Source organism: Flavobacterium geliluteum (assembly GCF_017948595.1).
Lineage (GTDB): Bacteria > Bacteroidota > Bacteroidia > Flavobacteriales > Flavobacteriaceae > Flavobacterium > Flavobacterium flavipigmentatum.
On sequence record NZ_JAGFBV010000016.1, the window covers coordinates 1 to 57,671 of the forward strand.

The following is a 57,671-nucleotide window of genomic DNA, read 5'->3' on the forward strand; positions in this document are numbered from 1 at the left end:
CAGCGATATTAAAAAATTATTCCCCAGAACAATACATGCTGTTACATTGGAAGGATTTCTAATAAAGCTTACATTGTTTGTATTCGGATTACAATTAAATAAAACAATTAACTAGCAACTTGAATTATTTATATACAGCATCAGCAACAAATCAATTAAAAAAATGGAAAATAGAGTTATTACATTTTTTGCCCGTCATAATTTCTTTTTTTTCATTATTTAATTTCCTTCAATTACCAAATGAAACTAAAATTTTAGTATTTAAAAACGAAGGGAGAGGTTATGAAACTTTACTTATTTTTACTTTAATAGCTATTATTTGCTCTGGAATTATTTATGTCATTTGTTCATTACTATTACTCAAAAAACACAAAAAAAACATTCTAAATCAATTTTCATATTCCGAAAAGATTAATCTAGCGTGGTTACGTTATTTAATCTATGGAATTGGTTTAATTTGGATTTTTATTATTTTAGGAAATGATAAATTAATATATTCAGTAGTTGTTTTATTTGTTATTTTTATTGGTTATTTCGGTATTAATCAAGTGGGGATATTTACAAAAAAAAATCAATTAATTGATAATAAAAGTATAATTCAAAATGAAATCAATCAACCCTTTGATGATGAAATTATAAAAGAAAACAAACCTTCAAAATATTTAAAGTCTGGTTTAAATCAAGAGGCTGCTTTTGAGATATATGAAGTACTAAAAACTAGAATGACTAAAGAGCAACTTTACGTTAATTCCGAATTAACTCTTGTAGAATTAGCGCAAATTTTAGATGTTTACCCAAACAATTTATCACAGGTCATTAATACTTTTGAACAAAAAAACTTTTACGATTATATCAATACCAAAAGAGTAGAATTATTCTTAAAACTCGTTGCAATCCCCGAAAACAAAAAATATACTATTCTATCACTTGCATTTGAATGTGGTTTTAATTCAAAATCCTCGTTTAATAAATACTTCAAAAAAGTTACAAATATGACCCCTTCTGAATATTTAAATTTGCTAAAAGAAAGAACCAATTTTTAATCATCTAAATTTAATTTTCTTACATTGCTGATTATCAATATTCAATAATTATAATTAGTCCCCACTTTCACGCAAGGTCGATTGGTTGGTTTAATTTGACAAATATTTGCCAAATAAAAATAAAAATTAAATCAATTATGAAATTAAAACCTTTCTTGTTAAAAGTAACTTTTTTACTTTTAGTTACTTCTCAATTTTCTTGTACAGAAATTGATTCAAACGAACCAGGCGCTTTAGTTCCAAAAACTGTTGACCAAGACGCAACTTTGCCTTCAATTTCTGTTAACGGAACGATGCTTCACTCAGAGACTTTTGGTAATCCAAGCAATTCAATGGTGGTTTTTTTACACGGTGGTCCTGGCGCCGACTACAGAAGCGGATTAAACGTAAAACAATTAGCTGATAATGGCTACTTTGTTGTCTTTTATGACCAAAGAGGTGCAGGTTTGTCAAAAAGACATGATAAAAACAGTTATTCTCTTCAATTAATTTTAGATGATTTAAATGCTGTAATTGAACACTACAAAACAGCACCGAATCAAAAAGTTTTCTTGTTTGGACATTCTTGGGGTGGAATGTTAGCCACAGCCTTTATTAATAAAAATCCAAATAAAATAACAGGTGCAATTTTGGCTGAAGCTGGTGGATTAAAGTGGGGAGAAACAAAGGAATATCTTGAAAAAACAAAAAAAATAGAACTATTTTCAGAGGCTACTAATGATGTTTTATATTTAGATCAATTTTTGACGGGTACAAAAAAACAACATGAAGTTTTGGATTACAAATCAGCAATTCAATCATCCTTTTCTTATGCTGGTGGAAATGTAGAAGGTATTGAAGCTTCGTCTCCATTTTGGAGGTATGGTGCTGTTTCACTTATTAGTTTAACTGAAGTTGCAGAAAAAGATAACTTTGACTTTACCACTAATTTAAATCAATTTCAAAAAAAGGTTTTAATTCTTTTTAGTGAAAATAATAAAGCTTTTGGTTCGTCTTATGCTCAAAAACAAGCTAATTATTTTCCAGTTCATCAAATTATAAGAATTGATGATACTGGGCACGAAATGATCTATTTTAAGTGGAATAGTGTATATCCAAAAGTTCTTACTTATTTGAACTCCTTATAATATCATACTATTAACAGTACAAGATTTTTCTAAAAAAAATTAAAACAGAACTTTTTTTCTCTAACAAAACTATCAAAATACAAATGAAGTCTAATTTTTATATATCACTAATTTTTTTAATTGCAACAAATTCATTTTCTCAAAATATAAATTGGAGAAGTCTAAAGAATGAGCAAAAACATATCATCAGTTTAAACATCGGACTCCTTTACGGTACAACTATTGACCTAGGGTACGGTCATAAACTAAACACTAAACTCCCTATGATTTTAAATGCTGAATTCTCTACATCATTTGGAGATACTGCTTTGGACGATTTTAAAACAAAAATTGGCGCACAAGCAGAAGTACTCAAAATAGGTGGATTTTCAACCACTCTTAAAGCATATGGCGTTTTTAGAAGATTTGAGAATGACAATGCACAACTATTAAATTTCGGAAGTGAATTATCGGCGGTATCAGGATATTATAAGTCCAAGTGGTATGTGGCTGGAGAATTTGGTTTTGATAAAGCAATAGTTACTCATATTAAGCACAGCGATGTTTTGAAAAATTATTACCCAGGAATTAAAAGTGGTTGGTACATACCAACTGCAGGTAACTTCTTTTACGGTGTTCAATCGGGTTTTTCTCTCGGTCGCAATGATCTAAACTTAAGAGCAGGAACTATGGCAACACAAGACTTTAAAAGTACTCCAACTTTGCCATTCTATTTTCAGATTGGAATTAATAGAAAGATATAAATCTGTATAGATTATTATGGTAAAAAAAATCAGTTTTTCCCTGTTGGCAATTTTAGCTATTCTATTCAGTTTAATGCCTTTTGCATTCTATTTCTATGATATTACTTTCGGAATAATTAATACAAAATCACTTGAAGTTTTATCTAATTTAACTTGGAAAATTACATTTCATATTCATATTATTTCTGCAGGAATTGCATTATCAATAGGCTGGATTCAATTTGTTCCAAAAATCAGAAATAAATACATGAGTTTTCATAAGATAATTGGGAATACCTATTTTATTTCAGCTATAATTAGTTCACTTGCTTCAATTTTTATTAGTTTTTATGCTACTGGAGGTAAAATACAAATTATAGGATTTACAATATTAGGAATAATTTGGTTTTATACCACTTTGATGGGCTTTTTTTACATTAAAAGTGAAGAGTTTGAGCTTCATCAAAAAATGATGGTCTTTAGTTATTCAGCATGTTTTTCAGGAGTAACATTAAGAATATGGTTGCCGTTGTTAGAATTGATTTTTGATGATTTCAACACAACTTATGCAACTGTTGCTTGGCTATGCTGGATTCCTAATTTGATAGTTGCATTTATAATTAATAACAGTTTACATAATAAGTATGTAGAATAATTTAAAGACACAATTCGTCAAATTTCATTTGTCAAATGATAATCTTTATTTTCTTTTTAGTTTCATTTCTTATCATTTGGTAAGAGCCAACTATCTCCATAAAATTAAATTTGCTTTTGATAGATCATTATAGCATCTATAATGCCCTATCATAAATTATAGGGTTTAATTAATTGCACTCGAATTTATTTTAAGATACTATAAATTTTTTTAATTCTAATAAATAAAAAACACAAAAATGAAAACATTTTTTTTAGTCATGATTCTATTGTTTAATAGTTTCATGATACTAGCACAAAATTTACCAGAGTTCAATGACAAACCAGCATACTACGATTCTAAATCAAAGAAAACTACAGAACTGGAAAAATCACAATATAATTCAATGGCAAAAGCCAGAGGGCTTTTCAGTGCCGAAGGCGGTTTCTTTTTGAATGGTGTTTCATCAAGTAGTAAAATTGCAAAACAACCCGAATTAATGTTTGTTGTAAAAGTGATTTCAGGAACAGATCCTACATCAGTATTTGATTTGGTTCGCTTTGAAATTAGAAAAGACAAAAGAGTTTTTATTACCACAAAAGCCAAAGCAACAAGTACTACAACTTCTTTTGAAAAAATAAGTTATGGGGTAAAAAAAATCAAAGATGAATACTATTACTTGATTGTGAAAAATATGGAAAAAGGAGAATACTTCTTTGGTTCTAATGAATTTATGTTTGCATTTAGCATTATTTAGCAACATAAAAAAGCAATTGATAATTTTAAATCTATTTTATGCAAAAGCAAAAATTTTGCTTCCAAAAGTTATAGTGATTATTTTATTGCAACTGATGTTGGTTTTAATCTAAGAAATGACATCATCCACTTGTTCTCAACAAACAACTTCAATAACAAATTTGCAATAAATTTTGAAGGCGTCAGCAATGCAAATAGTGGAGGTGAAATTAGAATTACCTAAAAAGTTTTAAAAACAATTTTAATATAAAAAGGGAAATAATGAAAAAAATTATTTTGATTTTATGTTTTATACCATTTCTATTGGCATCAACTTGTGAAAGTGATCCAATTGATGATGTTGTGTGTACTACACAAGCTTTTGCTGGACTACAAGTAAAAGTAAGTTTGCAAAATGGAAATTTACCAAATCCTTCGGGTGTAACCGTAATTGCACGAGATGATAATTACTCTGAAACTCTAAAAGAAATTGGCATAGTTCACACCGATTTTGTTGGAGCATATGAACGAAAAGGAACATATATTATAACTGTTTCAAAAAATGGATACAAAACTTATACCTCAAATTCAATAGTTGTAAAAGCAGATAGATGCCACGTGAGTACAGAACAAATTAATGTGGTTTTGCAACCTGAATAGAAGGAGTATCATTTGATATTTACGAAGAACTAAAAAATATGTAAAAGGACTAAAAGTAAAAAAACAAGTCCAATATAAATTAAGATATAAATCATGGCAAACAAGCTTTCTATAGTTGAAATTAATAATGCTAAAATAATTGGACTTTTGTTTTTATTGGCTTTTCCTGCTTATGGTTTTGGACAATACTACTTCGAAAACGAAAACACCAAAACTATTGGTGCACTGTTACTACTTATAAATTCAGTTATTGTAATTTCTATTGGTTTTTTGCTACGAGAAGCAATAAATCAATTTAGACCAAGTATAGCCTTTGTCTACCTTTTTACGAGAATATATGAAGGAATATTACTAGCCAGTGTGGTTTTAAATCTTCTAACTGAAATTCGCATCTTTTCTGGTCTTGTTTATTTTATAGCTATGTTGGTTTTAGGCTTAGGAAGCATACCAATGTGTTTAACGTTATTCAAGTACAGAATAACTCCTAGTTGGCTAGCAATTTGGGGAATAGTAGGATATGCTTTATTAGCTTTCGGTTTTTTAATGGAGTTAATGAATTTAGAGTGGAGCATGTATTTCGTTCCATTAGGAGGATTATGGGAAATAACTTTTGGAGTTTGGCTGATTACTAGAAAAAAAAGTCAATCAACCCAGTGGGCCAAATTATGTTAAGAAATTAAACGGTAATGTTACTATTCATATCTATTAGTTTTATTTCAAACACAAACGATAGTTTTAAAAACAACAATATCAATAAATTAAAAAAGGATGTGATTCATCCGATGGGTTAAATTAATAAATAAAGGGTATATAATTTTATGAGATTAGAAAATAAAATAGCACTAATAACGGGTGCATCACGAGGTATAGGAAAGGCAATTGCTGAAGTTTTTCATGAGCAAGGAGCAACAAGCAACAAGTAATAATAACGGATATTAATAATTATGAAGGTACCATCGTGGTTCATTCACTTGGTGAAAAAAGCGAATATTATCAACTTGATGTCCAAAAAGAAGGTGATTGGATTGAAATTTCGAACCTAATAAAAGCAAAATACGGAAAGTTAGATATTCTAGTAAACAATGCTGGAATAACAGGGTTTTTAGAGACCAATGGGCCTTTTGATGCTGAAAAATGTTGATATAGATTCTTGTGAAGAAGTTCACAAGGTCAATGCAACTGGTACAATGTTAGGGTGTAAATATGCAATTGCACTAATGAAAGAAAACGGAGGAAGTATTATTAATATTTCGTCAAGAAGCGGAATTGTGGGCATTCCAGCAGCCGTGGCCTATGCGTCGAGTAAAGCAGCTGTACGAAATCACACTAAAAGTGTAGCACTTTATTGTGCTGAAAAGGGCTACAAGATCAGATGCAACAGTGTGCACCCAGCAGCAATTATGACTTCAATGTGGGACACAATGTTTGGTGAAGGTCTAGAAAGAGAAAAAATGATTAAACAAGTTGAAGCTGGAATTCCCTTAGGGAAATTTGGAGAAGCAATTGATGTTGCTTATGGTGTTTTGTATTTGGCAAGTGACGAAAGCAAGTACGTAAAAGGAATAGAATTAACAATCGACGGTGGAATTTTAGCAGGAAGTCAAGCAAATCCTAAATAATTTTAAAATTATAAACATGCACTTTAAATATATATTTATCTTCTTTTTCCTTTCAAGTATTTCTTACTCTCAATACGAAAGTGGTTTGAAGAAAACTATTAAAAATTTATTAAAACAAGAAAAAATTGTTGGTGCAGTATGGTGTACTATTTCACAAAATGGAAATAGTACAATAGACTCTTATGGCTATAAAAACAATCAAACACGCGAGATTATTTCTTCAAATGCTAAAATGAATGTTGGTTCAGTGTCAAAAACAGTCTTAGCAGCTGGTGTGTTAAGAATGGTAACATTAGGATTGCTAAAATTAGATGATCCAGTTAAAAAATACTTGCCGAGTTTGCCCATTGAAAACCAATGGGATAAAACAAATACAGTAACAATTAGACATTTATTAGATAACACTTCGGGATTAACGGATGCTAGACTTTGGCATATTTTTAGTTCAACCGCAAAGGCAGATACACCATTAAATAAAGTATATCAAGGTGATGTTTCAGTTTTAAAAGTGCAATACAAGCCAGGCTCGATTGATTCGTATTCAAATTTGGGTTATTCAATTTTGGGAATGGTAATTGAAAAAATTACCAAGCAACCTTATGAAAGCTATTTAGACAATACTATTTTAAAACCATTAGGTATGACTGAAAGCACTTTTCATTTTATCTCACAATCTGGAAAATTTGCCGATGAAAAATTAGCTTTTGGTCATTTTGACAATGGAAATCCTGTTGCATCAATACCAATGTATTTGAGAGCTGCTGGACAATTCACTACTACAGCAAACGATATGGCAAAGTTTATGTGGTTTATGATGTCTGACGGATTGGTGAATGGCAAAACTTTGATTGATAAAAACCTTTTGTCAAAAGTAGGTATTCAAAAGTCTACTGATGCTTACAAAAAAGGTGTTCCTTACGGTTATGCATTAGGTGCTTATCAGCGTGATCGTTATGGTGCCGTTGGTGTGGCAAAAAACGGAAACACCCTAGGATTTTCAGCTATGCTGTATATGTTTCCTGAAAGTAAAAAGGCATTCTTTATAGCTTATAATATGGATAGTGAAACTGCCGATTACGACTTGTTTAATAATGAGTTTACAAACTATCTAGGCGTAAATAAAATTAACAAAAATTTAAAGAAACAAAAAATTGAAAATTCTTTAACTGAATGGAATGGATACTACATACCAATAATCACAGTGGTCAAACCATTTAAATTGATTGATTGGGTGTTCTCAAATACAAAAGTTGCTTTTTTAGGAAATGATTTGGTAATCAGACCATTTCAGGGTAAAAATAAAACTTTATTTTATTTAGGGAATAATACATTTTCTATGAAAGGCAGAACGAATGTTACTCACACTTTGTATAAGGATCAAAATGGTGATTTACTGATTTCTGATGGAATTAGAACAATTAAGAAAGTAAGTGGAATTAAAATTTTGAGTATAGCATTTAGTTTTCTTATTGGTATATTATCTATATTTTACTTTTTTGTTAATGGTTTAATCCGATTTTTTAAAAACAAAGCGTCTTATTTTAAGGAAACCTATTCCTTAATGTTTGCTGCATCATTATTCTTACTAGTTTCAATATTTCTATTCTCTTTCCAGCCATTTATGGAAATGGGAAATTTGACATTCATTAATATACTTTTATTTGCATCCTCTATTTTATTGTCAATAGCTTCAATTTATGTCTTAATTCATAAATTAATTGGTAAAGAAAATTTTATGTCTTTTGATTTTTTGGCAACATTTTCAATTGCGCAATTTTCTATTTTGCTGATAATTAATGGTGTATTTCCGGTAATTATGTGGCAATAAAAAAAAGACTTACTTAAAATTCGTTTAAAACTTTCATAATTAAATACAATGAAAAAACTAAATATAATTTGTATGATGTTAATTAGCTTGTTAACATACTCTCAAAAAGAGCAAAAATTGAACCTTTTCAAGCTTATTAAAACCAATCAATTAAGAATTATAAACCGAGAAGCAAAAGTAATCGATAGCCTTTCAAATAGTTATATCAAACTTTCAGAAAACAAAAGCGAAGGAATAGTTTGGTTACCAATTAAAGACTTTAAAAACGGCACAATTAAAATTGAAATGCGTGGTAAAAATGTACAAAAAAGTTTTATTGGCATAGCTTTTCACGGTCAAGATGACAATACATACGATGCAGTCTATTGCCGACCTTTCAATTTTATTGCAAAAGATTCAATAAGGCGGGTTCATGCTATTCAATATATATCGCATCCAATTGATACTTGGAAAAAATTACGAGAAGAGAAAAACAGTCTTTACGAAAAAGAAATTGTCAATCCGCCAAATCCTGATGGTTGGTTTGCAATGACAATAGTTGTCGATAATAAATCGGTTAAAGCTTATATAAATGATGCTAAAAAACCAGCATTAGAAGTCGATAAATTAAATAACTATCGAAATGGTAAGATAGGTCTTTTTATGGGTGACGATAGTGGTGGAGATTTTAAAAATGTTATTGTAAAACAGTACAAAGATGAAGTTAAATGAAAAACAATAGGGGAATTGTATTTATTCATGGACTTCACGAAAATGCAAATAGTTGGTCACTTTGGATTGTATATTTTCAAAATCTTGGCTATAAGTGTTATGCACCCAATTATCCGTTTCATGATGGAAATCCAGCTGATCTAAGAAAAAATCCAAATCAGCAATTGAAAAAAATTAGTTTAAGTGACGTCATAAAGCATTACACAGAGTTTATTGAATGTCATAAGTTAAATCCAATTTTAATCGGACATTCTATGGGTGGATTAGTTGTTCAAAAACTAATTCAAAACAAAATTGGCATTATGGGTATTTGTATTACTTCGGCAGCACCAAAAGGTATTTGGAGTTTTAAATGGAGTCATATTAAATCTAATTTAAGTACGGTAAATCCATTTATGGGGAATAGTCTTTTTTGTGGTACCAAAAAATGGTTTCGTTATGCTATATGCAATACATTGACTAGTGAGATTTCAGATGAGATTTATGAAAAAGCAGTTGTCCCTGAAAGCCGTAAAATAGCTAGAAGTAGTAGGTTGGATGATGGTTATATCGACTTCAACAAGCCACATAAGCCGTTGCTCTTTGTTAGTGCAGAAAAGGATCACATTATACCAAGTAGCTTAAACAGAAGGAATTTTTGTGCTTACCAAAGCACAACTAGCAAAAAAAACTTCATAGAGTTCCATTCAAAATCACATTCAATTTGTGTTCAAGAACATTGGGAGGAAGTTGCAAAATATATTCATGATTGGATAACAACAAACCAAAATAATTTTAACATTTAATGAGTTAATTATGAATTCAACTTTACATAAAAAAGCACTTAATATAGTATTGATTTTGTTTTCCTTAGTTTCAATGGCTCAGACAACCTATTACGTTGATGCTAATAGAGTCGATAATTCAGGTGCAGGTACAAGCTGGGCATCAGCAAAACGTGATTTACAAATTGCTATAAACAGTGCAACAAGCGGTGATGCCATTTGGGTAAAAGCAGGAACCTACTTACCAACACACGACCCCTTTGGAAGTACAACACCAGCAGACAACCGAGACAAAACCTTTACCCTCAAAAGCGGTGTAAAAATTTACGGCGGCTTTTTAGGAAATGAAACGCTGTTAAATCAAAGAAATTGGGAAACTAACGTTACTACACTGAGTGGTGATTTAGGAACTCTCAATACTTTAACCGACAACGCCTATCATGTCGTTGTAAGTGTTAACTTGTCTAATATAACTGCTTTAGATGGTTTTTTAATTACAAAAGGTTATGCAACGGCACCCGGTGCTTCACGAATCATTCTTAATACACGAGAGGTAGATCGTTACAAAGCTGGTGGTGTTTATAACATCAGTTCAGCTACAACTTTTGCAAATTGCACCATAAAAGGGAATAGTGCCGATTGCACTAATCAGGATGACGATTCTTGGGGTGCTGGAGCAGTTAATTTAAATTGCACATCAACATTTACTAACTGTATTATCGATAGCAATTCGTTTTTGGTTGGAGGAAATAGTTTTGGTGTTTTTGGAGCAGGTATGCTAATTGCTGGAGGTAATTGTACCCTTGATAAATGCATCTTTTCAAACAATACAAGCGGCTCAGGATTTATCGCTGGCTCTGTGGGAGGTGCTATAGAATTAAATGGTACGCATACCATAACTAATACTGTTTTTTATAATAACTCAGCTCAAAATGCGGCAGCACTTAAATTTGGTGGGGCTGATTCAAATACATCAACGATAACTAATTGCAGTTTTATTAATAATACGTCATCATTTGTAGGAACTGCTTATCAAGGATTTTCTAAAGCAACTTTTAAAAACTGCTTGTTTTGGAACAATGCACCAACCGCAAATGCAGGTGTTCCAGGGAGAAATGAAATTTACAGTGAAGACAATAGAGTGGGTTTTCAACCGACTTTTCAAAACTGTATTATCAGAGATGCCACTGGAAGTCCTTTAGCCATAGCCAATTCTGTTTTACTTAATTGTTTAAATAGTAACCCGCTCCTTGTTAATGCTTCAGATGGTGATGGCGCAGACAATAAATGGGCAACTGCAGATGATGGATTGGCAATACAAAACTTAAGTCCAGCAAAAAACTTTGGACTAACTGGTGCAGGAATTCCAACTACTGACATTATTGGAACTTCTAGGGACACACAACCTGATTTAGGCGCTTATGAATATGCAGTACCTTGTGTAAATCCAACAGCATATACTTTAAGTGGAGGTGGTGCTTATTGTGCTGGTGGTACTGGGCAAGTTGTGGTAGTTTTAGATTCTGAAATTGGGATTACCTATCAACTTAAAAATAATGGAACTGATGTTGGAACTCCAATTGCAGGAACAGGAAATTCAATTGGATTCGGGAATCAAACAGCGGCTGGTGTTTATACTGTTGTTGCTACAAGAACAACTGGCGGTTGCTCCACTACAATGACCGGAAGTTTAACAATTACTGTAAATCCGAATAGTACACCAACATTTACAGCTGTGAATGCGGTTTGTTCAGGTGCAACCTTGTCGGCTTTGCCAACCACTTCTAACAATGGAATTACTGGAACTTGGTCACCAGCGTTGAATAATACGCAAACCACAACGTATACTTTTACACCAACAGCAGGTCAATGTGCCACCACGGCCACATTGACAATTACAGTAAATCCCAATAGTTCACCAATATTTACAGCTGTGAATGCGATTTGTTCAGGTACAACATTGTCGGCATTGCCAACAACATCCACCAATGGAATTACTGGAACTTGGTCACCAGCGTTGAATAATACGCAAACCACAACTTATACTTTTACACCAACAGCAGGACAATGTGCCACCACCGCCACATTGACAATTACGGTAAATCCGAATAGTACTCCAACATTTACAGCTGTGAATGCGATTTGTTCAGGTGCAACATTGTCGGCATTGCCAACCACTTCTAACAATGGGATTACTGGAACTTGGTCACCAGCGTTGAATAATACACAAACCACAACCTATACTTTTACACCAACAGCAGGTCAATGTGCCACCACTACCACATTGACAATTACAGTAAATCCGAATAGTACACCAACATTTACAGCTGTAAATGCGATTTGTTCAGGTGCAACATTGTCGGCTTTGCCAACCACTTCTAACAATGGAATTACTGGAACTTGGTCGCCAGCGTTGAATAATACGCAAACCACAACGTATACTTTTACACCAACAGCAGGTCAATGTGCCACCACGGCCACATTGACAATTACTGTAAATCCGAATAGTACACCAACATTTACAGCTGTGAATGCGGTTTGTTCAGGTGCAACCTTGTCGGCTTTGCCAACCACTTCTAACAATGGAATTACTGGAACTTGGTCACCAGCGTTGAATAATACGCAAACCACAACGTATACTTTTACACCATCAGCAAGACAGTGTGCTACTACCGCGACATTGACAATTACTGTGAATAATACGCCACCACCAATTGCTCAAAGTATTCAGGATGGTTGTTCAACTGCAACATTAGCAGATTTTGTAGTAGATGGACAAAATCTCTTATGGTACGAATCATCTACAAGTACAACAGTGCTGCCGATAACAACAGTTCTGGTTGCAAATACTGTGTATTATGTTTCTCAAACTATTTCTGGTTGTGAAAGTGCAATGAGGACTCCAGTTACTGCGAAGGGTCCTTGCCTAAAAGTTGAGCGTTTCGATGATTTAAATTTCACCTACAGTCCAAATCCAGTTTCAGACTATCTAGATGTATCCTATTCAGAAAAAATCTCGAACTATGAAATAATTAATAGTATTGGTCAATTTGTTTCAAGTAAATATGAAGACAACAAGAATTTTGAAATTAATATGAAAAATTTACCGGCAGGAGTTTATTTCATAAGATTATTTTCTGAAGGCAAAATGAAAACAATAAAGATTATTAAAAAATAAGAATAGTAAAAAGTAAAAATATTTGCTATCTGACTTAAAAAATTTAAAGTAATGAAATTCGATAAAAAAGAGATAATTGAAATAATAGAAAATGCTTTTACTTATATCGTTGTAATGGCGATGTTTGCTTACGGAATAGGTAAAGTAATTCAGTTTGATGGAGCAATAGCAATTAATAAAAAAGTCTCAGAATTGACCGGAATGCAATTAATGTGGGCATTTTACGGCTATTCAAAACCATTTGTTTTAATATTAGGCGCACTCGAAATTACAGGTGGTATTTTGATGCTGATTAAAAAGACTAGAATCTTAGGTTGCTTATTTGTTTCAACTATATTAGTAAATGTAATCCTCCAAGATATTTTTTATAGTGTCAATTTAGGTGCGTTAAAAGCCGCAATAATTTATCAACTATTTATTGTAGCTATTTTATGGTTTAGCAAACAAAAAGTAATACAAATTTTCAGAATAATAACAAGTATTGAAAAGATTGCGGCTTCAAAAAAGAAGTTTTTTTTAAAAGTTATCTTTTCATTATTACTTTTTGTAGCAATTAGAATTCTTGAATTTTATGTAACAACAAAATGGTAAAAAAAAGAAATGAACTAGATAAAGGAATTGTTCTGTTTGATGGCGAATGTAATTTTTGCAATTCGACGGTACTCTTCTTAATTAAATATGATAAAAGAGATAAACTACGTTTTGCCTCTCAACAAAGTGAAATAGGAATGAACTTATTACATGCAAATTCATACTATGAGAGTTCATTAAACACAATTATTTTCATCAATAACAAACAAGTTTTTGTAAAAACAGAAGCTTTACTTGAGATATGTAAATTGTTAGTTGGTCTTCCAAGAATTTTCATTGTTGCTAAAATAATCCCTATAAAAATCAGAGATTACTGTTATGCTGTTTTCTCAAAATACAGGTATAAGTTATTTGGAAAGAAAAGCGAATGCGTGGTGCCAACCAATGAAATTAGAATGAAATTTTTAACCTAATTGTAATTTGAAAATAAATTACTAGATCCACTAAGGTATCTCTATAAAGTTATTCTATACTACAAAGAAAAAAATAAATTAAAATGGGAGGAGATTGGAAAGATATGTTTCAGGGTGTTAAAAACAACGACCTCGATTTAGTAAAATACTATATAAAGATTGGTGTTGATTTAAATTATCAACATCCCGAGTACTTTACAAGTGTATTGGTTGAAAGCATTAGAATGAATAATCTAGAAATGATGATCTTACTTTTACAAAATGGTGCTTTACCAGATGTAAAGGAAGTTTATTCAAATAAGGTGCCCATTACAATAGCTCTAGAAAATAAAAATTATCAAGCTGTAGCTATTTTGAATCAATATATGGAGATCTAATTATTAAAACATACAGTAATTTTTTTTGAAAACTTACTGTATTTATTGGCAGTAGTACAAATTTTTCTATGATGAATTATACTTTAAACTATTTATAATCATGTAGAAATCAAATAATTTAAATTATAAAATGCATAAAGACATAATAAAAACTCTAATCATTAGAGATTTAGAGAAACTGAAAACGGAAATTTCTCTTTATAAAAGTGAAGATAATCTATGGATTACAGATGGTTTAATTAATAATTCTGCAGGGAATTTGTGCTTACATTGCAAATTCCGGTGATATTGATCACCCCATTCCAATTTAAAGTGAGCACCTGATTCCAGTTCAAAATGACCACCTAATTCCGGAGCAAAATGACCACCTCCGTTTTGATTAAAAACTATATTTTTTCATCTGTTAATTAGTATTCAAATATAATAAAATATCACTCTTTGTTTATTCCTCTTTTCTTTCTCATCGATTCTCCATGTAATTCAAGCCTGTGAGATTGGTGTATCAGTCTGTCTAATATTGCATCTGCTATCGTTTTTTCTCCAATTATATCATACCATCCTTGAACTGGGATTTGTGATGTCACTATTATAGAGCCGTTATTATGCCTGTCCTCTATGATCTCCAAAAGAGTAATTCGGTTATGGCTGTCAAGTGCTTGGAGTCCAAAATCATCAAGTATTATAACATCCTGTCTTTGTATTTTGGTAAGTTCCCGCAGATAAGTACCATCTGCTTTAGCCATTTTTAGTCTAGCAAACAATTTTGAGGTATTAAAATAACTTACCTTAAAACCCTGTATACAGGCTTGATAACCTAATGCAGTACCTAAATAACTTTTACCGACACCGGTGCTTCCAGTGATTAAAATGTTTTCGTTTTTCTCTATAAATTCGCATTCTGCCAGACGCAGTACCATCTTTCGGTCCAGGTTACGTGATACATCGAAATTGATACTTTCAATATTTGATTTGTAATGGAATTTGGCATTAGTGATACTTCGTTCAATACGATGATTGTACCTTTCATCCCATTCTGCATCAATAATCATCGATACAAACTGGTCAAGGGTATAATGATCTGTTTTTCCGCTTTCAATGGCTGTTTTAAAAGCATTAAACATGCCATAAAGCTTCATTTGTTTCATTTTGGTTACTGTGGATTCATTCATTTTTTCAAGACTTAATTTAGTTATAATAGTGTTTTCCTCTTATGTTACTGTGATTGGGAAGTTCCTGCTAAGGTTCTTGATCAAAATCAATATGATCCAAGTTGTTTTCTAAAATATTTTGTATGGTCTTAAAATTGTAAATTTTAAAATCAAGTGCCCGCCTGCAGGCATTTATTAATCGCTGTCTGCCTACCTTTTTTTCAAAATTCAGTATTCCTAAACAATTTTTATAAGCCTGTTCCGGATGATTTCTGCTTTCGATTATCTGCATTATATATTCCCCTACTGACTCATCAATATTATTAGCCCATTCAATGAAGCGGGCAGCACTCCATTGAGCTACAAATTGATGTGTACTTGCTAAATGCTCAGGGGTTGTTGTGTAGACATAAGGTTTGTAGTTTCGTGGATGTACGGCTATTCGATTGTATTTATAATAAATCTCTACCGTTGATTTGGTATATAACAGCTTTGCTTTCTTTTTTACATATTGATACGGAACGCTGTAATAGTTTTTGTCCTGGCTTAATTGAACATGACCGTTTTGCATTACTGTTGCAAAAGATTGATATTTAATTTCAAAACGATCTTGTGGCAGTGGACGTAGTTTTTCTTTTTCGTCTTCTAAAAATAATTCAAAGCGGGAATAAGGCCGTCCTGTTAGTTTTCTGTTACTGTGAGAGTCAAGTAAATCCCAGATCTGCTGGTTTAATTCTTCCAGAGAAAAGAACTTAGTTTCTTTTATGGTTACATAAATCCTTCGATATAATATCTTAACAGCTCCTTCAACTAATGATTTGTCTCTGGGTCTGTAAGCTCTGGCAGGTAAAATTGTAGTTTCGTAGTGTTCTGCTAAATCAGCCAGGGTTTCATTGATTGTCGGTTCAAAACGACTGCTTTTTATTACTGCAGATTTTAAATTATCCGGAACAATGGCAGCAGGAGTACCTTCAAAAAAGCGCATGGCATTCTCTACTGAGTCAACAAAATTTTCCTTTTGCTGGCTCATGGAAGCTTCAGCATACGTGTATTGGCTGGCTCCTAATATTGCTACAAAAAATTGTACTTCTTTGACCTCTCCCGTATCTATATCAATAATTGAGAGTGTCTTTCCGGCATAATCAACATACATTTTATCACCAGCCTTATGGTTCATGTGCATGACCGGATTAACTCGCTTGCCCCATATATTGTAATGATAATGAAATTGTGAAGTTCGATAACCATCCGGATTTACAGCAATATATTGTTCCCACATATGCTGCACGGTAACGCCAACTTTTTTTAGTTCACGTTCCATTTTAGGAAAAAAAGCATAAAGTGTCTGTAATCTCGGGCTAATGGCCTCTACACTAGTCTGGGAGAATAAAAGTTCCAGCTCTGCATCGATTTTTTGGTCGATTAATTCAAAGTTTAATCCGAGAACTTCAAATAAGGAAATATATTTCTTTACCGTATTTCTTGAAAGGGATAAGTAGCTACTTATAAATAACTTACTCTTTCCGTTACAATAGAATTTAATTACTTTTCTAATTTTACTCATGTCTGTTATTTTGTTTGCCATAATCCGTATATTTTTAACGAATGTATGGTTCTAACAACATGAAAAAATGAATAGTTTTTAATCGTTAATTCACCCCAAAACTTGGTGGTCAATTTGCTCCGGAATCAGGTGGTCAGTTTGCTCCGGAACGGGTGGTCAATTTACTTCGGAATTAGGTGGTCAAATTGACCGGTTTTTCCAATTTTAAACCCCATCATTTTTTTTTAACTTTAACATTTACAAAGTCTTATGAAAAAAGAAGATTTATTATCAGATGAATTTTTAAAACAATTCAAAACAGGCGAAGACCTAAATGGTTTTCTTGCTCAATTACAAAAACGAGGGATAGAAGCTATTTTATAAGGAGAGCTGGATTCTCATCTAGGATATGAGAAACACGAAAAGACGCCTTCAACTAATTCTCGTAATGGTTTTTCCAATAAGAAGATAAAAACTTCATTTGGAGAATCAAACATCCAGGTTCCAAGAGACAGAGAAGCTTCTTTTAATCCCATGATTATTCCAAAACGTCAAAATATGGTTGATGGATTAGAGAATGTAATAATTTCTCTTTATGCCAAAGGAATGACCGTTAGTGATATTGAAGAACAAATAAGAGAAGTCTATAAATTTGATATCTCAACCTCCACTATTTCTAGAATTACTGAATCTGTTTCTAATGATGTAATAGCTTGGCAAAATCGCCCACTAGAAGCTGTTTATTTAATTGTTTGGATGGACGGGATTGTATTTAAAGTTCGAGAAAACTCTAAGGTCATTAACAAAACTATTTATTTAGCTGTAGGCCTGAATCGAGATGGAAAAAAAGAAGTTTTGGGTATGTGGTTGGGCAAGAATGAAAGTTCCAGTTTTTGGTTGGGAGTTTTAACAGATTTAAAAGCCAGAGGTGTTGAAGATATATTAATTACTGCTACAGATAACCTAAACGGCTTTACTCAAACTATTAAAAATGTATTTCCTGAATCACAGACTCAAATCTGTGTAGTGCACCAAATACGCAACTCAGCGCGTTATGTAGTGTGGAAAGATAAGAAGGAATTCTCTAAAGATATGAAGCAGATTTATGATGCTCCAACCAAACAGGCTGCCAGGGCTTCTCTTGAAGATTTTGCTAATAAATGGAATAGTAAATATCCATATGCTGTAAAATCATGGCAAGACAATTGGGAAGAACTTACCGTATTCTTTGACTTCCCCGTTGAGATTAGAAAAATAATTTATACCACTAATCTAATCGAAAATCTAAACGGTAAGATTAGAAAATACACCAAAAATAAATTATCATTCCCAACCGATGAAGCAGTTTTAAAATCTGTATATTTGGCTTTAAGAGAAGCTACCAAAAAATGGACAATGCCAATCCATAATTGGGGATTAATACTCAATCAGTTCTTAACTATATTTGAAAAAAGGGTTCAACTTTAATTAAAAAGTCAAACCCCGTTATTTTTAAGCTTACACACTTTTTAGGACAGTGTCCGATGTTCCTAGAAAGGAAATCAAAGAAATGTATTCCTTGCAAATTGCTCCAACAATTGCAAAACTCTTAGGAATAGAGCCACCAGCTAATGCTGAGATGAAAAGTGGGTTTTAGATTTTCAATATTCTTAAATTTGATTTTAAAAAAGCAGGAAGGTTTGTAAATACCTTCCTGCTTTTTTTTACTGACGCACTTTATGAGACTCCTCATAAAAATTATTAAGAATTATAAAATTGTAGATAGTCTTTATTATTAATGACAGAGTTAGTATACCCATTCAAGCTATGCTCAGAAAATGGTACTAGTGAGAAGTAAAACCATAGAACCAGTAATAGGAACGTTGGTCAATTTTATCATATCAAACGTGTCAATACTAGAGGAATCAAGCAAGCCAACAAACACGTTTTGATGGTAGCGTTAACCTATGATCTCAAGAAAAACTTGAATTTCATCTCCAAAAAAACAAAAAAAAGCCGGAGTTGTATGAGTAACAAAAGTAAAAGGGCCTACTTCTCTAAAAACAACTTTCAATGAATTGAAATGTTTGTTTTTAATCACCGTACAATTTAAAATATAATATAAAACCAAAAACAACCTCGCTTAAATGTGCTTAAACGAGGTTGTTTTTTATGCAGATTTTGAAATTTTACTTTTTTAAAAGAGTTGCGTAACAACGACCCCTGTTAACGTTTGGTTGTTTGTTTTGTTTTTAAGTCCTTTGCATATTTGTAAAGTTCCTCATAAATGTCAAAGTAAATTCCCTCGTCTTTTTCGTCCAATTTGGTATTGAAAAATACAATTACAGCAAATTCTTTGTTTAAATCTGAAAGCATAAATGTTCTCACTCCCGAGTCGGAACCATTGTGACCAATTCGGGTTGCTCCTAATTTTGTAGCCCAAAAAATACCTTGGTTAAGTTTTTTGATGTTAACGTTTTCAGGTTTATTTGTTTCTGTGTGTTGAAAACGAAGCATTTCTTTTACGGTTTCCGTTTTCAAAATTCTTGTTTTTTTATATTCACCTTCATTTATCAAAGCGATAAAAAACTTAGACAATTCATCTACCGAAGTTCTAATGCCACCGTCTGGATAAGTTGTCATTTCGTATAATTGGATTGGCACAATGCTTTCTCCTTTCTTTTCATAAAGTTTAGTATGTTTGGTAATATCAATTTCATTTAATGCCCACCCTGAATTTTGCATTTTCAAAGGTTTGAAAATATGTTTTTTAGCATACTCGTTTAGAGTTTTTCCTGTTCGTACCTCAATGATATATCCTGCCAATCCTGCACCAATGTTACAGTAATCTCTATATGTTCCAGGTTTGGCATTTAAGAAGTTGTCTTTTGAGTAGTGTTTACCACCCTGTACGAAATAATCTTTTAAGAATTTACCTAATTGTTCTGGTTTACGACCTTCATAATAATAAGTGCTGTCACCATAGAATGGGTTTCTGTCTGTAAGCCCTGAAGTATGAGTAGCCAAATGTCGCAATGTTATTTTGTCATTAGGATAATTTGGATTAATAACTTTAAAAGGTAAATAGTTATTTATGTCTTCGTCAAGCGAAACTTTTCCTTCTTCAACAGCTTTCATTATGCAAACACCTGTAAAAGTTTTGGCAATGGAAGCTACATTCATTATAGTTGAAGGCGTAAAAAGAGTTCTATTTTCTCTGTCTGCAAAACCATATCCATTTGACCAAACTACTTTTTTATCAACGATAATAGATGCTCCGATGCCTACTATTCCCGTTTCAAGCATTTTATTTTCAATAAAACGTTCTATTGAAGTTTCTGTTTTAATATTAGATTGTCCTATAATATTAGTACAAAATATTAGTGTCGTTAAAAATAGTGTTAATGTGAATTTTACTTTCATTTTTTTTTATTTATTAATTTTTGTTAAACGTTAAATTTCTAGGTCTCTGCGGTCAACTTACCGCTAACGAGTCTATTTGTCTGATTGTTTTTGGGTTACATCTTATGTTACTTGGATACATTATTATTATTATTATTATTATTATTATTATTATTATTAAATCTAGTGTAACAACCAACTACATCGGAATATTTAAAATAGTAGCAGTATTTTGTTACATTTTGTATGATAGAATGAACATTTATTGATTATTTTCTATTCAAAGAAAACGTAGATATGACTTTGAGTCTCCCAATGACTTTGGACGAATTAGTTACAGCATTTTGGCTTATTTTCAAAAAGAAAACTATTTAGAAACAAATCTTTTTATAATTTTGGGATTCACTTTGCAAGAGTTTTTGACATTTACTTTTGTAACATTTTGTTTTAAATTGGTGTACTTTTACTCTGGCAAACGATCTTTGTCGCTTTTTTTTCTGTTAAATCTACAAGTAAAAGTGACATAAATTCTATGTCGGGCATTTTTGAAATCATAGTCTAAAGTATAATCGTTACCCGTTACAACTCCTTGAGAAATTCTAGAATCGAAAACATTATCTATTTTAAAAGTAATGGTTGCTTTCTCTTTCCAGATGTCTTTTCCCATTCCCAAATCGACCCAATATTGCGCATCGGCATTTATTTGACCACTTTTTCTGGCCCCTTGATGGTTAAAGTTGGTTTGAAAATTCCAAGTTGAAAATTTAATTCTTGAATTCAATCTTGAAGTAAAAGCATTATCAGAAACACTAAAAACTCCTTTTTGGTTGAACTTGTAATAATTCATTTCGCCAGAAAGTGTTAACCATTTAATAGGCGAATAGGTAATGCTAATTTCTGCTCCAAGACGACTTTCGGTACCAGAATTTATAGCTTGTTCCACTAAGTTTCCACTGGCATTGGTTGTCCTTATATCTTCAAAAATATTTCTTGAAAATTGATGATACACACTTGGATTTATGGATAATTTCTTCCATTTTATTAAAGTTCCTAGTTCATACGAATCAGTGAACATTGGATTCAAATCGGGATTTCCAATTCGAATATTTCGTCTATCGGCGATACCTCCAAATGGATTCAGTTGCCAAAATTGTGGTCGACTTATTCTTCGACTATAACTTAATTGAAGGTTTAATTCATCATTTATTCCATAAGTAAGATGAGCAGTTGGAAAGAAATTGGTGTATTTTTTATTAATGTTAAACAGATTAATTCGGTCATTGCTCCCCGTATTAGAATGTTCTGTTCTTAAACCCAATTGATATTCTAATTTTTTAAAACTGCTTCCGTATTGAAAATAAATGCCAAAAATATTTTCTTTATAGTTCAACAAATTAGTTAAATTAGTTATTGGTGTGTTATCTTCAAACGCTTCATAATCACTGTTTATTCGTCGAATTTCTCCTTTTAAACCAAATTCTATTTTTGATTTTTCGGTAATTGGAATTGTGTAATCGGTTTGGAAAAGAAAATCTTTGCTGCTTTCTATATCTCTACTTTTTAATGTTTTTTTAGAAATTGTTGGCAATTTTTCTTCTTCCTGAATGGCTTCATTTTCGTCATCATTCCAAAAATTATATTGTAAGTTTATGGTAAACTTTTTTCCAACTTTATCAAAAGTTCTAATATAATTTAATTCTATTTGATTGGCAATTTGAGGTTCTCGATACGTTTCTGTTGCAGTAATTATTTGGGTAAAATTTCGATTATTGTCTAGAAAATTAAATTTATAGTCTGCTGAATCATTGCTAGTGTTGTTTCTATAATAATAACTTATAGTAATTGTATTTTTATCATTAAAATAGTAGTCGCCACCAAAATAAATATTAAATGTTTTGTTATTTCTAACCCTATTTGCAGTACTTTCTAAATAAGAATCAACTACATTATTATTATAATTTGTTCGCAAAGAAGATTCTTCTCTAAACCTTGTTAAATATTGGTATCGTAAATCAGAAAACAAGTTAATTTTTTTGTTTTTGTAACTCACATTATAGCCCAAAGCATGATTATTTGGTGTTCCCGTGGTTATTTGCGCCGAGCTTCCAAAACCACTCATTTTGTTTTTTTTCAGAACGATATTAATAATTCCTGCTGTTCCCTGCGAATCGTATTTGGAAGACGGATTGGTAATGACTTCAACTTTTTCAATATTTTCTGACGGAATTTGTTCCAACCCGTTGTTTGCTGATAGAACTGATGGTTTCCCGTTAATTAGAATTCGAACTCCTGAATTTCCTCGTAAACTTACAACGCCTTCAGTGGTAACATTTACCGACGGAACATTGTTTAAAATATCGGTTGCATTCCCACCTTTTGAAATCAAATCGTTACCAACGTTAAATATTTTTTTGTCTAATTTATGTTCAATAGTAGATTTTTCTGTCTTGATTTCAACTGTTTCGAGTTGTGTTGTATTCTCTTCTAAATAAATAGTTGGGATTGTTTGATTGGTTTGTAAATCTATATTTTCTAGTACAACACTTTTCAATCCAATAAATTCTACTTTTATAGAATACTTTCCTGAAGAAGTTTTTACAGTAAAATTTCCTTTATCATCAGTAATAGTTCCTGTTATTATTTTATTATCCGATGAATTAATAACCGAAATTGTTGCAAATTCTAGGAGTAGGTTAGATTTTTTTTCAATTACTTTTCCTTTAATTGTTAAGATTTTCGGAGTTTCTTGAGCGAATAAAATGTTGGACAAACAAAGTGCAATAAAAAGCAAAATTTTTTTCATCTTATTTTTTTAAAAATTATTGGGCAAAATTGGTTTGTTTTTTTAAACAAGATTCGGCGGAAGATAGAAATCTAATTTTTGCACCTTAATAATTAAAAAATGAGCAATGACGAATATTCATATATATAAATAGTGTGTTGAGGCATAAAAACAACTATTTCGTCTATAATAATTTAAATCTGTAGAGTTGTTGATTATATTTACCATAAAGATAAAGTTTATGGATTTTTTTAAAAGAATATGGGAGTATATAGAAAGTAACAGAATTTTAAAGCATGTTTTATTTTGGTTGGGCTATACCCTAATAAATATTTCGGTAGGTTTAAATACCGAGGACGAATCTTTAGCTGAAACTCTTGTTTTTCTTATTATTTTGCTAATTCCTCAAGCTTTAGCTACTTACATTTTAGCTTATTTTATAATTGCTAAAATATTTTTTAGAAAGAAATATGTTTTGGCATTTTTCTGTTTCTTTTTTACTGTCTATTTTTTTTCGGCTTTAGCAAGATTAACAGTAGTTTATGTTGGCGAACCTTTATTTAGAGTTCCGCCTTTTGAACAAGAATCATTTTTTGAGATTTTTACTGACTTGCGTAAGCTTTGGGTACACTACATACCAGCCGTTTTTATGGTTTCATTTATGTTTTTATTTGTTAAATTTTTTTTAGAATACAAACGAAAAAAAGAAGAAGAAACACAGTTATTAAAAGAAAATGCAGAAGTAGAATTAAAAGCTTTGAAAGCACAATTAAATCCGCATTTTTTGTTTAATACTTTAAATAATATTTATTCACTATCGTTAGATAATTCGCCAAGAACTCCTGTTGCCATTGGAAAATTAGCGGATATATTAGATCATATCTTATACAAATGCAACGATCAATTTGTTAACGTTAACACTGAAATTGAATTACTTAAGAATTATATCGAACTAGAAAAGTTACGCTATGATGATCGATTGCAAATTTCATTTGGAAGTAACATTGAAAAGGACATACAAATTCCACCATTGTTACTTTTGTCGTTGGTAGAAAATGCTTTCAAACATGGTGCTGGCGAAGATAGTGGGTCGCCAAAAATTGATATTGACATCTATCAAAAAGACAAGATATTTAAATTCGAAATTTCGAATTCAGTTTCAAACACATTTGTGATTTCAGATAAAGTTAAAATAGGATTATCAAACATTACCAAACAGCTTGATTTGATTTATGCAAATAATTATCAGTTAGACATACAACAAACGGCAAAAGCATTCACCGTAGTTTTACAAATTAATTTACAATACTAATGATGAAAATTAAATGTTTAGTTGTTGATGATGAACCACTTGCTATTCGACTAATTGAAAAGCACATTGATAAAATTGATGCGTTAGAAGTTGTGGCAACTTGCAATAATGCACTAAAAGCATTTGAAATTTTGAATTTGCAAACCATCGATTTACTTTTCATAGACATAAAAATGCCCAATATGACGGGAATTGAGTTTTTGAGAAACCTTAAAAATCCGCCAAAAACAATACTTACTACAGCCTATCGTGATTTTGCTATTGATGGGTTTGAGTTAGGTGTTGTAGATTATTTACTGAAACCAATTACTTTTGAACGTTTTTTTAAAGCAGTCGATAAGTTTTTAATAGAATATTCAAAATTTTCACCAAAAACTCTCGAAATTGATTCAAAAGATTTTATTTTAATAAAATCAGGAATTAAAAACCATAAAATCTACCTTCAGGACATTATTTATATTGAGAGTGTAAAAGATTACATAAAAATTGTTTTGGAAGATAACAGAAGTATTACATCTAAATATAAAATAAGCGATATGGAATTAGAATTAAACCCCAATATATTTATAAGAATTCATCGTTCATTTATAATTAATAGTACTAAAATTTATGCTTTTACAATAAATGAAATTGACGTTTGTGGTATAGAAATCCCTATTGGTGCAAGTTATAAGGATGATGTTGTTTTGTTTTTGGAAGCATTCAAGAAATCTTAATCGTTTAGGTGAAAATAAAATCTATCGTATTTAGAATTTAGTTTATTGATGATTTGTATGAAAATTACTTTTATGTATAGCTGAATTTAAAGTTGATATTTTTCAAGTAATTGATAAAAAAATAGTAGAATTAAATTTAGTAATTATTTTGACCATTTTTAAAGAAGTAAATAGAGATTTGGAACATACTAGATTTAAACAATTGGACTAAAAAGTTTCAATAGTATTTTCAATTGTTGCCGAAGAGAAAGCCACTTTAAACTGCTATAAAACATTATTTACGTTTACTATGCAATCTAGATGAACTTATCTTAAGTCAATTTTATGTTTAAAACAAAAATATATATTTGCATAAAAAGACATGAAAAAAATTTTTAAATGGTCAAAACGAATCGGCTTAGGCTTAATTATACTGTTGCTATTATTACTTTTTATTGGATTTTTTTTTGAAAAAGCATCCCGAAATAAGGCTGAAAAAATTAATCCTAATGGTAACTTTGTAAACCTTGAATATCATCGCCTCCATTATTACAAAAAAGGAAGTGGTGGACCAACAGTTGTATTTGAAGCAGCTTTTGATCCATCTGGACACTTACAATGGTATCATATTCAAGAGAAATTACCAATTAATTACACTAGTATTTCCTATGACAGAGCAGGAGTTTTATGGAGTGATAGAGGTAATAACCCCAAGTCAGGTGAGGAAATTGCCAAAGAATTACATCTATTACTAGAAAAATCTAACGCTCCAAAACCTTGCATTCTTGTGAGGCATTCATTTGGAGGAACACTCGTCCGATTTTTTGTCAACAAATATCCTGACGATATTGCAGGAGTTTTATTAGTCGATACTCAATGTCCCAATGATGAAAAATATTCATCTACCAAACTATTTAAAATGGTAAATCAAGGATTGCCAGGAGGTTTTTTGAAATTTGCCAATACATTTGGCCTCGCTAGACTAATGTTCAAAAGTATGTTTCCGAATGGTAAACAATACGAATATCAAAATTCTATAATGCCCGCTTTACTATATAAAAGTGCATACGCAGTGTTGGAAGAGCAAGATAAGATGAGTTCTATGAAAAAGGAAGCATCAAAAATAAACTCTTTTGGTAACATTCCTCTTTATGTATTGACTACTACAGATAATAAACGCTATAATTCTTTTATAAAAGATGATAAATTAAAACTGGAAATGATAAATTCTTGGGATAAAATGCAAAGTGATTTTTTATTACTTTCAACAAAAAGCAAACAAATCTTTGTTCCCAAGAGTGGTCATTGTATTAATCAAGAACAGCCAAAAGCTATCGAAAACGTGATTAATGATATGGTAAATAATTTAACTTATCCAAGTAAGTTCTATATATAACAATGTATTTGTGCATTAGCGAAATTTTTAGTGAAGAGAATATATATTTTATGATTATACTTTATATAGAAGATAGAATTAAATTCGTTTAGGTCGTAACTGCTAAAATGTTGGAAAAGTTAGCTGTAGGATACAATATAACTAAATTTAATTAAAAAATTTTGCTGTTTGAATGCTAAGGTCACTTTTGATAAATTGAATTAAAATTTCATCAACAAGTTCAATGACGTTATATATTAGCCATAAAAAATATAAATTAAAATAAAAAAAATATGAAAAATCATGAAGTGGGTAAAATTATAGGGTATTCTTTATTACTTATGGCGATTATTGCTGGTATAGCTTATGGATATTTGTTTAAAAATATATATGTACCAAGTAATTCCCAAGAAACATTAACTAACTTAAAAAATTTTGAGCAACAATTTAGAATATTTATTTTTCTATTTATTGTAATTTTAGTTTTGGATATTTTAGTATCAATAGCGCTTTATGATTTTTTTGAAACCACGAGCAAATTCATTACCAAAATTTGCTGTGTATTAAGATTGGTTTATTCAAGTTTGTTAGGAATTGCAATATCTTGTTTAATAGTAATGTTACAATTAATAAGATCTCAAAATCAAAATAACGATTATATAATGAATTTTTTGAGTGCTTTTTTAGAAATTTGGTCTATTAGCCTGATTGTTTTTGGATTACATCTTTTGTTACTTGGCTATATTATCATTAAATCTAAAACAATCCCAAACTATATTGGAATATTTACAATAGTAGCAGCATTTTGTTACATTTTGAATAATGTAATGAATATTTTATTTAAGGATTATTTACTATATAAAGAAAACGTAGAAATGATTTTGAGTTTGCCAATGGCTTTAGGCGAATTGGTTTTAGCATTTTGGCTTATTTTAAAAAAGCAAACTACTTTGAAACAATCTTTTTTCTAATCCTGCTCAAAGATTCGGGAGTAACACCAATGTAACTAGCAATTTGATGTAATGGAACCCGCTGTAATATATCAGGTCGAGTAGTAATTAAATCTTCATAGCGTTGAGTTGGCGTTGAAGTCATAAAACTTGACAAAAAATCTTGCATCTTACCAAAATCTTGTTCAGTTGCCATTCTCGTTATTTCTTGTAAGTTTGGAAATTTTTTATAAATTTCTGCTTCTTGAACGGGGTCATAATTTCCAACTATTACAATACTGTCTTCTAAGCATATCAAGCTACTATCAGCCAAATTCTTATATTGATGACAGGTAAACTTAACAGCTGATTCGTATTCAAAGAAAAAATGTATTGTTTTTTCAACACCATCAACCAGTACAAACTCACGCAGAGCTCCTTTCAAGATACAATAACAATTATCCCAATTTTCGCCTTCTTTATATAAAAAAGTACCTTTTTTAAACTGTTTTACCTGAATTAAGTCAGCAAGTGCCTCAATTTCTTCAGATGTTAACATTCCAAAATTACTAATAAAATCTATGACTATTTGTCTGAGTTCTTTTTCAGATAGTTCAGTGTTTTGAAGTGCTATGCTCATAAAATTAATCATTTTTATTAGATTTTCAAAACTAGCAAATTAAAAAATAACCACCTACTAAATAATCATTTTTCTTATCATTTGTTAAGTGGGTTAAGAAGATTCAATTTTAGTTTTGCATAAAAAATGAATGAAGAATAAAATTGTAAAAAAAGTAACAAAAGTAGTTCCAACACTTTGCTTGACTGTCTTTATACCTTCTCATACTATTTATGATGATACTTAAATAGTTAGGAAAGGATCTTATACCTAGATATAGTATGAGTTTAACTAAAAAAATTAAGTCAGCCATAGAAATTCTGTATTTCAATTAGCCTTCAGAATCTTTATATAAACATAAATACAACCTAAATTTTAAAATATTAATTCAAAAAAAATAAAAAAAATGAAAAAAATATTGTTGCTACTATTTGCTTTTTTTGTCGCTAATAGTATAAAAGCTCAAGAAAAATTCACTATTAATGGTACATTAAAGGATGCAAAAACGACCGAAACATTGTTTGGAGCCAACGTATATATTGTTGAATTGAAAGTCGGAACCAATACGAATGAATATGGTTTTTATTCATTAACAATTCCAAAAGGAGAGTATACCTTAAAAATTAGTTATTTAGGTTTTGAAACCCTCGAAGAGAAGATTTTAGTAACTCAAAATGTAAAAAAAGATTTTGCGCTAACCGAAAACAACCAAACACTAGAGGAAGTCAAAGTTGACAGCTATAAAAAACGCTCCGAAATCAAAAACTCCGAAATGAGTGTTAATAAACTATCAATTCAAACCATAAAAAAAATGCCCGCTGTATTAGGTGAAGTAGATATCATAAAATCAATACTTCAACTTCCAGGGGTTACCAATGCAGGCGAAGGCCAATCTGGATTTAATGTTCGTGGTGGTAGTGCTGATCAGAATTTGATACTACTTGACGAAGCGACTATTTACAATTCATCACACCTATTTGGATTTTTCTCTGTTTTTAATTCCGATGCGATTAAGGATCTAAAACTATATAAAGGCGGTATCCCAGCAAGATTTGGTGGACGATTATCTTCCGTTTTAGATATTTATCAAAAAGAAGGTAACAAAGAAGAGTATAAATATACTGGTGGCATTGGTTTAATTTCTAGTAGATTAATGGCAGAAGGTCCAATTTCTGGCGGAAAAGGCTCATTTTTAGTTGCCGGTCGTGGCACCTATGGTCATTTGTTTTTAAAATTAGCCGATAACAAGAATTCAGCTTATTTCTACGATTTGAACACTAAATTAAACTATAAGCTAAACGATAAAAATACCTTATTTCTTTCTGGCTATTTTGGTCGTGATCAATTTGATTTGAGTGGTGGCTTTATAAATACCTATGGAAATTCATTTGTAAATCTACGTTGGAATCATTTGTTTTCAGATAAATTGTTTTCTAATCTATCAGTAATCTATAGTAACTATTATTACGGCTTAAACCTTGATTTTTTTAAGTTTGACTGGCAAAGTGATATCAAAAATTTCAATCTAAAATATGACTTTAAACACTATTTAGGTAATGCCTTAAAGCTTACTTATGGTGTAAATGCACAATACTATGAATTCAATCCTGGCACAATTGTACCAACAAGTTCAAATTCGGGGATTATAGCAAGACAATTAGACAGAAAATTCGCTATTGAAAACGCTGCCTATTTTGATGTGGATCAAAAACTTTCAGATCGGTTTTCAATAAACTATGGATTGCGTTTTAGCAATTTTACTAGACTTGGTGAACAAGTAGTAAATATTTATACCAACAATCAAGCAGTTGTTTTCAACAACGATGCAAAAATATATGAAAAGGCCACACCAATTGGTACTAAGTTCTATGGTAAGAATAAAACTATTACAAACTTTAATAATCTTGAACCGCGATTAGCATTAGCTTTTGCATTTGATGATAATCAATCATTTAAAGCAAGTTACAATAGAATGTCACAATATTTACACCTAATTTCAAATACAAGTTCCCCTACACCTTTGGATATTTGGACACCTAGCGATAATTTTTTTAAACCTCAAATTTTAGATCAATTTGCAATTGGCTATTTTAAAAATTTTAGTGATGATAAATATTCGATTGAAATAGAATCATTTTATAAGAAAATGAAAAATCGAGTAGATTATATTGATGGTGCTGAACTAATTGCGAACAACGACCTTGAACAAATCATATTGAATGGAATCGGTCGTTCTTATGGATTAGAATTCTTTTTAAGAAAAAACACAGGAAAATTACAGGGTTGGGTTTCCTATACTATTTCAAGAGCAGAACAACAAACTCCGGGAAGAAATGCAAACGAGACTGGAATTAATGATGGAAAATGGTATAAATCAGGATTTGATAAACTACACAATTTATCCGTAACATCAACTTATAAAAAGAATGAGAGATGGAGTTATGGAGCTATTTTCACACTTCAATCTGGTCAGCCAAGCACCTTTCCAGATGGGAAATTTGACTACCAAGGCATTAGTGTTCCTAATTTCGGGTTACGAAACGAAAATAGCCTACCAGCTTTTCATCATCTAGATGTTTCGGCAACTTATGTTCCAAAACCAAACAAACAAAAAGGTTGGCAAGGCGAATGGGTTTTTAGTTTATACAACCTATATAATCGTCAAAATGCGGCATCCATAAACTTCAGACAAAATGCTGATACAGCCGCAAGCGAAGCTGTTCAATTCTCAATATTTGGCGTTATGCCAGGAATTACTTATAACTTTAAATTCTAAAAAAAATGAAAAAATTATTTTTATTACTTACCGTTCTTTTATTGATAAGTTGTGAAGAAACAATAACACCCGATTTAAAAACAGCTGCGCCAAAACTAGTAATTGATGCTGCAATAGACTGGGAAAAAGGCACAGCGGGAAACATTCAAACTATTAGACTTACAAAGACTACAGGCTATTATCAAACGGAGGTTCCAAAAGTTTCTGGAGCTACTGTTATTGTAACTAATAGTGCCAATACGGTATTTAATTTTGTTGAAGTGAATACTGGCACTCCAACTGGACAATATGTGTGTAATAATTTTGTTCCGGTTATTGGCGAAACCTACAAATTGACGGTTACCTACAATGGGCAAACGTACACGGCAGAGGAAAAATTGAAGCAAACACCGGAAATTAGTAATGACGTTGAACAAATAAAAATTGGATTAAACAACGATCAAATTGGAATAAGAATTAAATGTACAGATATTGCCAATCAAAAAGATTTTTACATAGTAAAGGTGCAAAGTCCTGCAAACGCTTTTCCAGAGTTTGATTATCAACCCGATACATTTTCAGAAGGAAACTTGCTTTATTTTATTTATTCGCACGAAAAATTAAAAAAAGATATGCAGATCAATTTTAAACTATATGGGGTATCTGAAAGGTATTATACTTATATGAAAATCTTGATTGGCAATGCAAGTGGTGGAGCAAATGGGCCTTTTCAGGTACCACCAACAAAAGTAAGAGGCAACATAAAAAATCAAAATGATGAACAAGACGCTCCAATTGGTTTTTTCAGTTTATCCGAAAGCAGTAAGCTATCGTACACTGTAAAATAAGTCATAGTGGGATTACTAAGATGTAAACAAAAAATCATCTTTAATGATCAGTATTTTCACCAAAATAGGATAGGTCGAAACCTGTCCTATTTTATACACTTTTCATTAACTATTCTTATCTTAAAACTATCGTAAATCAATTTTGCTACCAGTCCCTTGACCGATAATAGAAAATGAGCCAATAAAAACAATAGATAATTGCAATATTAAAATAAATAATAATTTTTATATCTAAAAGGCGTATGTGTTTGAGAATGTTTACAAAAGTATAAATGCTTTAAGGACAATATTTTGGGATAATATATGTAAAGGTTTTTAGTGACTATATATTAGTTATATATAACCCAAACGGGCTGGCCAAACTATATCAAGACAAAATAAAATATGGGCGAAAAATATTTAATGCCGACACAGGAAGCAGGGAGAAAATTTGTTATGCGACAAATACAAGCAATAGCCTGCTGAAGCCTAAGAGCCACTATGAGTGCAATATTTGTTGTAATTTAACAAACACTATGCTGAAATTTAAACCAAAAATAATAGAACTAAAAAATCTAAAACTTGTGACAATTAGACAAGCTGAAATTGACGATGCCGAACAATTGCTAAATTGTATAAAAAATTATATCCCACAAAGTGAGTATGTTCCAAAACTTGAACAGGAAATCAACCTATCAATTGAACAAAAAAAGGAATGGATAAACGCTTTTTTGATAAGCAATAATTCTTTGCTTTTAGTTGCTGAATATGACAGTGAAATAATTGGCAATATTGACTTAAATGGAAGTCGAAGAAAAATCATGGAACATACAGCAGTTATCGGAATGGGAATGCTTAAGGAGTGGAGAAACGCTGGACTTGGTGTTGGATTATTACATTCGACAATTGAATGGGCAAAACGAAATCCCGTATTAGAGTTAGTTTGGTTACAAGTCTATAAAGAAAATGAACTAGGACTAAACTTATACAGAAAAATGGGATTTGAAGAATGTGGTATAATTAAAGATTTTTTCAAGCGAGATAGTAAATATTTTGACAATTTGACAATGATAATTAGCGTAAAATAAAAGATGCAACAATTAATAGGTCAAGAGATATAAACTGCCGATGCATAAGGAATCTTATTACGAATAATGGATACATCTACTAAACTTTTTCATATATAAAACATCAAAAAAAATGAATCTAAATCAAGTAACGGTCAGTGTCAAGGATATTGAAAGATCAATTGTCTTCTATCAAATGTTAGGATTAATATTGATTGTAAAATCAGCTCATTATGCTCGTTTTGAATGCCCAGAAGGCGATGCTACATTTTCAATAAGTTTATCAGAAAATGAATTTACTAACTATGGAACAACCATATATTTTGAAAGCAACGATTTAACTCAAAAGGTAAATGAATTGATCGAAAAAGGTATTCAATTTGAACAGCTTCCTACAGATCAAAGATACTTGTGGAAAGAAGCAATTTTGAGAGATCCAGATAGTAATAAAATCAAATTATTTTATGCAGGAGATAACAGAAAAAATCCACCATGGAGGATTACTTAATGAAATGGAAAAAATAAAATTGACTTTCAAAAAGGCAACAGAGTTAGATATCAATTATCTACTTTGTCTAAGAGAAGAGACTATGACTGAGCATCTCATAAATGCTGGGATGGAAGTATCGAAAGAAAGTAATATTAATAGAATAATGCATCTTTTCAATCAAGCTAAAATTATTTTCTATAATGACGAAAAAGTCGGTTTTCTCAAAGTCATAGAAAACACCGAAAAAATAGAAATAATCCAAATTCAAATCGATCCAAAACATCAAAGAAAAGGAATTGGTCAGAAAATTTTAAGTTCAATTTTTGAAAAAGCATTCTGTAAAAACTTGAAAGTTACTCTTAGTGTTTTAAAAGGGAATAGAGCAATACAACTTTATTTAAAAAATGGATTTAAAATAACCGCTGAAAACACCAACTCATTCATTATGACTGCCCAAAAACCTCAATAATACGAAAGACTTGTCTCTACAAGCATAATGTGTCCTAAATTTGAATTTAACCAATCTCTAAATAGAAAATGAAAAGTATTTCATTCTAAATAGTTATAACTTTTATAAAATTAAAAGGAATAAAATCAATTTTTTCTAAAGCACCTATTAATTACTTAAAATTTAGAAAAAGCGACCTAAAGACTCATAATAAAAACATCTATTAAATCAAGAATTCAAGAAATTAAATATCGAAGAAACAATATTAACGGAACTAATTCCAGAAAATGTTATAAAGGAACAAAAAATCATTTTGTATTGTCCAGGCGGTGCTTTTGTATACGGACCAACTGATATTAAATCAAAAAAATCATTAGAATGATTTCTTACCAAAAGTCAAGAGCTGTAAAGTAATGTAAAATTAAATTTGCTTAAAGATACAGAAATCAATCATTTGTTTTTGTTTACGCATTTTACTGAGACTAGATAATGTTACTATCTAATAGTATAAATTTTACCAATTATAGGTTTAAATAAGACTAAACAAAGCGTAAAAAATAGTTTAACCGTGATTAGTTTTCATCTTCAAATCATTGTTATTAAATCATATAAAAAACAACACATAGAATTCATTCATGAAAAAAATCGTAGTAACATTATCAATTTTCTTAGTTTCATTTTCATATGCACAGTCGCCATTAGAAAAGGGAAAGACTCAACTTAACGCTGGGTTTGGTACTTCTTCTTGGGGAAGTCCTGTCTATTTTAGTGCCGACTATGGTCTATCCGAAGTAATAACCATTGGAGCAGAAGCGTCTTATCAATCCTATAAAATATATGGGATAAAAAGTACAATAATTGGTTTTCAAGGTAATGCAAATTATCATTTTAATGAAATTTTGAAAGTTTCAAAAGAATGGGACTTTTATGCAGGAGTCAATCTAAATTATTACTGTTGGATTGTAGATGACAAAAAGAATAACGATTTGCTAGTTGTTGATGAACCCTTTGGAGTTGGAGCTCAAATTGGGGCAAGATATTATTTCAATAAAAATTTCGCAATCAATATCGAATGTGTTACGGGAAGTGTTAATAGTGTAGGTAAAATTGGTATTACCTACAAATTATAAAATAAAAATTAGTTCCCGCTTAACTTTTTAGAAGTTCTTTTTATTAAGAAATCAGATAACAGAATAAGCAAATATTTAACAATTTACAATAATACTTAAAATCAAATAACAAAAAAAATGAAAAATTCAATCTTTAAATCGGCATTACTTTTATTCGCAATTGCAACAATCACATCATGTAGTAACAATGATGACAACAATGGTACAGATGCACCAAATCCAGGAACCAACCTAGGAACATTTGCAGGAAATATTCAAGTTGCAAATGATCCTTTTACTAGCTTAGGGTACATTTACAATGCAAAAGTAACTGTAAGTAGAAGTGGAACAAATGCAACAATCAAAGTTACTGGCAACGAAGGGTTCGATAGAGAATATAAAGGAGAAGTAACCAGTAGTAGTGGCACAATGACATTCATTCAAATACAGAAGCAAATTAAGCCAGTTGAGAAAATTGCTGGCACTGATATGTTGATTAATGGCAACGATTTGACTATTGATATTAGTTTAGCAAGTGATAATATTACTGTAAAACCTTCCCCAACAAGTTCCTCTACAATTAATATTATTGGTAAAATTCGTATGATTGGTACTGGGATGATAAAACAATAAATTAGTAATAAAAATATTCAATTAAACTAAAATTGAATAACTAGATTATCTGCTTGAGAGTAAAGATTAACTGGCTCATTTTGACTCAAAAAAAGAATATAACTGATTTCAAAAATCATAGTACAACATAATGGCAATAGCTAAGTATTGTGTGGAGCTGAAAGTGGCTATTTCTTAAATGATGTTTCATCAAACGTGAGTATTTATAAACAAGCAGAATCAGACTTTACAGTAAAAGTAACCCAAAGGAAAGATGCAGCTTTAGTTTTTGATTTGGTAAAAATTTGAAATTAAAAAAGACAAAATAAGATTTATCACCACAATGGCAAAAGCTACTGTTGCATCAACTTCTTTCTATGAAATTACTTATGATATAAAAAGATAAAAGAAGGATAAGACTATTTAATTGTAAAAGATTTGGAAATCGGACAATATTACTTTGGTGTAAAAGATTTTATGTATGCCTTTAGTATTGAGTAAATAGAAAAGACAATGTACTCAAAAGTGGTTTGGGTTTACTTTAATAAACAATAGCTACTTAATGAAATTTAAAAATAAATACTACTATTTAAAAACAAGAAAAGTTTTAAAGTTAAGCGCACAAAAAGAATGGAAATAAAAAAAAATATAAATATCAAACATGATTACAAAAATGAAATATTATGGATAGAAATAGGCTCTGATGATGAATTATTTTATTCTTATGAAACAATTTGTAATTTTTATGATTCTTTAGATAGCATAAAAAATATTATTGAAACTAAAAAACTAACACATGTCTTTTTTAAATCTTCAAGCAAAAAAGTTTGGAGTATGGGTGGAGATTTGGAAATGTTTTTAAACTGTATTAAGAATAATGATGTTCATCAATTAAGAGATTATGCTTATAAATGTGTTAAAATTGTATGCGATATCAATAATGGCTTTAGAACAAATGCAATAGTAGTATCTATATTACAAGGAAATGCTTTTGGAGGAGGTTTCGAGTGTGCCTTGTCTACACATTACATCCTTGCCGAAGAACATGTTAAATTTAGCTTTCCAGAATCTTTATTCGGCACGTTTCCGGGAATGGGTGCTTATAGTCTTCTTACTAGAAAAGTAGGTTTTTTTAAATCTCACGAAATGATCAATTCCTCACAAAAATGGGATGCTCATGAGTTGTTCAATTTAAAATTGGTAACCCATATAGCAAAAACTCAAAAAGGCATTGCTGATGCTATAGATCTAAAATCGAAGAACATTTTTACCAGTAAAAATCAATTCGAGACTGTTTGTAGTAAGCTTAAAGTCGATGAATTAATAGAAATTGTTGATATTTGGATAAATCAAGTAATGAGTTTAGATACTAATAAAATTGAGTTCATGAGGAAATTAATTGATGCTCAAAAAAAAAGAACAGTGTTTCAGATTTAGTGATATTAGATTTTACATTTCTAACATGTTGAAATAGAATAAATAATAGCAAAAAATAAATTAAAGATGAGCAGTAATTCTCATCTTTTTTGTTTTAATATTGTCTTAAAAGAACTAAAATGAGTAAAAATGCTACCTCGTGTTCCAGAGTCAGTGATGATATAAATCGCCAAGATATAGAAAGAAAAAAATTGTTAAAAATAGAAAAACTAAAAACAGTAAACAACTGTACTATTGTGAAATTTGCTTTTACCGTTTTATAGAAAATTATACATATCAAGCCTATAAATTAGATATAAATCAGAATATTATTCAATTAACAAAAGAAGGATTAGGAATAAGAAGCATAGCAAGAATACTGAAAATATCAGCCACAACATTATTGAAAAGAATCGTTTCAATTGCCAGGAATATTTCCAAATCCATTATCAGCAAAGGCAAAACTTATGAAGTCGATGAGCTGTGCACTTATATTAGACACAAGAAAAATTACATCTGGCTGGTTTATGCCTTGGAAAAGAATTCTAGAACAGTTTTGAGCTTTAATGTTGGGAAACGAACCAATAAAACGCTGAATCGTGTTCTGGAAACATTGAAATTATCAGAAGCAAAAAAGATATTTACAGACAGATTGAAAAACTATAGATATTTGATTGATGAGAAATTACATTCCGTAAAATAAGTATTAAGTAATTAGTACTAAGTATTAAGAAAACCGAGTCAGAAATGACTCGGTTTTTTTATGCCCGTAAGTCAATACAAAATGACAATTGTCATTTCCTTTTCGGAAACTTTTTTGTAATATTACTTTATAAATCATTTTGATGAGAAAAATAAAATACAAGAAAGGTAGAAAGCTTCAACACACTAGTTTAGAGTATACTGGAGTGCACAAAGATCATGCAACCGAAATGCAACTTTTTGTGTATAACGATACAGATATTATCGAATATGAAAAGTTTACCGTATTAGCTCTCAATACTTGTATTGATTACACTAAAAATAATTGGCTCAATATTCACGGATTAAATGATATTAACCTAATAAAAACGCTTGGTGACCACTTTAAGCTAGACGATTTTTTATTGGCTGATATTTTAAATACTACCAAAAGAACAAAATTAGAAGAGCAACAGGATGTTTTATTCTTCAATATAAAATCACTTTTGCCATCAGAATCTACAGACGGTCTCAAAGTCGAGCAGCTTAGTTTTATTTTAAAAGATGGAATCCTTCTTTCTTTTCAAGAAAAGCGAAGTGACTTTTTTACACATATTCGCGAACGAATTCGCACACATGCAGGTATTGTCAGAACAAAAAAAGTAGATTATTTGCTTTATTTACTCCTAGATGCTGTCATGGAAAATTTTTATATTACCATTGAGGATGAGGAGGAAAGCATTGAAGAATTGATCAATTTGGCCAAGCAAAGTGCGGATCCTTTTATTTTAGAAAAAATTGAAAATCATCGTGATAATTTTAATTTTTTAAAACGGTCTATTATTCCGCTTCGAGATTCTTTGTATTATTTGAAAACTATTAAAGATGATGATACTTACAACGGAATCGAAAAAGAAACTTTTAGCTTTTTTGTTCGGTTACATCAAAAAAGTTTAGAACTTTTAGAGCAGATCGATTCAGATATGAGTTCGCTCGAGAGTGCTTCAAATTTTTATTTTTCAGAACAAAGCCGAAAAATGAATGAGATTATGAAAACGCTCACAATCATTTCGGCAGTGTTTATTCCACTTACTTTTATTGTGGGCGTTTATGGAATGAATTTCGACAATATGCCGGAACTTCATACTACAAACGGATATTTTATAGTAATGGGAGCGATGTTATTCTTAGTAGTGGGCTTAATTGTTTATTTTAAGAAAAGACGCTGGTTTTAACTTTTTTCGATAATAAAAAATCCTTTTTAAACGATATTTGTTTAGTTTCAAAATATAAAATTATGAGTAAAGCGATATATATAGCCACCAGCGATCAAAATAGCGGAAAATCAATTATTACACTGGGTTTGATGAGTATTTTGATTGGTAAAACAGCCAAAGTAGGATACTTTCGACCAATTGTTGAAGATTTTGTAGACGGAGAATTAGACAATCATATCGAAACTGTCCTCTCACATTTTAATCTTGATATTAAGTTTGAAGAGGCGTATGCGATTACCAAAAGCAAATTAATCAAAAAGAAAAATAAAGGTAAAATTGGCGAAGTTTTAGATTTAATTATCGAAAAATACAAACGTCTCGAGGAACGTTTTGACTTTGTTTTGGTTGAAGGAACAAGCTTTACAGGCGAAGGAACTTCGATAGAACTGGATTTGAATGTGCTGATTGCAAAGAATCTTGGTATTCCAACCATTATTATCGGATCGGGAGTGGGCAAAACCTTAGAAGAATTAGTGGATAGTTTGTACCTGGTTTATGATTCTTTCAAAGTAAAAGAAGTAGAGGTTTTATCGGTTATTGCCAATAAAGTGCAAATTGAAAATATTGATTTGGTTACCAAAGGTTTACGAAAAAGTTTGCCCGAAAGCGTTTTGATCAATACCATTCCGTTGATTTCTAGTTTGAATAACCCAACCATGCAGGAAATTGTCAATGAGCTGGATGCGAAGGTATTATTTGGAAGCAATTACTTAAACAACGAAATTGGGCATTTTAGTGTAGGAGCAATGCAGCTGCACAATTACTTAGTTCATTTACACGATAACGCTTTGGTTATTACGCCCGGCGATCGATCAGACATTATCTTAGGGGCTTTACAAGCGAATGAATCTGCTAATTATCCGACTATTTCTGGGATTATTTTAACAGGTAATATTATTCCGGAAGAAAGTATTTTAAAATTGATTGAAGGACTTTCTGCCATTGTTCCGATAATTTCAGTTGAAGGTGGAACGTATTCGATTACGAATAGAATTGGGGCGATTAAGTCAAAAATTTACGCCAATAATACCCATAAAATTGAAACATCAATTAGTACTTTCGAAAAATATGTACAAGTTGAAGCATTGTCAGAAAGGTTAATCACGTTTCAGGCAGAAGGCATGACGCCAAAAATGTTTCAGTATAATATGGTCAAAAGAGCCAAACAACATCGTAAACATATTGTACTACCGGAAGGTAATGACGAAAGAATTATCATTGCAGCTTCACGATTATTAGGAATGGATGTCGTGGATATTTCGATTATTGGAGATAAAAAACAAATCGAAAACAAAGTAGCAGAACTTGGAATTACATTTGATTTTTCGAAAGTAACGATCATCAATCCGATAGAATCTGAATTTTACGAAGACTATGCTAATACATATTATGAACTTCGAAAAGCAAAAAATGTAACCATCACAATGGCGAGAGATTTGATGGAAGATGTTTCGTATTTTGGCACTATGATGGTATACAAAGGCCACGCAGACGGAATGGTTTCCGGAGCGGCTCATACCACACAACATACTATTTTACCCGCTTTGCAATTCATCAAAACCAAACCAAATTCATCAGTGGTTTCATCGGTGTTTTTTATGTGTCTGGAAGATCGTGTTTCGGTTTTTGGAGACTGTGCTATTAATCCAAATCCTACGGCAGAACAGTTGGCAGAAATTGCTATTTCATCGGCAGATTCAAGCGCTGCGTTTGGGATAGAGCCCAAAATAGCGATGTTGTCTTACTCTTCTGGCTCGTCAGGAAAAGGTGATGAGGTAGAGAAAGTAAGAGCCGCCACCGAAATTGTAAAACAAAAACGCCCTGATTTAAAAATTGAAGGGCCTATTCAGTACGATGCAGCAGTAGATAAAGTAATTGGAAAAAGCAAAATGCCCGATTCTGAAGTAGCAGGGCAGGCGAGTGTGCTTATTTTTCCGGATTTGAATACAGGAAATAATACCTACAAAGCCGTTCAGAGAGAAACCGGAGCGTTGGCCATTGGCCCGATGCTACAAGGTTTAAACAAACCCGTAAACGATTTAAGCCGTGGTTGTACGGTAGACGATATTATCAATACTGTTGTTATAACGGCTATTCAAGCGCAGGGATTTTAATAGTTATGAGTTTTGGTTTATGAGTTTGAAAATTATTATAATTTGAGAAATTAACAGCAATATTTTGAATATCAATAAAATATACAATTTCTTCTTTTATCTCAATACAGGAGCTAAATCTTCGGGAAAAGAAACTACTATTATTTCAAGTTTTGGAGCATTTGTAATAATAGCTATTAGTGCAATTTTAAAGCAAGTTTTCTTTTCAAGTTTGGTGGTTGGTATTAACTTTGTTTTTGTTTGTTTTCTAATAATTGGTTTGATGTTGAATTATTTTAACCAAAAAAAATATAAAAGAAGAAATTCAGAATTTACCAGACAATGGTTAAAGGAATCAAAAACTAATAAAATTGTATTTAAAGTATTCAATATCATATTTATGATTTTTACTTTTTTTATATTAATCTATATTTTAAGTTATTTTAGTTAAATTAAAAAAAAATCAGGTTATATCTGCGTTTTTGCATTAGTTAATCCATAAAATCCGAGCTCGATAAATTAAAAAAAATGAAAATACTAATAATAAACTCAGGAAGTTCTTCCATAAAATACCAATTGATGGTAATGCCTAACAATGAAGTAATTTGTTCGGGTATGATTGATAGAATCGGACTGGAAACTTCAAATGTTACGTTTAAAACAGCAGCCAATTCAATAGAAGAAATAATTCCAATTGCAACACATAAAGAAGGTCTGACCAAAGTAGCCGAAATGCTTTTGGATTTTGAAAAAGGAGTAATACAATCGACTTCAGAAATTAGTGCTGTTGGTCATCGTGTCGTGCACGGAGGCAGCTATTTTTCTGATACTACAATTATTTCTGATGAGGTAAAAGAAAAGATCAAAGAATTGTCTGAGTTGGCTCCGTTGCACAATCCAGCTCATTTGGTGGGTATAAATGTCGCCGAAGAAATTTTCTCAGATGCTGTACAAGTAGCTGTTTTTGATACTGCTTTTCACCAAACCATTCCGGTAGAGGCTCACAAGTACGCGATTCCTAATTATCTTTTAACGGAACATAAAATACGTGTTTACGGATTTCATGGAACAAGTCATAAATATGTTTCTGAAAAAGCAATTGATTATTTAGAAAAGAAATCGAATATAATTTCAATCCATTTAGGAAACGGGTGTAGTATGACCGCCATTAAAGACGGAAAGAGCATCGATCATACTATGGGTTTTTCTCCTTCTAATGGACTAATAATGGGTACCCGAGCAGGCGATATTGACCAGTCGGTAATTTTTTATCTTATAAAAAATTTAGGGTACACAGCAGACGAAGTAAATTCGATATTGCTTAAGCAAAGTGGAATGTTAGGGCTCACAGGTTATAGTGATTTGCGCGATATTGAAGCTGAAGCCGAAAAAGGTAACAAAGATTGCCAACTAGCTTTGCTGATGAATGCTTACCGAATTAAAAAAACAATTGGGTCGTATGTTGCTGCGCTAAACGGTTTGGATGCTATTGTTTTTACAGCTGGAATTGGCGAAAATTCATCTTTTATCCGCAATTTAGTTTGTACAGATATGGAGTATTTTGACATAGAAATAGACCAAGAAAAAAATCTAATTCGTTCCAAATACATTCGCGAAATTAATAAGCCAAATTCTAAAGTGAAAATTTTGGTCGTTCCTACGGATGAAGAATTTGAAATTGCTAATCAGGTGTATCAGTTGCTTCAAAATTAAAAGTTTAAAAGAAACATGCCAATAACAAAAGCCGTGCTTTCAAAAGAAGATATTGAATCATTAAAGATTAAAAAAAAAAGTAAGTCCAAGACTAGGATTTTAGGATCAATCTTTTCGCTATTAGTTCTTTTAATTGTTTATTTATGTGTTGGTTGTGACTCCTCAAATTCTACTTTTTATTTTTTCAGGATTTTTATTATTGTAATAAATGTTTTTATTTTTATGGGTTCATTAAAGGATGTTAATTTCTATAATGATTTAAAAGAAAAACAAAAATATGTTGGAACTGTAAAAGTCAAGAAAAAGGAATATTTTTATGATGATGAAAGTAATTATGAAAGTTATGTGGTTAACTTTGATGAATGGAGAATAGGAAATAAATCTTTTAAAGAGGATTTTTGGAATATTATAAATGAAGGTGATGAGTTTTATGTTGAACAAGCAGTTAATTCTGGTTTTATTCTGAAGTTAGAAAAAGATAAAAAAGATTTTAAAATAGGTTTGATCTGGTAGTATAATGCACTGCCTTATTTTGTAATTGTAACAAAAAGCTTCTCATTGAGAAGCTTTTTTTATACTTTCAAATTGAATATTTGTCAGTATCTTTGAGTATAAATACGAATATTTTGAAATCGATACTTCTAAAAGCATTTTTCTTCTTTTTAATAGTTTCACCAATTCAAGCGCAAGAATTACTTCCTTTCGTTGAAAATTATAATAAATCAAATTATCAGGGTGATAATCAAATCTGGAATGTGGTTCAGGGAAATGATAATGCCATGTACTTTGCCAATAATCACTATTTGCTACGATACGACGGCGTAATTTGGGAGAAATATACCTTGCCTAATAAAACCATCATTCGTTCTATAATGGTCGATGGTGATAAGATTTATTCGGGTTCTTACAAAGAATTTGGTTATTGGTATAGAAAAGAGGGGAAGATGCACTATGTTTCGATGACCAAAAACCTTCATTTATTTGATGAAAAAGACAATGAGGAAATTTGGAAAATATTTAAATTTAATGACGCTATTTACTTCCAATCTTTCAATGATGTCTTTATTTATAAGGGAAAAAAGGTAAAGAAAATCAAATTTCCTTTTTTGATTTCTTACTGTTTTGTGGTAGACAACAGTCTTTATGTGGCCTCGGTTGACAAAGGTGTTTTTAAGATGGAGGATGCTAAAATTGCAAATCCAAAAGGCTGGAATGTACTTAAAAACTGTGTCGTACACGCCATCGAAAAACACCAGAAAAAGACGTATATTTTTACGCAGAAAAAAGGTGTTTTTATTGTTGGAAAAAACAATCTGATTCCTTGGAGTAATCCATTAAATGAAACTTTGAAGAAAACGACGATCAATGTTGCGAAGTTCATCAACAGCAATAAATTAGTTATCGGTACCGGAAATAAAGGGGTTTATATTATTGATTTGAATACCAATTTGTACAAAAATATTGATCGTAACAATGTTTTGATGAACAACTCTATTTTGAGTATTGGAGTAGATAAAGAAAACGATTTATGGCTGGGTCTGGATAACGGAATTGCGCATGTTGAGGTAAATTCTCCAATTGCTATTTTTTATGATAATACAGGAGTTTTGGGCTCCGTTTATTCGGTAGCGCCAACAAAAAATGGTTATTTAATAGCTTCTAATCATGGTGTTTTTGAGTACGGATCTGGAAAATTTTCTATGATTCCAAATACGCAAGGACAAGCCTGGAATATAACAGAAATTAATAACCAATATATTATAGGTCATAATGATGGTACTTTTGTGTACAATAATGGTCTTTTTTCTAAAATAAATGCGATTAATGGCGGTTGGAATTTGTCTAAAAGTTCTATCAATAATACTTATTTTCAATCTAATTACAGTGGGATTTTAGTCTATGATGACGCTACTAAATTAAAGGAAAATAAAACGATTAAAAATCTTTCTAAACCAATCAAATATGTTGCTCAGAATAAGAAGAACGAGCTTTGGGCGGCAGATAATTATCGGGGTCTTTATCGTGTTTTATATAACGACGAATACCAAACAAGGAAAGTTGAAAACATAACGCAGCAAAGTAAAATCAAGAATGATTTTGGTGTAAAAATCTTCGAATTTAGAAATGAAATTCTTTTTCTTATAAATAATGCTTGGTACACCTATAATTCATTGACTAATAAACTGGAAGAAAACGAATTGTTTAATGATAATTTTAAGAATATTTCGGATGTCGTAGCCATTGACGAGAGTCATTTTATTGTGCTTCAAAACGGGATTTTGTATCATATTTATGCCAATGGTAATAAGTTTGTCTGGAATATCATTCAGGAAAAATATTATAAGGGAAAATTAATCAATGACAATTTGAGAATTTTTAGAGAAAAAAATAATTATCTGCTTAATCTTGATGATGGTTTTATTTCGCTTCAGTTAAAAAATGCAAACAAACAAAATCTAAAGTTAAAAATTGAAGCGTTTAGCGATCAAAATCTTGTAAATAATGATGATAAAATTAAATTTAATTCAGAGTTAAAAATTCATGTAGTATCTGGAATTTATGGTGCTCAAAAGCCCAATTTATTTTATAAACTTGATAAAACTAAGGAATTTGTTTCTATAAAAGAAGGCCTTATTGTTTTGAATAATTTGAGCAACGGCTTTCACTCCATTACCATTTATAAACATAATGGTGCTAATTATGATAAAGTTTCCAGTTTCGAATTTAATGTGGCACAGCCTTGGTATTTTTCTTTTTGGATGATACTGTTGTATTTGCTTTTTGTTGGAGCAATATTTTTCTTTTATTATAAATGGAATAAATTGCGCTACCTTCAAAAGTTAAAATTGCAGAAAGAAGAATTAAAACATCAGAAAGAAATTCTAGAAATGGAATTGAAAGCTGAGAATGAATTGAATATTCAGGAATACGAAAAACACATTCTTGAATTGGAATTGCAGACAAAATCGTCTGAAGTAGCGGGGAAATCTTTATCAATTGCGAAGCAAAGTGAAATGATCGAGAACATTCAGCGTATTTTAGATTCGGAAAAAGATTTTAATAAACTGAAAAGTGAAATTAAAAAAGCAATCAAAATTAATGAAGTTAATAAACATGAGTGGGAAATTTTTGAAACCAACCTCAATCAGATTCACAATGAGTTTATTATTAATCTTTCCAAAAAATTTCCCAACCTTACTCCCAAGGATATAAAGCTGTGCGTTTACCTTAAAATGAATCTTTCTTCTAAAGAAATTGCTCCCATGATGAATATATCTTTTCGAGGAGTTGAACTGCATCGTTATCGTTTACGAAAGAAATTAAACCTTTCTCAAGAAGAAAATCTACCAAAATTTTTACTGACTATCTAATTTTACTTACTAAATTTTAAGAATATATTATTTTTAAAGTGCTTTTTTTACATTATTACAATACATCATTACTACATCATAATGATATGTTAATGAAGACGAAATTTGTAAATATGTATTTGAATTACAATGATTTAAGTGTTGTTTTTATAGTTTTGATGTAATCATGTAGTAGACCTAAATGATGTACTACAACGTTGTAATTGTGTAATTTGGCGCTACTAACTTAAACGATTACGAACTGTATGAAAAATTTTATTTTTAGCTTTTTAGCGCTTTTGCTACTTCCGGCGTACATGTCTGGACAAGCAATTAAAGGAAAAGTAGTAGACGGCACGGGAATGGGAATTCCGGGAGCTGTCATTAGTGCTGCTAATTCCAGAACTTCTGCTGATACCGATTTTGATGGAAATTTTACAATTAATGCCAAAGAGGGTGAGATTTTAAAAATCTCAATGCTTGGTTTTGATGCTGTTTCTGTTCCTGCAACTACAGGTACGATGAATATTGTCTTAAAAGAATCAAGCGACACTGCTTTGAAGGAAGTGGTAGTAATTGGGTATGGGACAAGAAAAAAAGTAGACAATACAACGGCTATCAGTTCTATAAAATCCGAAGAAATCACCAAAACGAAGGTACTTAACGCTTCGCAGGCCATACAAGGTAAAGCGGCGGGAGTACAAGTAATTTCGTCTGATTTGCCGGGTAGTTCACCGTCTGTTGTTATTAGAGGTTTGGGGACTGCTTTGGGAGGAAGAACACCTTTGTATGTGGTTGACGGAATGCAAACGGATAATATCAACAATATCAATACCAATGATATTACATCTTATGATATCCTTAAAGATGCGTCGGCATTGGCTATTTACGGTACAAGAGCGGCAAATGGAGTTATCATTATTACTACTAAAAAAGGTAAAGGTGACAAAGTTTCTGTTGAGATTGAGAGTTTTGCAGGTGTAAGATCACCTCTTAAAAAAGTAAAAATGGCTGATAGTAATCAATATGCAAGTTTTACTAATTCAGCTTTGCAAAATAACACCTTTGCACAAAATCAGCCTGTAAACACAGATTGGTTTGATGAGATTACAAGAACAGGATCATATACTCAAAATAATGTTTCTGTTTCGGGAGGAACTGAAAGCATTAAATATTTTTTCAGCTTAGGGAATTATGAAGAAAAAGCAGTTCTAAACGGATTGGATTATGGTCGAACTACTTTTAGAACGAATAATGAATACAAGATTTCTAAAAAACTGACATTAAACCAAAACTTTAGTTTTACTTCTACAAAATCTACACCTAAACCGTTGGGCGCTTTTACAAATGCTTACAAACAGTCGCCAATTGTTCCTGTGCGCTTTGCTGATGGAAAATATGGAGTGTCAAGAGTAGGTGCAGATGGTTTGGTGAGTCAAACTGGATCTGCATTTAATAATGTAGGGAATCCAGTGGCTCAACTTGATTTTTTTGATGAAGAACAAAGAAGTATCACATTACAAGGAGGTTTAAAATTAGATTACGAAATTTTAAAATCGTTAAAATTTACCTCTCAATTTAGTGGAGAGTATTACACTTGGAAACAATATAACTTTTCTGACACTAAAAATATTTGGTTAGCGGCAAATCCTAACAAAGTTGCGAGTGATTATGAAAAAGAATTTCCAAATGCTAATTTAAATTTATTAACAAAAGGAAGAGAACAGTACTACAATTGGAATTTGGCGAACTATTTGACTTATAATAAAGTATTTGCAGAAATTCACGATGTTGAGGTTATGGCTGGTATTGAGACAAGTGTTAGAGGTGCCAGAGAAAAATTGACTATTGCAAGAAAAAATGTAAATACTGATGCAAATTACTGGGCTTTAAAAGATGTAGAATATGCTACAAATATCACCAGCTATAAAGATGAAGTATTTAATGAAGTGAAATTGGCATCGTACTTAGCTCGTTTTCAATACAAATTGATGGATAAATATCTGGTAACCGGAACGGTTAGACGTGATGGATCATCTAATTTTGGTAAAGATTACCGTTGGGGTACATTTCCTGCTTTTGGTTTAGGATGGATTATTTCTAAAGAAGCCTTTTTGGCCGATTCAAAAACAATTAATTTACTAAAATTAAGAGGAGGTTGGGGAAAATTAGGAAATCAAAATGTACCTCTTAACAGAGCAAGCTACACATCTGGTCAAAATGCTTATCTAGGTGGTTCTATTTTAAACGAAGGGTCAACTATTAACTCTCAAATTGATCCAAGTCTGTCTTGGGAAATCACAAAAGAATCTTCTGTAGGTTTAGATTTTGAATTGTTAAACAGTAAATTAACAGGAACTTTTGATGTTTACGATAGAAATACAAGCAATATAATCTTAAACACAAGACCTTATTCTACCTCGGGAATTACAAACGTTTCTCCTGCGCATGTTGGTGAAGTATCTAATAGAGGTTACGAAATATCTTTACGTTGGGATGATAAAGTGAGTGACGATTTTAGTTATTATATCGGCGGAAACTTTTCGGGTAATCAAAATGAACTTACAGGTTTAAAAGACGTTATTCTGTCTCCGGTTGTGGGAGGAGGATTAGGTAATGGTCAGGATACTAAATTGTTGGACAATACTACAGTGGGTCAGCCATTAGGAAGTTTTTACATTTACGAATATGCTGGTTTTGATGCCGCCAACGGAACTATGCTGTATTATAACGCAGCAGGTGACAAAGTAACTCAGAATGTTTTAAACGCTACTACCGACAAAAAATATGTTGGTTCTAGTTTACCAAAAACGAATTACGGAGTTTCTTTAGGATTCAACTACAAAAACTTTGATTTTTCTGTAGATGGTTACGGAACTAATGGAGCAAAAGTGTACAATGGTAAAAAAGCACAACGTTTTTCTGGCGAAAATATAGAAGCATCTCTTGCCACTGATTTTTGGACAGCAAGTAATTTATCTGCTTCTAATCCAGCACCATTCAATCAAGTCCCAGTTGCTTCGACTTATTATCTGGAATCTGGAGATTTCTTCAGAATAAATAATATTACAGTAGGATATAAATTGCCACTACAAAGTACCAGTTTTATTAGTGCTTGCCGAATTTATGTAAATGCTATTAACCCGTTTATTACGCAAAAATTCTCAGGATTTTCTCCAGAATTAAATGGTGACGGAAATCCTTACGGATCGCAAGGAGTAGAGTTAGATGCTTATCCAACTTTGAGATCATTTGTAATTGGTGCTAACTTAAAATTTTAAAATTATGAAAAAGATATATATAGCAACGTTTGTATTATCAACACTCTTTTTTACAGGATGTGCAGACGATTATTTAGATGTAGATCAAACAGAATCTATTTCTACTGATGATGTCGAATTGTTTAATAATGATGCTGGTGCAACTCAGTTTGTTACCTCTATTTATAATAAATTCTTGAATTGGGACATGACCTCATTTGGTTGGATCGGACTTTCAAGTATTACGTCTGATGATGCCGATAAAGGTTCATCTCCTGGAGATACCGGCACAGATAAAGATGTATTGGATAATCTGACTTACAATGCATCAAATCCTTCTGTTGAAGGTATATTCAATGCTAATTATGATGGTATCAATAGATGCAACCAGGCCTTGAATATTTTGCCTAAATTAGACAAAGCCGATGCCAATTTAAGAGCCAGATTAGCAGGTGAAGCCAAATTTTTAAGAGCCTTTATGTATTTTACTTTAGTGAAATGTTTTGGAGGAGTGCCAATTGTAGACCACTTGCCTATTCCAGGTTCAGATTCAGACAGAATTATGCAGTTGACACGCAAAACCTCTGCTGAAGTATATGCCTTTATCGAAAGTGACTTAAATGACGCTATTGCTGCATTACCTGAAAAATCGGCCTATGGAGCCAATGAAAAATCAAGAGTGTCAAAAGGTGCTGCGTATGCTTTATTAGCAAAAGTAAGTTTGTATCAAAAAAATTGGCAAAAAGTAGTTGACAATTGTAATAAAGTTACAGGTTATTCACTTGCCAATGATTATGCTACCATGTTTAGACCTGCAGGAAAATTTGATTCTGAATCTATTTTCGAAATTTATGCTCAAGGTGCTGTACCTGCTAAAGGAATCGAAGGTTACTCAAACACACAAGGTGCTCGTGGTGCTGGTGGATGGGGCTGGGGTTTCAATACACCATCTCAAAGTTTAGTAAATGCTTATGAGCCTGGCGATGTTAGAAAAACAGCAACCATTATTTTTAGAGGAACTACTTTGTACGATGGTAGGGTAATTCCAACGACAGTTGAAAATGAAACCTATAACTACAAAGCTTATTCGTCTGCTTACACAGATGCCTGGGAGACAGATGTAGATATTAAATACCTAAGATATGCTGAAGTTTTATTGATGAAAGCAGAAGCTCTTAATGAGTTAGGACAAACTTCGGAGGCTATTCCTTTGCTGAATCAAATTAGAAACAGAGCAAATTTAGGAGCAACTCCTGCTGTATCACAAGCTGATGTTAGAACTGCAATTTGGAAAGAAAGAAGGGTAGAGATGGCTTTTGAGCATGATCGCTTTTTTGATCTAGTACGTACAGGTCAGGCCAAAGCTGCTTTCACTGCGGATAATAATAAAGTTTTTGTTGTGGGTAAACATGAATTGTTTCCTATACCAGCTGCATTCTTAAAACAAGCAGGAACTTTGTCTTCTCAAAATCCTTTGTATTAAATCCTTAATTATCATTACTGAATCAAGTAATGTAGGATTTTGATCTTACTAATAGTGAAGTTACAATTCTCTTTAAAATAGAGAAAAAATAAAAGGTAACCCATCTTTATCATACACCTAGGACTAAAAATTCTAGGTGTATTTTTTACAAAAAAATACCACAACTTACAAAAAATGAAAAGTAGTTTATATATCCCTCTTTTTTTGAGTGTTATTCTCTCATGTTCGTCTTCTTCACCTGAAGGTAATAATGCAGTGACACCTTTGCCAACAAATCCAGTAATACCAGTAAAACAGCTAACAGATACCGAAGCTTTAGACCAGGTTCAGAAAGATGCAATAAAATATTTTTGGGATTATGCTGATTCTAATTCAAAATTGGCTCGAGAAAGATATCACACTGAAGATCCTAATTTCGAATCTAATATTATCACCACAGGAGGCTCTGGTTTTGGGTTAATGACTATTGTTGTAGGAGTAGAAAGAGGTTTTTTGCCAAGAGCCGAAGCTGTTTCTAGACTTACAACAGCTTTAAATTTTCTCGAAAAAGCAGATCGTTTTCACGGTGCGTGGCCACATTGGATGGATAATAAAGCAGGAAAAGTAATTCCGTTTGGAACCAAAGATAACGGAGGAGATTTAGTAGAAACTTCTTTTGTTTGTCAGGCTCTCATTACTATCAGAGAATATTTTAAAAACGGAAGCACGACCGAAAAAGAATTAGCTGCAAAAGCAGATGAACTTTGGAAAGGCGTAGAATGGGACTGGTACACCAAAGGCGAAGAAGCGCTTTATTGGCATTGGTCTCCCAATTATGGTTGGGAAATGAATTTTAAATTAGAAGGCTACAATGAATGTCTGATCACGTACATCATGGCTGCATCTTCGCCAACGCATCCGATTTCTGCTGCTGCATATCATAAAGCTTGGGCAAGAAACGGAGCAATTGTAAACGCAGGCACCCAATACGGAGTTCCGGTTGTTTTAAATTACAACGGAGCTACAGGAAGCGTTGGACCCATGTTCTGGTCTCATTATTCGTATTTGGGACTTGACCCAAATAATTTAAAAGATAAATATGCAGATTATGGAGTTTTAACTCAAAATCACGCCAAAATTATGGTGCAGCACAGTATAACAAACCCCAAAGGATGGAAAGACTACTCTGATAAATGTTGGGGACTTACGGCAAGTTATACCAGAAATTTAGACGGCACAACTGGTTATACGGCACATCAGCCAAATAATGATACGGGAGTAATTTCGCCAACCGCAGCTTTGTCGTCTTTTCCTTTTGCTCCAACAGAGGCAATGAAGTTTTTACATTATTTATATGATGAAAATAAAACAAAATATGTCGGTATTGCAGGGCCTTATGATGCTTTTTCACCACAGTATAATTGGGTAACGCCTCGTTATTTAGCCATTGATCAGGGAACTATTGCTCCTATGATTGAAAACTATAGATCTGGTTTATTATGGAAATTATTTATGAATGCGCCCGAGACCAAACAAGGTTTGATCACCTTAGGTTTTCATTCATCGAAATACGGTTTTTAATTCACTTTCTTAACACACACAAACATATAAATACAATAGAATGAAAAATAAAGTAGTATTACTCTTTTTAGGATGTGCCTTGTTGGGGTATTCTCAAAAGAAGGAGTCTAAAAATAGCGTAAAAATCAAACCAAAAGCCGAATTTGTAGCCGAATTATTGTCGAAGATGACATTGGATGAAAAATTAGGACAATTAAATTTGCCTAGTTCTGGTGACTTTACAACTGGTTTGGCCAAAAGCTCTGATATATCAAAAAAAATTTCCGAAGGTAAAGTTGGTGGTTTGTTCAATATAAAATCAGTCGAAAAAATTAGAGAAGTACAAAAGCTGGCTGTTGAAAATAGCCGATTAAAAATTCCATTGATTTTTGGTATGGATGTTATTCACGGCTACGAAACAACATTTCCAATTCCGCTTGGATTGTCTTGTACTTGGGATATGAATTTAATCGAAAGAAGTGCTCAAATTGCTGCTCAGGAAGCCAGTGCAGACGGAATCAACTGGACGTTTTCGCCAATGGTTGATATTTCTCGTGACCCTCGCTGGGGAAGAATTTCCGAAGGTTCCGGCGAAGATCCATACTTGGGGAGTCAAATTGCAAAAGCAATGGTAAACGGCTATCAGCAACATGATTTGTCAAAAAACACTTCAATTTTGGCGTGTGTAAAACACTTTGCTTTGTACGGTGCGCCAGAAGCAGGTCGTGATTACAATACCGTAGACATGAGCCATATCAGGATGTTCAATGATTATTTCCCTCCTTACAAAGCTGCTGTAGATGCCGGTGTAGGTTCTGTTATGGCTTCTTTTAATGAAGTTGATGGAATTCCTGCTACTGGAAATAAATGGTTAATGACCGATGTTTTAAGAAAGCAATGGGGTTTCAAAGGATTTGTAGTGACAGATTTTACTGGAATTAACGAAATGATCGATCACGGAATGGGTGATTTACAGGCTGCCTCTGCTTTGGCCATGAATGCTGGTGTAGAGATGGATATGGTAGGAGAAGGATTCTTAACTACTCTAAAAAAATCGATTGACGAGAAAAAAGTAACTATAGAAAGAATAGATGCGGCTGTAAGACTTATTTTAGAAGCCAAATATGATCTAGGATTGTTTGAAGATCCTTATAAATATTGTGATATAAAAAGGGCCAAAACGGATATTTTTACTTCTAATAATAGAATAGAAGCCCGCAAAATAGCCGCTCAATCATTGGTTTTATTAAAAAATCAAAACCAATTGTTACCGCTTAAAAAATCGGGAACAATTGCGGTTATCGGACCTTTGGCTGATGCCGAAGAAAATATGTCCGGTACCTGGAGTGTGGCGACCAAAAAAGGAACTTCGGTTACGCTATTGAATGGTATCAAAGAAGTAGCCGGAAAGTCTGTAAAAGTGCTTTATGCCAAAGGAAGCAATTTAGATTATGATGCAACTTTTGAGACGAACGCTACAATGTTCGGAAAAACATTGCATCGTGATGCTCGTTCGAAAGAAGAACTTATCGCAGAAGCATTAAAAGTGGTCAGTCAATCTGATGTAATTGTGGCTGCTTTGGGTGAATCTGCTGAAATGAGCGGAGAATCCAGCAGTAGAACCAATTTAGAGATTCTGCAGGCACAAAAAGATTTATTAAATGCATTATTAAAAACCGGAAAACCAGTTGTTTTAGTATTATTTGATGGCCGTCCTTTGGTTATTCAGGACGAAAACAATACTGTTCCAGCGATTTTAAATGTTTGGTTTGCCGGAACAGAAGCAGGTTATGCAATTGCCGATGTTTTGTTTGGAGATGTAAATCCTTCCGGAAAATTGACTGCTACTTTTCCACGAAGCGTGGGGCAACTGCCTATTTATTACGCTCACAAAAATACAGGAAGACCGCTTTCTAACACAGAGGGTAAGTTCGAAAAATTCAGATCCAACTATATCGATGAGAGAAATGAACCATTATTTCCTTTTGGTTTCGGATTAAGTTATACGTCTTTCGATTATTCGAATATTAAAATTTCTTCTGATAAAATGAATGTCAACGGAAAACTAAAGGTTACGGTAGAGGTTACCAACACTGGAAATTTTGAAGGTAAAGAAACCGTACAATTGTACATAAGAGATTTAGTAGGTTCTGTGACCAGACCGGTTAGAGAACTGAAAGGTTTTCAGAAAATCAACCTTAAAAAAGGAGAAAAACAAACGGTGACTTTTGAAATCACGGTGGAAGATTTAAAGTTTTATAACTCTGATTTACAATTTGTAGCAGAGCCTGGGCAGTTTGATGTTTTCCTAGGAGGAAATTCAAATGCCGATAAGAAAGTTAGTTTTGAGTTAACTAAATAGTTGGTTTATTTATTAGTAATTGCCCTTCGTGAATGGTTAAACGAAGGGCTTTTTTTAATTCAAAATCTACTAATCCCTAAAATTATACAAAATGAGCAAACGATATTCCATTTTATTTTTGTTTCTAATGATTGCTTTTTACGCTGATTTATCAGCACAGCAGATTCCGGGTAAAACAGAATGGTTTGACCCCAATAAGCCAGCTACAACCTATTGTAATCCGATCAATATTGGCTACAATTACACGACTAATAATCATAACGGAATTCCGGAATCGCGCCGTTCTAGCGCAGATCCAGTGATTATTAATTACAAAGGAGATTATTACTTGTTTGCCACCAATCAGGCAGGTTTTTTTTGGAGCAAAGATCTGGCCGACTGGAATTTTGTTTACGGAAGTTTTCAAAGAAAACCTGCCGATGATGATCAATGTGCTCCTGCGGCTTGGGTTGTAAATGACACACTTTTTTATGTAGGTTCTACCTGGAAAAAAGACCATCCGGTTTGGAAAACAGCTGATCCAAAATCGGGTCGCTGGTTAAGACATGTTGACACAGCGATGTTACCCACCTGGGATCCTGCTATTTTTCAGGACGACGACAAAAAAGTATATATGTATTATGGTTCAAGCGGAAAATTACCACTCGTAGGAGTTGAAGTAGATTATAAAACGTGGCTGCCAAAAGGAAATCAGGCAGATTATCGTAAATTATATGAAGCAACTGAAGTAGAAGATATTCAGCAGCCTTACGGCGAAATAAAAGCAGTCGTCAATTTAGATCCGTCCAATCATGGATGGGAACGTTTCGGCCCTAATAATGATATGGAGCCAGCACCATGGGGAAATTTTATAGAAGGGGCATGGATGACCAAACACAACGGAAAATATTATATGCAATACGGCGCACCGGCAACCGAATTTAAAGGCTATGCAAATGGGGTTCATGTAGGTGATAATCCGTTAGGTCCATTCGTATATCAAAAACACAATCCGATGTCTTATAAACCTGGTGGTTTTGTAATTGGTGCGGGACACGGAAATACTTTTGCAGACAATTACGGAAATTACTGGAATACAGGAACGTGTAAAATTTCGATAAAAGACCGATTTGAGCGTCGTATCGATATGTTTCCGGCAGGATTTGATAAAGATGATATCATGTATTCTATCACTTCCTACGGCGATTTTCCAATCATGTTACCAACGCAACAGCGGGATCATACCAAAGGAGCTTCTTCGGGCTGGATGTTACTTTCATACAAAAAAGCGTTAACAGTTTCTTCTGCTGAAGAATGCAGCGAGGTTGAGACGCACAGGGTGGATAATGGAGGCAAAAAGGTATTCGAAAAATTTTGCTATAATGCAGAAAACCTGACCGATGAGAATATTCAAACTTATTGGTCTGCTACAACAGATAAACCTGGCGAGTGGCTGCAACTTGATTTAGGCAGAAAGATGCAGATAAATGCCCTGCAAATTAATTATGCAGATCACAAAGCCACACAATACAATAAAGCAATGGACATTTATTACCAATATAAAATTTACATGTCTGATGATGCTCAAAATTGGAAATTAGTGGTTGATAAATCCCAAAATGATAAAGATGCTCCTCACGATTACCTTGAGTTGATTCAACCAATCATGGCACGTTACATTAAAATGGAGAACATTCATAATGCTTCCGGACTATTTGCGATTTCAGATTTTAGAGTGTTTGGAAATGGATTGTTGGCGAAACCAAAAATGGTTAGTAATTTTAAAGTTGACAGAAATTTACAAGATTCCCGCAATGCAATGATATCTTGGAAAAAGCAACCTGATGCCGTTGGATATACCATTTATTACGGAATAGAGAAGGATAAATTATACAATACGATCATGGTGTATGACGCTGATAAGTATGATTTTAGAGGCTTGGACAAAGGAACGAAGTACTTTTTTACGATTGAGGCTTTTAATGAAAATGGTATCGGTTTAAAAAATAAGATTATTGAAGTAAAATAATTTTGTTTCGAATTTCTGAAAAGGTTTAAAAAAACTACGTCGGGTTGTAAAGAATTTTGTTCTTTTGTGAAACCAATAAAACTAAAACCCAAAAAACACAATTAACCTATGAAAAAAACGATTCTTTTAACTGCAGTGCTTTTAAGCGGATTAACTTCATTTGCACAATCAAATGACGAAAAAAACATTAAATCATTTTACAGAAAAGCGCTAACCGACTCCAAATGTTATATGTGGTTAGAGTATTTGTCTAATGATATAGGAAGTCGCTTATCGGGTTCTGAAAGTGCTGCAAAAGCAGTACAATACACAAAATCGCAGTTAGAAACTTTAGGTCTTGACAAAGTATATTTGCAAGAAGTCATGGTACCGCATTGGGTACGTGGCGAAAAAGAAACTGCCTATATTCTAGACAATAAAACCAAGACAGTTGTGCCAATTTGCGCCCTTGGAAGTTCTGTTGCAACTCCAAAAACTGGAATCACTGCCGAAGTTATTGAAGTAAAAGGAATAGCAGATTTAGCTGTATTAGGAGATAAAGTAAAAGGAAAAATTGTGTTTTATAACAGACCAATGGACCCAGAAAATATTGAGACTTTCAAATCGTACGGAGCTTGTGTAGATCAAAGATATGCAGGAGCAAAAGAAGCGGCAAAATTAGGAGCAGTAGGAACGATCGTTCGTTCGATGAATTTGCGTCTGGATGATTTTCCGCATACTGGTAATCAAAGTTATGGTGATTTGCCAAAAGAACAGTACATTCCAACAGCCGCTATTAGTACCAATGGCGCCGAGTTATTGAGTGAATCTTTAAAAAATAATCCAAGTCTGAAATTCTATTTTAAACAATCTTGCGAGACTTTGCCAGACGTTTTATCATATAATGTGATTGGCGAAATTACAGGAAAAGACCATCCGGAAGATATCATGGTTGTTGGCGGACATTTGGATTCTTGGGATTTAGCAGATGGTTCACATGATGATGGGGCTGGTGT

Annotated in this window: 46 protein-coding genes and 3 pseudogenes (1 of these 49 running past the window's edge); 44 read left to right on the forward strand and 5 right to left on the reverse strand. The window is 32.1% G+C overall.

Annotation, left to right across the window (positions count from 1 at the left end):
• From J3495_RS19440 to J3495_RS10990, 18 genes and pseudogenes are all read left to right on the forward strand, one after another.
• Positions 1-115, forward strand: a pseudogene (locus J3495_RS19440) (IS982 family transposase); the annotation flags it as partial.
• Between the two features lie 4 nt (positions 116-119).
• Positions 120-1,043 carry a helix-turn-helix domain-containing protein gene (locus J3495_RS10910; RefSeq protein WP_210666591.1) on the forward strand — a complete coding sequence of 308 codons (924 nt, stop codon included), beginning with the start codon at positions 120-122 and terminating at the stop codon, positions 1,041-1,043.
• Positions 1,044-1,180: 137 nt separating this feature from the next.
• A complete protein-coding gene (locus J3495_RS10915) occupies positions 1,181-2,170 on the forward strand; it encodes an alpha/beta fold hydrolase (RefSeq protein ID WP_210666592.1) in 990 nt (329 codons plus the stop codon).
• Between the two features lie 83 nt (positions 2,171-2,253).
• Positions 2,254-2,913, forward strand: coding sequence for a hypothetical protein (locus J3495_RS10920; RefSeq protein WP_210666593.1), 660 nt, complete (start codon positions 2,254-2,256; stop codon positions 2,911-2,913).
• A 16-nt stretch (positions 2,914-2,929) separates the two neighbouring features.
• Entirely contained in the window at positions 2,930-3,547 is a 618-nt protein-coding gene (locus J3495_RS10925; protein WP_210666594.1) for a DUF2306 domain-containing protein, read from the forward strand.
• A gap of 238 nt (positions 3,548-3,785) precedes the next feature.
• Positions 3,786-4,283, forward strand: a complete 498-nt coding sequence (locus J3495_RS10930; RefSeq protein ID WP_210666595.1) for a hypothetical protein — start codon at positions 3,786-3,788, stop codon at positions 4,281-4,283.
• A 302-nt stretch (positions 4,284-4,585) separates the two neighbouring features.
• Entirely contained in the window at positions 4,586-4,921 is a 336-nt protein-coding gene (locus J3495_RS10935) for a peptidase associated/transthyretin-like domain-containing protein (protein ID WP_210666596.1), read from the forward strand.
• Between the two features lie 93 nt (positions 4,922-5,014).
• Positions 5,015-5,593, forward strand: coding sequence for a DUF4386 domain-containing protein (locus J3495_RS10940; protein ID WP_210666597.1), 579 nt, complete (start codon positions 5,015-5,017; stop codon positions 5,591-5,593).
• A gap of 146 nt (positions 5,594-5,739) precedes the next feature.
• Positions 5,740-5,844, forward strand: a complete 105-nt coding sequence (locus J3495_RS19315; RefSeq protein WP_210666598.1) for an SDR family NAD(P)-dependent oxidoreductase — start codon at positions 5,740-5,742, stop codon at positions 5,842-5,844.
• Between the two features lie 35 nt (positions 5,845-5,879).
• Positions 5,880-6,062, forward strand: a complete 183-nt coding sequence (locus J3495_RS19320; protein ID WP_449536204.1) for an SDR family NAD(P)-dependent oxidoreductase — start codon at positions 5,880-5,882, stop codon at positions 6,060-6,062.
• Positions 6,046-6,540 (forward strand): SDR family oxidoreductase, encoded by a 495-nt coding sequence (locus J3495_RS19325; protein ID WP_210666599.1) that lies wholly within the window; start codon positions 6,046-6,048, stop codon positions 6,538-6,540. Before J3495_RS19320 ends, J3495_RS19325 begins: the two co-directional genes overlap by 17 nt.
• Positions 6,541-6,556: 16 nt before the next feature.
• Entirely contained in the window at positions 6,557-8,368 is a 1,812-nt protein-coding gene (locus tag J3495_RS10960; protein ID WP_210666600.1) for a serine hydrolase, read from the forward strand.
• 48 nt (positions 8,369-8,416) lie between these two features.
• Positions 8,417-9,079: a family 16 glycoside hydrolase gene (locus tag J3495_RS10965; protein ID WP_210666601.1), complete on the forward strand. Its 663-nt coding sequence runs from the start codon at positions 8,417-8,419 to the stop codon at positions 9,077-9,079.
• Entirely contained in the window at positions 9,076-9,864 is a 789-nt protein-coding gene (locus tag J3495_RS10970; protein WP_210666602.1) for an alpha/beta hydrolase, read from the forward strand. The genes J3495_RS10965 and J3495_RS10970 overlap by 4 nt, the downstream gene beginning before the upstream one ends.
• A gap of 10 nt (positions 9,865-9,874) precedes the next feature.
• A complete protein-coding gene (locus J3495_RS10975; RefSeq protein ID WP_210666603.1) occupies positions 9,875-13,021 on the forward strand; it encodes a T9SS type A sorting domain-containing protein in 3,147 nt (1,048 codons plus the stop codon).
• A 51-nt stretch (positions 13,022-13,072) separates the two neighbouring features.
• Positions 13,073-13,612, forward strand: coding sequence for a hypothetical protein (locus tag J3495_RS10980; RefSeq protein WP_210666604.1), 540 nt, complete (start codon positions 13,073-13,075; stop codon positions 13,610-13,612).
• Positions 13,606-14,025 carry a thiol-disulfide oxidoreductase DCC family protein gene (locus J3495_RS10985; RefSeq protein WP_210666605.1) on the forward strand — a complete coding sequence of 140 codons (420 nt, stop codon included), beginning with the start codon at positions 13,606-13,608 and terminating at the stop codon, positions 14,023-14,025. Before J3495_RS10980 ends, J3495_RS10985 begins: the two co-directional genes overlap by 7 nt.
• A gap of 83 nt (positions 14,026-14,108) precedes the next feature.
• Positions 14,109-14,402, forward strand: a complete 294-nt coding sequence (locus J3495_RS10990; RefSeq protein ID WP_210666606.1) for an ankyrin repeat domain-containing protein — start codon at positions 14,109-14,111, stop codon at positions 14,400-14,402.
• A gap of 431 nt (positions 14,403-14,833) precedes the next feature.
• Here J3495_RS10990 and istB read toward each other — a convergent pair whose 3' ends face one another.
• Positions 14,834-15,571, reverse strand: a complete 738-nt coding sequence (istB, locus tag J3495_RS10995; protein ID WP_210666607.1) for an IS21-like element helper ATPase IstB — start codon at positions 15,569-15,571, stop codon at positions 14,834-14,836.
• A 67-nt stretch (positions 15,572-15,638) separates the two neighbouring features.
• Complete coding sequence (gene istA, locus J3495_RS11000; protein WP_210666608.1) at positions 15,639-17,135, reverse strand: IS21 family transposase; 1,497 nt, start codon at positions 17,133-17,135, stop codon at positions 15,639-15,641.
• A gap of 228 nt (positions 17,136-17,363) precedes the next feature.
• Between istA and J3495_RS11005 the strand changes: the two are divergent.
• A pseudogene (locus tag J3495_RS11005) lies at positions 17,364-18,560 on the forward strand (IS256 family transposase).
• Positions 18,561-19,298: 738 nt separating this feature from the next.
• On the opposite strand, the gene J3495_RS11010 reads toward J3495_RS11005, so the two are convergent.
• Together J3495_RS11010 and J3495_RS11015 are read right to left on the reverse strand one after the other, a co-directional pair.
• The gene (locus tag J3495_RS11010) at positions 19,299-20,495 is read right to left on the reverse strand and encodes a serine hydrolase domain-containing protein (RefSeq protein ID WP_210666609.1); all 1,197 of its coding nucleotides are present in this window, start codon (positions 20,493-20,495) and stop codon (positions 19,299-19,301) included.
• Positions 20,496-20,937: 442 nt separating this feature from the next.
• Positions 20,938-23,277, reverse strand: coding sequence for an outer membrane beta-barrel family protein (locus J3495_RS11015; protein WP_210666610.1), 2,340 nt, complete (start codon positions 23,275-23,277; stop codon positions 20,938-20,940).
• Positions 23,278-23,497: 220 nt separating this feature from the next.
• On the opposite strand from J3495_RS11015, the gene J3495_RS11020 reads away from it, so the two are divergent.
• From J3495_RS11020 to J3495_RS11035, 4 genes are all read left to right on the forward strand, one after another.
• A complete protein-coding gene (locus J3495_RS11020; RefSeq protein WP_210666611.1) occupies positions 23,498-24,568 on the forward strand; it encodes a sensor histidine kinase in 1,071 nt (356 codons plus the stop codon).
• On the forward strand, positions 24,568-25,284 hold the full coding sequence (locus J3495_RS11025) for a LytR/AlgR family response regulator transcription factor (protein WP_236025448.1): 717 nt from the start codon (positions 24,568-24,570) through the stop codon (positions 25,282-25,284). Before J3495_RS11020 ends, J3495_RS11025 begins: the two co-directional genes overlap by 1 nt.
• Before the next feature lie 361 nt (positions 25,285-25,645).
• Entirely contained in the window at positions 25,646-26,659 is a 1,014-nt protein-coding gene (locus J3495_RS11030; RefSeq protein ID WP_210666612.1) for an alpha/beta hydrolase, read from the forward strand.
• Positions 26,660-26,931: 272 nt separating this feature from the next.
• Complete coding sequence (locus J3495_RS11035; RefSeq protein WP_210666613.1) at positions 26,932-27,609, forward strand: DUF4386 domain-containing protein; 678 nt, start codon at positions 26,932-26,934, stop codon at positions 27,607-27,609.
• Here J3495_RS11035 and J3495_RS11040 read toward each other — a convergent pair.
• Positions 27,584-28,207, reverse strand: coding sequence for a Crp/Fnr family transcriptional regulator (locus J3495_RS11040; protein WP_210666614.1), 624 nt, complete (start codon positions 28,205-28,207; stop codon positions 27,584-27,586). The two genes, J3495_RS11035 and J3495_RS11040, sit on opposite strands and share 26 nt — an antisense overlap.
• Before the next feature lie 385 nt (positions 28,208-28,592).
• On the opposite strand from J3495_RS11040, the gene J3495_RS11045 reads away from it, so the two are divergent.
• From J3495_RS11045 to J3495_RS11145, 21 genes and pseudogenes are all read left to right on the forward strand, one after another.
• A complete protein-coding gene (locus J3495_RS11045) occupies positions 28,593-30,962 on the forward strand; it encodes a TonB-dependent receptor (protein ID WP_210666615.1) in 2,370 nt (789 codons plus the stop codon).
• Positions 30,963-30,967: 5 nt separating this feature from the next.
• Positions 30,968-31,789 (forward strand): DUF4249 domain-containing protein, encoded by an 822-nt coding sequence (locus J3495_RS11050; protein WP_210666616.1) that lies wholly within the window; start codon positions 30,968-30,970, stop codon positions 31,787-31,789.
• 515 nt (positions 31,790-32,304) lie between these two features.
• Positions 32,305-32,856 carry a GNAT family N-acetyltransferase gene (locus J3495_RS11055; protein WP_210666617.1) on the forward strand — a complete coding sequence of 184 codons (552 nt, stop codon included), beginning with the start codon at positions 32,305-32,307 and terminating at the stop codon, positions 32,854-32,856.
• A 112-nt stretch (positions 32,857-32,968) separates the two neighbouring features.
• Positions 32,969-33,343, forward strand: coding sequence for a VOC family protein (locus J3495_RS11060; RefSeq protein WP_210666618.1), 375 nt, complete (start codon positions 32,969-32,971; stop codon positions 33,341-33,343).
• Positions 33,300-33,794 (forward strand): GNAT family N-acetyltransferase, encoded by a 495-nt coding sequence (locus J3495_RS11065; RefSeq protein ID WP_210666619.1) that lies wholly within the window; start codon positions 33,300-33,302, stop codon positions 33,792-33,794. The genes J3495_RS11060 and J3495_RS11065 overlap by 44 nt, the downstream gene beginning before the upstream one ends.
• A gap of 614 nt (positions 33,795-34,408) precedes the next feature.
• Positions 34,409-34,903 carry an outer membrane beta-barrel protein gene (locus J3495_RS11070; RefSeq protein WP_210666620.1) on the forward strand — a complete coding sequence of 165 codons (495 nt, stop codon included), beginning with the start codon at positions 34,409-34,411 and terminating at the stop codon, positions 34,901-34,903.
• A gap of 117 nt (positions 34,904-35,020) precedes the next feature.
• Entirely contained in the window at positions 35,021-35,515 is a 495-nt protein-coding gene (locus J3495_RS11075) for a hypothetical protein (protein WP_210666621.1), read from the forward strand.
• Between the two features lie 558 nt (positions 35,516-36,073).
• Positions 36,074-36,931, forward strand: coding sequence for a crotonase/enoyl-CoA hydratase family protein (locus tag J3495_RS11080; RefSeq protein ID WP_317192638.1), 858 nt, complete (start codon positions 36,074-36,076; stop codon positions 36,929-36,931).
• A gap of 190 nt (positions 36,932-37,121) precedes the next feature.
• Positions 37,122-37,610 (forward strand): annotated as a pseudogene (locus J3495_RS11085) (IS1 family transposase); the annotation flags it as partial.
• A gap of 145 nt (positions 37,611-37,755) precedes the next feature.
• Positions 37,756-38,826: a magnesium/cobalt transporter CorA gene (corA, locus tag J3495_RS11090; protein ID WP_210666623.1), complete on the forward strand. Its 1,071-nt coding sequence runs from the start codon at positions 37,756-37,758 to the stop codon at positions 38,824-38,826.
• 62 nt (positions 38,827-38,888) lie between these two features.
• Complete coding sequence (gene pta, locus J3495_RS11095; RefSeq protein WP_210666624.1) at positions 38,889-40,982, forward strand: phosphate acetyltransferase; 2,094 nt, start codon at positions 38,889-38,891, stop codon at positions 40,980-40,982.
• 64 nt (positions 40,983-41,046) lie between these two features.
• Entirely contained in the window at positions 41,047-41,412 is a 366-nt protein-coding gene (locus J3495_RS11100; protein ID WP_210666625.1) for a hypothetical protein, read from the forward strand.
• 77 nt (positions 41,413-41,489) lie between these two features.
• Positions 41,490-42,674 (forward strand): acetate/propionate family kinase, encoded by a 1,185-nt coding sequence (locus J3495_RS11105; protein WP_210666626.1) that lies wholly within the window; start codon positions 41,490-41,492, stop codon positions 42,672-42,674.
• A gap of 15 nt (positions 42,675-42,689) precedes the next feature.
• Positions 42,690-43,187, forward strand: a complete 498-nt coding sequence (locus J3495_RS11110) for a hypothetical protein (protein ID WP_210666627.1) — start codon at positions 42,690-42,692, stop codon at positions 43,185-43,187.
• A 113-nt stretch (positions 43,188-43,300) separates the two neighbouring features.
• Positions 43,301-46,045, forward strand: a complete 2,745-nt coding sequence (locus tag J3495_RS11115) for a LuxR C-terminal-related transcriptional regulator (protein WP_210666628.1) — start codon at positions 43,301-43,303, stop codon at positions 46,043-46,045.
• A gap of 245 nt (positions 46,046-46,290) precedes the next feature.
• The gene (locus tag J3495_RS11120; protein WP_210666629.1) at positions 46,291-49,305 is read left to right on the forward strand and encodes a SusC/RagA family TonB-linked outer membrane protein; all 3,015 of its coding nucleotides are present in this window, start codon (positions 46,291-46,293) and stop codon (positions 49,303-49,305) included.
• 4 nt (positions 49,306-49,309) lie between these two features.
• Entirely contained in the window at positions 49,310-50,767 is a 1,458-nt protein-coding gene (locus J3495_RS11125) for a RagB/SusD family nutrient uptake outer membrane protein (protein WP_210666630.1), read from the forward strand.
• Positions 50,768-50,941: 174 nt separating this feature from the next.
• The gene (locus tag J3495_RS11130) at positions 50,942-52,327 is read left to right on the forward strand and encodes a glucoamylase family protein (protein WP_210666631.1); all 1,386 of its coding nucleotides are present in this window, start codon (positions 50,942-50,944) and stop codon (positions 52,325-52,327) included.
• 40 nt (positions 52,328-52,367) lie between these two features.
• On the forward strand, positions 52,368-54,668 hold the full coding sequence (bglX, locus tag J3495_RS11135) for a beta-glucosidase BglX (RefSeq protein WP_210666632.1): 2,301 nt from the start codon (positions 52,368-52,370) through the stop codon (positions 54,666-54,668).
• 91 nt (positions 54,669-54,759) lie between these two features.
• Positions 54,760-56,676, forward strand: a complete 1,917-nt coding sequence (locus J3495_RS11140; protein WP_210666633.1) for a discoidin domain-containing protein — start codon at positions 54,760-54,762, stop codon at positions 56,674-56,676.
• Positions 56,677-56,784: 108 nt separating this feature from the next.
• On the forward strand, positions 56,785-57,671 hold the 5' portion of the coding sequence (locus tag J3495_RS11145; protein WP_210666634.1) for a M20/M25/M40 family metallo-hydrolase. The gene runs 502 nt beyond the window's last position; 887 of the gene's 1,389 nt are visible here — the first part of the coding sequence; it begins with the start codon at positions 56,785-56,787; its stop codon lies off the right edge, out of view.

Bases quoted from the DNA above. Each gene is read 5' to 3' on its own strand.
- J3495_RS11110 (WP_210666627.1), top strand. From the start codon at position 42,690: ATGCCAATAACAAAAGCCGTGCTTTCAAAAGAAGATATTGAATCATTA.
- J3495_RS11035 (WP_210666613.1), top strand. From the start codon at position 26,932: ATGAAAAATCATGAAGTGGGTAAAATTATAGGGTATTCTTTATTACTT.
- J3495_RS10925 (WP_210666594.1), top strand. From the start codon at position 2,930: ATGGTAAAAAAAATCAGTTTTTCCCTGTTGGCAATTTTAGCTATTCTA.
- J3495_RS10985 (WP_210666605.1), top strand. From the start codon at position 13,606: ATGGTAAAAAAAAGAAATGAACTAGATAAAGGAATTGTTCTGTTTGAT.
- J3495_RS11105 (WP_210666626.1), top strand. From the start codon at position 41,490: ATGAAAATACTAATAATAAACTCAGGAAGTTCTTCCATAAAATACCAA.
- pta (WP_210666624.1), top strand. From the start codon at position 38,889: ATGAGTAAAGCGATATATATAGCCACCAGCGATCAAAATAGCGGAAAA.
- J3495_RS11010 (WP_210666609.1), bottom strand. From the start codon at position 20,495: ATGAAAGTAAAATTCACATTAACACTATTTTTAACGACACTAATATTT.
- J3495_RS11015 (WP_210666610.1), bottom strand. From the start codon at position 23,277: ATGAAAAAAATTTTGCTTTTTATTGCACTTTGTTTGTCCAACATTTTA.
- J3495_RS10960 (WP_210666600.1), top strand. From the start codon at position 6,557: ATGCACTTTAAATATATATTTATCTTCTTTTTCCTTTCAAGTATTTCT.
- J3495_RS11140 (WP_210666633.1), top strand. From the start codon at position 54,760: ATGAGCAAACGATATTCCATTTTATTTTTGTTTCTAATGATTGCTTTT.
- J3495_RS11070 (WP_210666620.1), top strand. From the start codon at position 34,409: ATGAAAAAAATCGTAGTAACATTATCAATTTTCTTAGTTTCATTTTCA.
- bglX (WP_210666632.1), top strand. From the start codon at position 52,368: ATGAAAAATAAAGTAGTATTACTCTTTTTAGGATGTGCCTTGTTGGGG.
- J3495_RS10975 (WP_210666603.1), top strand. From the start codon at position 9,875: ATGAATTCAACTTTACATAAAAAAGCACTTAATATAGTATTGATTTTG.
- J3495_RS10980 (WP_210666604.1), top strand. From the start codon at position 13,073: ATGAAATTCGATAAAAAAGAGATAATTGAAATAATAGAAAATGCTTTT.
- J3495_RS10930 (WP_210666595.1), top strand. From the start codon at position 3,786: ATGAAAACATTTTTTTTAGTCATGATTCTATTGTTTAATAGTTTCATG.
- J3495_RS11120 (WP_210666629.1), top strand. From the start codon at position 46,291: ATGAAAAATTTTATTTTTAGCTTTTTAGCGCTTTTGCTACTTCCGGCG.
- J3495_RS19325 (WP_210666599.1), top strand. From the start codon at position 6,046: ATGCTGAAAAATGTTGATATAGATTCTTGTGAAGAAGTTCACAAGGTC.
- J3495_RS11025 (WP_236025448.1), top strand. From the start codon at position 24,568: ATGATGAAAATTAAATGTTTAGTTGTTGATGATGAACCACTTGCTATT.
- J3495_RS10990 (WP_210666606.1), top strand. From the start codon at position 14,109: ATGGGAGGAGATTGGAAAGATATGTTTCAGGGTGTTAAAAACAACGAC.
- istA (WP_210666608.1), bottom strand. From the start codon at position 17,135: ATGGCAAACAAAATAACAGACATGAGTAAAATTAGAAAAGTAATTAAA.
- J3495_RS11130 (WP_210666631.1), top strand. From the start codon at position 50,942: ATGAAAAGTAGTTTATATATCCCTCTTTTTTTGAGTGTTATTCTCTCA.
- J3495_RS10940 (WP_210666597.1), top strand. From the start codon at position 5,015: ATGGCAAACAAGCTTTCTATAGTTGAAATTAATAATGCTAAAATAATT.
- J3495_RS11030 (WP_210666612.1), top strand. From the start codon at position 25,646: ATGAAAAAAATTTTTAAATGGTCAAAACGAATCGGCTTAGGCTTAATT.
- J3495_RS19315 (WP_210666598.1), top strand. From the start codon at position 5,740: ATGAGATTAGAAAATAAAATAGCACTAATAACGGGTGCATCACGAGGT.
- J3495_RS11125 (WP_210666630.1), top strand. From the start codon at position 49,310: ATGAAAAAGATATATATAGCAACGTTTGTATTATCAACACTCTTTTTT.
- corA (WP_210666623.1), top strand. From the start codon at position 37,756: ATGAGAAAAATAAAATACAAGAAAGGTAGAAAGCTTCAACACACTAGT.
- J3495_RS11065 (WP_210666619.1), top strand. From the start codon at position 33,300: ATGCAGGAGATAACAGAAAAAATCCACCATGGAGGATTACTTAATGAA.
- J3495_RS11045 (WP_210666615.1), top strand. From the start codon at position 28,593: ATGAAAAAAATATTGTTGCTACTATTTGCTTTTTTTGTCGCTAATAGT.
- J3495_RS11050 (WP_210666616.1), top strand. From the start codon at position 30,968: ATGAAAAAATTATTTTTATTACTTACCGTTCTTTTATTGATAAGTTGT.
- J3495_RS11055 (WP_210666617.1), top strand. From the start codon at position 32,305: ATGCTGAAATTTAAACCAAAAATAATAGAACTAAAAAATCTAAAACTT.
- J3495_RS11075 (WP_210666621.1), top strand. From the start codon at position 35,021: ATGAAAAATTCAATCTTTAAATCGGCATTACTTTTATTCGCAATTGCA.
- J3495_RS11020 (WP_210666611.1), top strand. From the start codon at position 23,498: ATGGATTTTTTTAAAAGAATATGGGAGTATATAGAAAGTAACAGAATT.
- J3495_RS10915 (WP_210666592.1), top strand. From the start codon at position 1,181: ATGAAATTAAAACCTTTCTTGTTAAAAGTAACTTTTTTACTTTTAGTT.
- istB (WP_210666607.1), bottom strand. From the start codon at position 15,571: ATGAATGAATCCACAGTAACCAAAATGAAACAAATGAAGCTTTATGGC.
- J3495_RS10920 (WP_210666593.1), top strand. From the start codon at position 2,254: ATGAAGTCTAATTTTTATATATCACTAATTTTTTTAATTGCAACAAAT.
- J3495_RS11040 (WP_210666614.1), bottom strand. From the start codon at position 28,207: ATGAGCATAGCACTTCAAAACACTGAACTATCTGAAAAAGAACTCAGA.
- J3495_RS11060 (WP_210666618.1), top strand. From the start codon at position 32,969: ATGAATCTAAATCAAGTAACGGTCAGTGTCAAGGATATTGAAAGATCA.
- J3495_RS10965 (WP_210666601.1), top strand. From the start codon at position 8,417: ATGAAAAAACTAAATATAATTTGTATGATGTTAATTAGCTTGTTAACA.
- J3495_RS10970 (WP_210666602.1), top strand. From the start codon at position 9,076: ATGAAAAACAATAGGGGAATTGTATTTATTCATGGACTTCACGAAAAT.